This window comes from Allobaculum fili, assembly GCF_020969955.1.
Lineage (GTDB): Bacteria > Bacillota_I > Bacilli_A > Erysipelotrichales > Erysipelotrichaceae > Allobaculum > Allobaculum fili.
In genome coordinates, this window is record NZ_JAHDSX010000002.1 from 1 (window position 1) to 57671 (window position 57671).

At 50.5% G+C, this 57671-nt stretch carries 47 protein-coding genes and 1 other annotated feature (1 of these 48 running past the window's edge); of the genes, 40 read left to right on the plus strand and 7 right to left on the minus strand.

All coding sequences use genetic code 11. The annotated features are described in order from the left end of the window. Nucleotides 1–282 precede the first annotated feature (282 nt). Both Afil_RS00760 and Afil_RS00765 read right to left on the minus strand, forming a co-directional pair. The gene (locus Afil_RS00760; RefSeq protein WP_230266622.1) at nucleotides 283–1905 is read right to left on the minus strand and encodes a hypothetical protein; all 1623 of its coding nucleotides are present in this window, start codon (nucleotides 1903–1905) and stop codon (nucleotides 283–285) included. Continuing rightward, nucleotides 1898–2617, minus strand: a complete 720-nt coding sequence (locus tag Afil_RS00765; protein WP_230266623.1) for an ABC transporter ATP-binding protein — start codon at nucleotides 2615–2617, stop codon at nucleotides 1898–1900. The genes Afil_RS00760 and Afil_RS00765 overlap by 8 nt, the downstream gene beginning before the upstream one ends. Before the next feature lie 400 nt (nucleotides 2618–3017). Here Afil_RS00765 and pyrH point away from each other — a divergent pair, with 400 nt between their 5' ends. The 5 genes from pyrH (at nucleotide 3018) to Afil_RS00790 (ending at nucleotide 7196) form a co-directional block, all read left to right on the plus strand. Beyond that, entirely contained in the window at nucleotides 3018–3722 is a 705-nt protein-coding gene (pyrH, locus tag Afil_RS00770; protein WP_230266624.1) for a UMP kinase, read from the plus strand. Between the two features lie 64 nt (nucleotides 3723–3786). Beyond that, nucleotides 3787–4332 carry a ribosome recycling factor gene (gene frr / locus Afil_RS00775; RefSeq protein ID WP_230266625.1) on the plus strand — a complete coding sequence of 182 codons (546 nt, stop codon included), beginning with the start codon at nucleotides 3787–3789 and terminating at the stop codon, nucleotides 4330–4332. A gap of 78 nt (nucleotides 4333–4410) precedes the next feature. After that, nucleotides 4411–5148, plus strand: a complete 738-nt coding sequence (gene uppS / locus Afil_RS00780; protein WP_255658125.1) for an undecaprenyl pyrophosphate synthase — start codon at nucleotides 4411–4413, stop codon at nucleotides 5146–5148. Continuing rightward, entirely contained in the window at nucleotides 5138–5914 is a 777-nt protein-coding gene (locus Afil_RS00785) for a phosphatidate cytidylyltransferase (protein ID WP_230266627.1), read from the plus strand. The genes uppS and Afil_RS00785 overlap by 11 nt, the downstream gene beginning before the upstream one ends. Before the next feature lie 79 nt (nucleotides 5915–5993). Then, nucleotides 5994–7196 (plus strand): M50 family metallopeptidase, encoded by a 1203-nt coding sequence (locus Afil_RS00790; protein WP_230266628.1) that lies wholly within the window; start codon nucleotides 5994–5996, stop codon nucleotides 7194–7196. Between the two features lie 116 nt (nucleotides 7197–7312). Here the strand turns inward: Afil_RS00790 and Afil_RS00795 are convergent, their stop codons facing one another. Together Afil_RS00795 and trhA are read right to left on the minus strand one after the other, a co-directional pair. Then, the gene (locus tag Afil_RS00795) at nucleotides 7313–8059 is read right to left on the minus strand and encodes an SseB family protein (RefSeq protein WP_230266629.1); all 747 of its coding nucleotides are present in this window, start codon (nucleotides 8057–8059) and stop codon (nucleotides 7313–7315) included. 112 nt (nucleotides 8060–8171) lie between these two features. After that, nucleotides 8172–8900 (minus strand): PAQR family membrane homeostasis protein TrhA, encoded by a 729-nt coding sequence (gene trhA / locus Afil_RS00800; RefSeq protein WP_230266630.1) that lies wholly within the window; start codon nucleotides 8898–8900, stop codon nucleotides 8172–8174. 394 nt (nucleotides 8901–9294) lie between these two features. Between trhA and Afil_RS00805 the strand changes: the two genes are divergently transcribed. The 13 genes from Afil_RS00805 to Afil_RS00865 all read left to right on the plus strand — a co-directional run bounded on the left by Afil_RS00805 (nucleotide 9295) and on the right by Afil_RS00865 (nucleotide 31787). Next, nucleotides 9295–12240 carry an SMC hinge domain-related protein gene (locus Afil_RS00805; protein WP_230266631.1) on the plus strand — a complete coding sequence of 982 codons (2946 nt, stop codon included), beginning with the start codon at nucleotides 9295–9297 and terminating at the stop codon, nucleotides 12238–12240. Nucleotides 12241–12337: 97 nt separating this feature from the next. Further along, nucleotides 12338–13297, plus strand: coding sequence for a signal recognition particle-docking protein FtsY (ftsY, locus tag Afil_RS00810; protein ID WP_230266632.1), 960 nt, complete (start codon nucleotides 12338–12340; stop codon nucleotides 13295–13297). A gap of 6 nt (nucleotides 13298–13303) precedes the next feature. Beyond that, complete coding sequence (gene ylxM, locus Afil_RS00815) at nucleotides 13304–13609, plus strand: YlxM family DNA-binding protein (RefSeq protein ID WP_230266633.1); 306 nt, start codon at nucleotides 13304–13306, stop codon at nucleotides 13607–13609. Nucleotides 13610–13990: 381 nt separating this feature from the next. After that, the gene (locus tag Afil_RS00820) at nucleotides 13991–15184 is read left to right on the plus strand and encodes an acetate/propionate family kinase (protein ID WP_230266634.1); all 1194 of its coding nucleotides are present in this window, start codon (nucleotides 13991–13993) and stop codon (nucleotides 15182–15184) included. Beyond that, complete coding sequence (locus Afil_RS00825) at nucleotides 15171–16100, plus strand: DHH family phosphoesterase (RefSeq protein WP_230266635.1); 930 nt, start codon at nucleotides 15171–15173, stop codon at nucleotides 16098–16100. The genes Afil_RS00820 and Afil_RS00825 overlap by 14 nt, the downstream gene beginning before the upstream one ends. Nucleotides 16101–16350: 250 nt before the next feature. Then, nucleotides 16351–19455, plus strand: coding sequence for a DNA polymerase III subunit alpha (locus tag Afil_RS00830; RefSeq protein WP_230266636.1), 3105 nt, complete (start codon nucleotides 16351–16353; stop codon nucleotides 19453–19455). A 248-nt stretch (nucleotides 19456–19703) separates the two neighbouring features. Continuing rightward, nucleotides 19704–19777, plus strand: a sequence feature (ribosomal protein L21 leader region). 14 nt (nucleotides 19778–19791) lie between these two features. Next, nucleotides 19792–20094: a 50S ribosomal protein L21 gene (gene rplU / locus Afil_RS00835; protein ID WP_230266637.1), complete on the plus strand. Its 303-nt coding sequence runs from the start codon at nucleotides 19792–19794 to the stop codon at nucleotides 20092–20094. Further along, nucleotides 20094–20402 (plus strand): ribosomal-processing cysteine protease Prp, encoded by a 309-nt coding sequence (locus tag Afil_RS00840; protein WP_230266638.1) that lies wholly within the window; start codon nucleotides 20094–20096, stop codon nucleotides 20400–20402. Before rplU ends, Afil_RS00840 begins: the two co-directional genes overlap by 1 nt. A 46-nt stretch (nucleotides 20403–20448) precedes the next feature. Then, nucleotides 20449–20733: a 50S ribosomal protein L27 gene (rpmA, locus tag Afil_RS00845; protein WP_230266639.1), complete on the plus strand. Its 285-nt coding sequence runs from the start codon at nucleotides 20449–20451 to the stop codon at nucleotides 20731–20733. Between the two features lie 77 nt (nucleotides 20734–20810). Beyond that, nucleotides 20811–22094 carry a GTPase ObgE gene (gene obgE, locus Afil_RS00850; protein WP_230266640.1) on the plus strand — a complete coding sequence of 428 codons (1284 nt, stop codon included), beginning with the start codon at nucleotides 20811–20813 and terminating at the stop codon, nucleotides 22092–22094. A 441-nt stretch (nucleotides 22095–22535) separates the two neighbouring features. Then, on the plus strand, nucleotides 22536–29498 hold the full coding sequence (locus Afil_RS00855; protein WP_230266641.1) for an NPCBM/NEW2 domain-containing protein: 6963 nt from the start codon (nucleotides 22536–22538) through the stop codon (nucleotides 29496–29498). A 376-nt stretch (nucleotides 29499–29874) separates the two neighbouring features. Next, nucleotides 29875–30975: a glycosyltransferase family 2 protein gene (locus Afil_RS00860; protein ID WP_230266642.1), complete on the plus strand. Its 1101-nt coding sequence runs from the start codon at nucleotides 29875–29877 to the stop codon at nucleotides 30973–30975. A 53-nt stretch (nucleotides 30976–31028) separates the two neighbouring features. After that, a complete protein-coding gene (locus tag Afil_RS00865; protein WP_230266643.1) occupies nucleotides 31029–31787 on the plus strand; it encodes an exodeoxyribonuclease III in 759 nt (252 codons plus the stop codon). 315 nt (nucleotides 31788–32102) lie between these two features. On the opposite strand, the gene Afil_RS00870 is transcribed toward Afil_RS00865, so the two are convergent. From Afil_RS00870 to serC, 3 genes are read right to left on the minus strand one after another with little or no spacing between them, the layout of a single operon-like run. After that, nucleotides 32103–33344, minus strand: a complete 1242-nt coding sequence (locus Afil_RS00870) for a DUF1015 domain-containing protein (RefSeq protein ID WP_230266644.1) — start codon at nucleotides 33342–33344, stop codon at nucleotides 32103–32105. Then, entirely contained in the window at nucleotides 33344–34516 is a 1173-nt protein-coding gene (locus Afil_RS00875) for a phosphoglycerate dehydrogenase (RefSeq protein ID WP_230266645.1), read from the minus strand. Before Afil_RS00875 ends, Afil_RS00870 begins: the two co-directional genes overlap by 1 nt. Beyond that, nucleotides 34513–35595, minus strand: coding sequence for a 3-phosphoserine/phosphohydroxythreonine transaminase (serC, locus tag Afil_RS00880; RefSeq protein ID WP_230266646.1), 1083 nt, complete (start codon nucleotides 35593–35595; stop codon nucleotides 34513–34515). Before serC ends, Afil_RS00875 begins: the two co-directional genes overlap by 4 nt. 557 nt (nucleotides 35596–36152) lie before the next feature. Here serC and ruvA point away from each other — a divergent pair. From ruvA to Afil_RS00990, 22 genes are all read left to right on the plus strand, one after another. Then, complete coding sequence (gene ruvA / locus Afil_RS00885; RefSeq protein ID WP_230266647.1) at nucleotides 36153–36752, plus strand: Holliday junction branch migration protein RuvA; 600 nt, start codon at nucleotides 36153–36155, stop codon at nucleotides 36750–36752. Between the two features lie 361 nt (nucleotides 36753–37113). After that, nucleotides 37114–38145: a Holliday junction branch migration DNA helicase RuvB gene (gene ruvB, locus Afil_RS00890; RefSeq protein ID WP_230266648.1), complete on the plus strand. Its 1032-nt coding sequence runs from the start codon at nucleotides 37114–37116 to the stop codon at nucleotides 38143–38145. A 183-nt stretch (nucleotides 38146–38328) separates the two neighbouring features. Further along, nucleotides 38329–38832 (plus strand): hypothetical protein, encoded by a 504-nt coding sequence (locus tag Afil_RS00895; RefSeq protein WP_230266649.1) that lies wholly within the window; start codon nucleotides 38329–38331, stop codon nucleotides 38830–38832. 214 nt (nucleotides 38833–39046) lie between these two features. After that, nucleotides 39047–40672 (plus strand): single-stranded-DNA-specific exonuclease RecJ, encoded by a 1626-nt coding sequence (locus Afil_RS00900; RefSeq protein ID WP_230266650.1) that lies wholly within the window; start codon nucleotides 39047–39049, stop codon nucleotides 40670–40672. A 225-nt stretch (nucleotides 40673–40897) separates the two neighbouring features. Continuing rightward, nucleotides 40898–41419: an adenine phosphoribosyltransferase gene (locus tag Afil_RS00905; RefSeq protein ID WP_230266651.1), complete on the plus strand. Its 522-nt coding sequence runs from the start codon at nucleotides 40898–40900 to the stop codon at nucleotides 41417–41419. A gap of 386 nt (nucleotides 41420–41805) precedes the next feature. After that, entirely contained in the window at nucleotides 41806–44019 is a 2214-nt protein-coding gene (locus Afil_RS00910) for a RelA/SpoT family protein (protein WP_230266652.1), read from the plus strand. Between the two features lie 298 nt (nucleotides 44020–44317). Then, nucleotides 44318–44782, plus strand: a complete 465-nt coding sequence (locus Afil_RS00915) for a hypothetical protein (protein ID WP_230266653.1) — start codon at nucleotides 44318–44320, stop codon at nucleotides 44780–44782. 483 nt (nucleotides 44783–45265) lie between these two features. Further along, nucleotides 45266–45745 (plus strand): hypothetical protein, encoded by a 480-nt coding sequence (locus tag Afil_RS00920; RefSeq protein ID WP_230266654.1) that lies wholly within the window; start codon nucleotides 45266–45268, stop codon nucleotides 45743–45745. Nucleotides 45746–46151: 406 nt separating this feature from the next. Continuing rightward, nucleotides 46152–48089, plus strand: a complete 1938-nt coding sequence (locus Afil_RS00925; RefSeq protein ID WP_230266655.1) for an ImmA/IrrE family metallo-endopeptidase — start codon at nucleotides 46152–46154, stop codon at nucleotides 48087–48089. Nucleotides 48090–48439: 350 nt separating this feature from the next. After that, the gene (locus tag Afil_RS00930; protein ID WP_230266656.1) at nucleotides 48440–48904 is read left to right on the plus strand and encodes a sigma-70 RNA polymerase sigma factor region 4 domain-containing protein; all 465 of its coding nucleotides are present in this window, start codon (nucleotides 48440–48442) and stop codon (nucleotides 48902–48904) included. Next, a complete protein-coding gene (locus Afil_RS00935) occupies nucleotides 48901–49266 on the plus strand; it encodes a hypothetical protein (RefSeq protein ID WP_230266657.1) in 366 nt (121 codons plus the stop codon). The genes Afil_RS00930 and Afil_RS00935 overlap by 4 nt, the downstream gene beginning before the upstream one ends. Beyond that, nucleotides 49263–50006, plus strand: a complete 744-nt coding sequence (locus Afil_RS00940; protein ID WP_230266658.1) for a phage antirepressor KilAC domain-containing protein — start codon at nucleotides 49263–49265, stop codon at nucleotides 50004–50006. The genes Afil_RS00935 and Afil_RS00940 overlap by 4 nt, the downstream gene beginning before the upstream one ends. Next, the gene (locus Afil_RS00945) at nucleotides 49999–50355 is read left to right on the plus strand and encodes a hypothetical protein (protein ID WP_230266659.1); all 357 of its coding nucleotides are present in this window, start codon (nucleotides 49999–50001) and stop codon (nucleotides 50353–50355) included. Before Afil_RS00940 ends, Afil_RS00945 begins: the two co-directional genes overlap by 8 nt. A gap of 106 nt (nucleotides 50356–50461) precedes the next feature. Then, nucleotides 50462–52846, plus strand: coding sequence for a phage/plasmid primase, P4 family (locus Afil_RS00950; RefSeq protein WP_230266660.1), 2385 nt, complete (start codon nucleotides 50462–50464; stop codon nucleotides 52844–52846). A 280-nt stretch (nucleotides 52847–53126) separates the two neighbouring features. After that, a complete protein-coding gene (locus Afil_RS00955; RefSeq protein ID WP_230228015.1) occupies nucleotides 53127–53423 on the plus strand; it encodes a VRR-NUC domain-containing protein in 297 nt (98 codons plus the stop codon). Continuing rightward, nucleotides 53404–54738, plus strand: coding sequence for a DEAD/DEAH box helicase (locus tag Afil_RS00960; protein ID WP_230266661.1), 1335 nt, complete (start codon nucleotides 53404–53406; stop codon nucleotides 54736–54738). The genes Afil_RS00955 and Afil_RS00960 overlap by 20 nt, the downstream gene beginning before the upstream one ends. A 15-nt stretch (nucleotides 54739–54753) precedes the next feature. Further along, nucleotides 54754–55227 (plus strand): hypothetical protein, encoded by a 474-nt coding sequence (locus Afil_RS00965; protein ID WP_230266662.1) that lies wholly within the window; start codon nucleotides 54754–54756, stop codon nucleotides 55225–55227. A gap of 124 nt (nucleotides 55228–55351) precedes the next feature. Beyond that, the gene (locus tag Afil_RS00970; protein ID WP_230266663.1) at nucleotides 55352–55567 is read left to right on the plus strand and encodes a DUF3310 domain-containing protein; all 216 of its coding nucleotides are present in this window, start codon (nucleotides 55352–55354) and stop codon (nucleotides 55565–55567) included. 69 nt (nucleotides 55568–55636) lie between these two features. Further along, on the plus strand, nucleotides 55637–55939 hold the full coding sequence (locus tag Afil_RS00975; protein WP_230266664.1) for a hypothetical protein: 303 nt from the start codon (nucleotides 55637–55639) through the stop codon (nucleotides 55937–55939). Continuing rightward, complete coding sequence (locus Afil_RS11630) at nucleotides 55923–56276, plus strand: HNH endonuclease (RefSeq protein WP_230266665.1); 354 nt, start codon at nucleotides 55923–55925, stop codon at nucleotides 56274–56276. Before Afil_RS00975 ends, Afil_RS11630 begins: the two co-directional genes overlap by 17 nt. Before the next feature lie 365 nt (nucleotides 56277–56641). Next, a complete protein-coding gene (locus Afil_RS00985) occupies nucleotides 56642–57172 on the plus strand; it encodes a P27 family phage terminase small subunit (protein WP_230228773.1) in 531 nt (176 codons plus the stop codon). Between the two features lie 11 nt (nucleotides 57173–57183). Further along, nucleotides 57184–57671: the 5' end (the start) of a site-specific DNA-methyltransferase gene (locus Afil_RS00990; protein WP_230266666.1), read on the plus strand. The gene runs 763 nt beyond the window's last position; 488 of the gene's 1251 nt are visible here — the first part of the coding sequence; its start codon is at nucleotides 57184–57186; the stop codon falls past the right edge of the window.

Genomic DNA, 57671 nt, shown 5'->3' on the forward strand with positions numbered 1-57671 from the left:
AACTTTGGAGAAATCGATACCGAGATCGATTGCAGGGATGATTGATTCCATGAAAAAGCCTCCTTGAATAAAGGAATTATCCCAAGGAGGCGGTCGAGAAAATACCCGTCTTTTATTTGACGCTTACAGGGAAAACGAACACAGAATAAGTTCAAATTGGAATGAAAAAAGCGCAGCTCTTCCACGGAAAAAAGGGAAGAACTGCGCTTTTCGTCTGCAGTCTGGTCAAATTGACCAAAGCGGGGGTCCGGAGCTTTTGAACAGCCCGCAAATCGTAGAATTCTAGTATTTCTTCTGAATGATGCGTTTCATCCAGGCTTCATACAGGAAGATCAGCACAATGATGCCAATGACTGTGAGGAGTGTCGGAACCCATAAAAATTCAAAGCAGAGAAGGATGAGTGCGACATAGGCAATGGACAGAATCATGTTCGCCATAATGAGGCCGGCAGCCGACCAGTTGTTTTTGAGCGCTTCGTATTCGGTACTCCAGTTCAGTCTGGGAAAGAGAAGGTCTACAATCGCACCCGACTGGCAGGCAGGAATGGAAACCAGAGCCGAGGTCAGAATGAACAGAATGTCCATCCAGAAGGGGATGCTGATCATGTAGTGAATCAAAACGAGATAAAGGAGCGTTGGAAAGAAGGTAAACAGATAGGCGGTCACCAGTTTGACATGAATCTGGGTCAGGAAGGGTACCGGAATGCTTTTCATCCAGTCCACGCCGCGCTGCCCTTCCCGGGTAATCGCCGTGGCGGCAATCATGTTCATGTCTCCGCTGAAGAGAACAAGAACCGAAGCGGCCAGAATCGGCAGGCCAATCTGCATGGACAGGTCGAGAGAAGCGATATTTACCTGCTTCGCCATATCCATCAGTTCTGCAATCGACGGATTGTTCAGAATCACGATCAGAATAATGATCGGACCAAGGAAGGAAGAAAAGACGCAGTTGATCAGATAGGTCGGCGAGCGCAGAAGATTTTTCAGATCGGTTTTGAGCAGCTGACGAAATGCGGTCTGCTTCTTTCTCGAAAAGACGGCTTTCTTTTTCTGAACGGAAGAGGATGAAGCCTGCGAGCTCATGACGGCGGGCAGATAGAACCGATCAGCGCACCAGGCGAAAGCCAGCGCGCTGATGACGGTGCAAAGAAGCAGCCAGAGCAGCGAGAGGAAGGATCCGTCAAGAATGAAGGAAACCGACCAGTTTGTCTGAAAGATGATGTTGCTTCCCATGGAAAACATTTCCGGATTGTTCGTGAGAATCGCCATAACGTTATCGGTCTGTGCACCGATCTGACCGGCATACATGGAAGACATGCTGATGGCGATCGCAAAGATGATGCTGACTGCACCGAAGATCAGATTGAATACATCCTTATTGTGAAAGAACGGAAGGAACCGCATCACAAGCAGGATAATCAGTCCCATGATAAAGACCATAGAAAGCAGACTCAGAACCATGGACAGGGCCATGGCCAGAATCTGTCCAATCGACAGCGCGTGCAGGAAGGCAGCTGCCCCAATGCTTCCAAGACCGATCACGACGGCGAAAGGAAGGACAGACAGGAAGACAACGATCGTTTTCGCTCCGACAATCTGCCAGGGTTTCAGCGGAAGCGGAAGGAGAAAACGCGCATCCTGCGAAAAGTAGAAGATGGAAGGAAACATGTAGAGCAGCTGGACCATACAGAGGATGGCGGTAAAGAAGAATGTCATCTGAACGGCCATCTTCACAAAACCCATCTGATAGATCACGCCAAACTGCACAGCTATACCAAGTGCAAGCAGCACCATCAGAACAGCTGCGCCAAGCCCGGTCAGAAATTTTTTGCCGAAGAAATTGTTCTTTGTGGAAGAGAAGGTACCTTTGAGCAGATATTTCGTCAGCACCAGCATCTTATGCATCGGCGGTAACCTCCAGGAAGATTTCTTCCAGCGAACGATCCGGATACAGATCGCGGAGCGCCCCGAGCGTTCCGTCATACACGATCTGACCGCTCTTGATCATCAGAATTTTGTCACACAGTTTTTCTGCGACTTCCAGAACGTGGGTAGAGAACAGGACCGTATTTCCGTTTGCGGCATGTTCTTTCATTTTCTTCTTTAACAAAAAGGAAGATGTCGGATCCAGACCGGTCATCGGTTCGTCGAGAATCCAGTTGTCCGGATTGGAGACGAGAGCGCCGATCAGAATGGTTTTCTGACGCATGCCGTGGGAATAGGAGGCAATTTTCTGCGAGAGCGCGTCCGTCATTTCAAATTCGGCGGCGAGCTCTTCGGTTCGCTTTTTCGCTGTTTCCGGATCCACTTCGTAAATGGCGGCCATCATTTCGATATATTCCATACCGCTGAGCCGCAAGAAGAGGTCAGGGGAATCGGGAACGAACGACAGTTTCTTCTTAGCCTCTTCTGGCTCTTTGGAAATGTCGATTCCGTCGATGAGAATGGTACCTTCATCGGAATGGAGAATTCCGGTGATCATGTTGAGGGTGGTTGTTTTGCCCGCGCCGTTTGGACCGATAAAGCCCGTGATCGATCCGGCGGGAATTTCTGCGGTGCAGTGATCCACAGCGGTTTTATTGCCAAAGGTCTTTGTTACATCGCAAAGCTGAATCATAAGGATTTCCTTTCTTTCCCTGAAAAGCAAAGGGAAAATCGGTCCGGAAATTCCGGATACCGGTTTTCGGCTGCTTCTTCTGGATTCTGGCCGCTCTCTGACCAGAACGAGGGCAGACGAAAACTGTTTCCATTATTGAATTGCCCGAAAAGGTAATCAACGGATTTTCAAAAATGTTAGAAAAGGAATCGGGAATTTTTAATCAATCCTGTGTGCAATGAAATTTCCTGATTCAGACAGGATGAGTTTGGAAAGAAACGGTGTCATTTTCCCAGCAGAAAACAGGAAAAATCCTGCGAAGAAAAGGAGAGCCGGGAATGGTCTGCACGCAATGGCCGTTTCTATTTTTTTGACCAAGCCTCATGTATAATGTACGGGAATGAAAAGGACCGATAAACCAATGTATAAACGTGTTTTGCTTAAATTGAGCGGTGAAGCGCTGTCCTCAAAAGACATCAACCTGGACCCGGCGATTCTGAAAACGCTGGCGAAGGAACTCAAGGCTGTTAAAGAAACAGGCGTCGAACTCGCAATTGTCGTGGGAGGCGGAAACTTCATCCGCGGCAAACAGATTCAGGATATGGGAATGAACCGTGCGCAGGCCGATTATATGGGGATGCTGGGAACGGTCATCAACGCGCTGGCTGTCCAGAATGCGCTGGAAAACGAAGGCGTAGATACCCGCGTGCAGACTGCAGTCGAAATGCAGAAAGTGGCTGAGCCATTCATCCTGCGCCGTGCTCTGCGTCATCTCGAAAAAGGCCGTGTCGTTATTTTCGGTGCCGGAACCGGATCGCCGTATTTCTCGACCGATACAACGGCTGCTCTTCGCGCAAGCGAAATTGATGCCGATGTCATTCTGATGGCGAAAAACGGTGTGGACGGTGTTTATGACAGCGACCCGAAAAAGAACCCGGACGCCAAACGCTACGATCATCTGACCTATCTCGATCTGCTCAACAAAGATCTGAAAGTCATGGATTCGACCGCCATTTCCATGTGCATGGATAATGACATTGATCTTGTTGTCTTCAACATGAATGAACCGGGCAACATTGAAAAAGCGGTTCTCGGCGAAGTAGACGGAACAACCATCACCCGCTAGAGACCCATTTGCCCAACGCTCTGGATCAGAAGTTCTGATCCGCCTAAGTAATAAGGAGAAAAATATGGAAAACCAGTATCTTGAAATGGCTGAACTGGAAATGGATGAAGTCATTGAAAACTTTGAAAATAACCTCAAAACCATCCGTACCGGCCGCGCTTCCGCGTCCATGCTCGATCGCGTTCGCGTAGATTATTACGGCGAAATGACACCGATCAACCAGATGGCAAAAATCTCCGTTCTCGAAGGAACGCAGCTCGTGGTTAAGCCATACGACCGTTCCATGGTCAAAGGCATCAACCATGCCATTTCCGCTGCCAACCTTGGCGTTACCCCGCAGGCTGAAGCCGACTGCATCCGCATCAACGTGCCGCCTCTGACAACCGATCGTCGTAAAGAACTCGCGAAAGAAGCGAAGAAATACGCAGACCAGGCCAAAGTCAATCTGCGCAACATCCGCCGCGATGCCAACGACAAGATCAAGAAAGACAAGGAAATTTCCGAAGATATCCAGAAGGAATGGCTCGACGACTGCCAGAAACTCACGGACAAATACGTGAAGAAAGTGGATACGCTCGCAGACGCTAAAGAAAAAGATCTGCTCGGCTAAACATTTAGAAACCCATTCAAAAAGCCCGCTATGGGCTTTTTTAAAAGAAACAGCACAGCCGGAAACTGCCGGCTGTGACTGTTTTTCGATTATGTAAAAGAGGAACGAACTATGGAAAACATTCCAAAGACGGTCGCCATTATCATGGATGGTAATGGGCGATGGGCTAAGTCCCGCGGACTGCCCAGAACCGCCGGTCACAAAAAAGGAGCGGACCGGGTACGCGATATCGCGCTCGAAGCACAGAGACGCGGTGTCGAAAAACTGATTCTGTATGCCTTCTCCACGGAAAACTGGAAAAGACCGGAAGATGAAGTCTCCTATTTATGCAAGCTGCCGGGAATGTTTTTCTCCAGATTCATTCAGGAACTCATGGACAACGACATTCGCGTAACGTTTGCGGGAGAAATTGAACGCTTCCCCCAGAATACCCGGGATGTCATTGAAAAAGCCGTACGGCAGACCAGCCACAACAAGGGTATGGAACTCTGTCTGGCGATTGATTACGGAAGCCGCCGCGAAATGTTACTTGGGATGCAGAAGTATGCCGATGAAGTCGCTGAAGGCGAACGGAAAAACGATCTGAGCGAAGAAGAATTTTCTTCCTATCTTTTCGTTCCAGAAGATATCGATCTTCTGATTCGCACGAGCGGGGAAGTGCGTATCTCGAACTTCCTGCTCTGGCAGATCGCATACGCGGAAATGATTTTTACGCCGATCGCATGGCCGGATTTTGATGAAGCTGCACTCGATGAATGCCTGAAAGAATTCGCGCACCGCAGCCGCCGCTTTGGAGGACTGGTCGATGAAAACTAGAATTCTGACGGCTATTGCGATTATAGCGGTCGTTCTCTATCCCATTCTGGCTGGCGGAACGGCTCTGCAGATTCTTGCCGTCTTCATTGTCGGCGCCGGTGCCTATGAATGGCTCCATTGCCTGAAAAACTATAAAAAATGGGGAATTCCCGTAACCGCAATTTCCATTCTCTGGGTTTTGGGACTACCCTGGGCAATTGGCTATTTTGGCTCTCGCGTTCTGTATACCTACGTCATGCCGATGATTCTGCTGATCTGGGCACTCCCTGTTTTTGTGAAGAGCTTTGATGAAACAAACTGTTTTGCAACCCTCGCGTTTCTCGTCATTTTTGGAATGGCGTATCTCTGCATGCAGTTTTTCATGGATCAGCCGTCCTACTTGTGGACCGTCGTTCTGGCTACGTACGGCAGCGATACCGGTGCCTACTTTGCGGGCCGGTTCTTTGGCAGGCATAAGATGATTGAGCGCGTTTCTCCGAAGAAGACCTGGGAAGGCCTCTTTGGCGGCTGGGTGTTTGGCTTTCTGCTTTCCTTCCTGGTCAGCCTGTTCTATGTGAAGGGCCTTAATTTTGGCCTGAATCTTGCCGTCTGCATTCTCGCTCCGGTTTTCGCCGAACTGGGCGATCTCTGCTTCTCGGTTTTCAAGCGCCACTATCGCATCAAGGATTTTTCCTCCCTGCTTCCAGGACATGGCGGCGTGCTCGACCGGGTCGATTCTCTGCTGATGAATTTCCTGTTATTTGGGATTCTCTACAGCTTTCTTTAAGATTTATTGGATATAATCAACGCGCCTGTACCTTTCGTATCGGCGCGTTTTTCGATTCACGTTTTAGAAAGGAATCCATATGATCAATGTCCTGATCAGCCTGCTGGCATTTATTTTCATGCTCGGGCTAATCGTTATTATTCATGAGCTGGGCCACTTTCTGGCAGCGAGAGCTTTTGGCATTCACTGTCACGAATTTTCCATCGGCATGGGTCCGGCCATTTACCAGAGAAAAGGCAAAAATACGATCTTTTCCATTCGTGCCATTCCGCTGGGCGGCTATGTGAGCATCGCTTCCGATACGGGCGAATACCCGGAGGCGGAAGAAGCCGAAGACGATGCCAGGGAAGTCGTCGATGCAGACTATTCCGAAGCATCCGATGAATTAAAACAGGAAATCCCCGTGCTTTCGGATGATAAGACGAAAGAAAAAGAAGCGGATGAAGAGGAAGACTGGAACGCGAAAGTTCCGCCTGAACAGAAACTCGATCATCGTCCCGCCTGGCAGCAGGTCATCGTCCTTCTTGCCGGTGTGACGATGAACATCGTTCTGGCTCTCTGTCTTATGGCGGTGTTCATCGGCGCGCGCGGTTATGTTCCAATGCCGACTGAGCCAGTCGTTGCGGAAGTCTTTGAAAACTCCCCCGCGCAGGAAGGCGGTCTGCAGCCAGGCGATCGCATCGTCAAAATTACGGCCGAAGACGGCAGCACAGTTGAACCAAAAGAACTCGATGATGTTACGGAGTTTCTCGTCTACAATCACGGCGAATCCGTCTACACCGTATTGCGGGACAATCAGGAAGTGGAACTGAAAATGACACCGCAGTTAAACGAAGAAAGCCGCTCCTATCTTCTTGGCTTTTCCGCGGCAGCTTCGTTCAAAGAAGTCCATGGTCTGGAATGCATCGGCTACGCCTGGGATGAACTCTGGGACAATACCATGCTGATCTTCCGCTCGCTGGGCAATCTCACGCAGGGCAAAGGAACGGAATCTCTCTCCGGTCCGGTCGGCATTTACAAAATGACCGATCAGATTGTCAGCTACGGCTGGATGCCGTATATCGCTCTTTGCGCGCTGATCTCCCTGAACGTCGGCATCTTCAACCTGCTCCCGCTGCCCGCTCTGGATGGAGGACGCATTTTCATCCTCCTGTTTGAAAAGCTCTTCCGGAAAAAGATGCCGCGCAAGGCGTTCGAATGGGCCATTCTGGGAAGCTATGTTCTTCTCTTCGGACTGCTCATCTTCGCCACCTGGAACGATATCGTAAACTTCTTCCTGTAATAGGAAGTGGAAACCAATTCTCAGCCAAATTCAGGCTAGAAAAACTTTCTGAATTATTTGTCCATATCAAAAAGGGCGGCAGCAGATTTTGCGATCTGCTGCCGCCCTTTGAAGGTTTATTTACGAATGTAAACGGGTTTGAATGTTTCCACGACTTTGGAAACGAGTTCGTCATCGGCCAGAAAGGCGCGCATTGGACCGGCTTTCTGAACGCTCAGAAAAGCCGAAGCAACGGGAATCGTCTTGTTAAGGTCGCCGGAATCGATATCCGCGACAACGCCCCAGCCTTCAGGCTGTCCTTCTTCCTGCGTACGTACCAGCCAGAGACGGGCGATATCTGGATCTAAAGCGGCTGTTTTGGCCAGAGAGAGAACGGCTGCCGGTTTTGCTTCATGGACATCTTCAAAGAAGGAAACGGCTACACCGGCTTCGATGGTACCGGCATGGGAGCTGACTCTGGCTTCCTGGAAGGAGCCAAGGAAGCTTTCCTTATCAAAGGTGATCGGCGTGCCTTCCGGATTGAAGAGCAGGAAGCCGATTTCCTTATGCGCACGCAGCAGCTTCAGCAGTCCCTGGAAGCTGATCTGAATCGCGTGACGGGAAAGTTTCTGTTTTCCCAGTTCGTCCTTGTCGGTGAACACCGGCACAATGCTGCCTTTGGAAGATTGAAAGTCGATGAGGTCGAGCGGGGCAGTGTCCAGAAAGTCCGGATTGCTGAGATCGGCAGGCTTCGGGGCCTCGGTCAGAATGATGTAATAGTTTGATTTGGGAAAGCCCTCGTAAAGGAGCTTCGCGTTTTTTTCGCTCTTGTCCTGAACAAAATTCGTAATCAGCTGTCCAAGAGGAAGTGTAGATAAAGCCATAAAATCACCTTTCTTAAGACCGGTTCCCACAAGAACGGTCAGATTTTCTTCATTTTGACATCAAAAACCGGACCTGTCATCTGTTCCATGAACACGAGGAGGAATTTGTCAATTAAAGATAAATCATAATGGCGCAAAGGTGAAGAATTGCTGCCGCAGCAATCATCAGATGCCAGACAAAATGGGCATACGGTTTCTTCCGGGCGTAGAAGAAGGCGCCGATGGTATAGAAAATGCCGCCACCCGCAATCAGAAGCACAAAGACGGGACCGCATTTCATCCAGACCAGTGGCAGAACGAAGATCGCCATCCATCCCATTAACATGTAGAGCGTCATGGAAATCGCCGGATGGGAGTATTTGGAAATGCTTTTGAGAAGAATGCCTGCAATGGCCAGAATCCATTCCAGTGCGAGAATGGCGTAGCCGACTGGACCGCCAAGCAGAACCAGACAGATGGGCGTATACGTCCCCGCGATCGCTAACAAAATCGAGATGTGATCCAGTTTTCGAAAGACCATTTTCCAGGTCGTATCGTAGGGCATGATGTGATAGAGACAGCTTCCGCCAAACATGAAGATCATGCAGATCAGGTAAATGCCGATGCCGACCGTTCCCAGCCAGCCCGCTTTCTGCCAGGCGATGACGGAAAGAACGGGCATCGCAAACAGGAGAAGAAACATCATCACGCCATGGCTGACGGCGTTGCCGACTTCCTCGCCAAAGCTGAGATGAAACGTATCTTTCATCAGGCGGCGGCTCATTTTGGGTTTATGGTTTGGCTCTTCCGGCTGATCGGAAAGATTGGGATTGGGCAGAGAAGAATGAAGAACAGATTCCATACGGAAACTCCTTTCGAAAAATGGAGAAGCGTGCAGGCCGGTGCAGCCGGGTTTGCAGAGGCTCTCTAACTAGTTTTTATTCTACTGTAATCTAGATATTAAAACCAGATGTAAGACCTGTCCTTTGGAAAACGTCAGAAATACAGACTGGAAGGGGTGTCTTTGATCCCTTCTTCTGCCTGAAGCATGTACCTCTTGATTTGCGGCGTCTGGTTGCCCGCTTCCGGTCTTTCGTTCCATATATATGGATCATCATATGTGGATCATCGTTTCTCCAGCGGATGTCTTCACGCTGGATAAGACGACAGGCAGTGCGTTTTTCGCATAGGCAAGGCAGATTTGAAAAGAGGGCCCACTAATGAGAAAATAGGCATTCAGGAAAAGGAGGGCGCCAATGTTCTTAAAACGGATTGAACTAAGCGGATACAAAAGCTTTGCCAATCGAAGCGTTCTGAACTTTGAAGAACCGCTGACCGGCATCGTCGGTCCAAACGGCTGCGGAAAGAGCAACATCACCGATGCCGTTCGCTTTGCGTTAGGCGAGCAGTCTGCTAAATCACTGCGTTCCGGATCCAGCCTGAATGAAATGATTTTCGCGGGAAGCCAGAGCCGCAAGCCGGTCAACATTGCCCGGGTTACGCTCGTTTTCGACAACTCGCAGAAAATCTTTGATTCCCCCTATGAAGAAATTGAGATCACCAGACAGATTCAGCGCGGATCCTCGGAAATTTTCAACTGGATCAACAAAACGCCCTGCCGTCTGAAGGATATTCAGGATCTGGTTATGGATACCGGCCTGGGAAGAGATTCTCTTTCCATTATTTCGCAGGGCAACATTTCTTCTTTTGCGGATGCACGGCCGGAAGAACGCCGTCTGCTTTTTGAAGAAGCGGCCGGTGTAGCCAAATACAAAAAGCGCAAAAAGATTTCGCTGGCCAAGCTCGAAAACGTCAAAGCCAATCTGGAACGTGTACAGGATCAGGTTGATTCTTGCGCGTCTCAGATGAAGACGCTCGAACGTCAGGCTGAGAAAGCGGAACAGTATCTGGCCTGCAAGAAGGAACTTGCGGATATCGAGATTTCGCTTCTGGCGATGCAGATCGAAGAAAACAAGGAAAAGGAACTGGAACAGAAAGCTGCGCTTGAGCGCATGCAGACCCGTCAGAATGAACAGAACCGCATCAGTATGGAAGCGGATCAGCAGATGGAAGCACTGCAGGAGGAAATCCGGCATACCGACGCAAGACTCGTGAATCTGCAGAACGAGCTGGCCCGCGTCATGGAAGAGTCGGTTTCCTTAAACAAGCAGAAAGCCATTCTGGATGAGCGGCGCAAAATTTCGCTCTCTTCTGCGGACAAGCAGGCCAGAGCCCAGTCGCTTCTCGAACTGTTTTCAGAAGCCAAATACGAATACGAAGACCGCCGGCGAAGACTGGCGGCTATGAAACTCGATACGCAGACCCGGGAAAGTCACCAGCAGAAGGCATTAGGCGAAAGCCGTCGTCTGGTCGAAGAAAGCCGCCGCATCGAAAACGAGATTCATTCGCTTCAGAACCAGCTCGCCGGTGTCGAATCCCGTCTGGCTCATCCGCCTTATCGTAACCATGGCGTACAGGCCGTTATGCACAATGCCTCCCGCCTTTCCGGCATTTGCGGTCTCGTGCAGGATCTGCTCGAATGCGACGACGAATACATGAACGCGATTTCTGTCGCGCTCGGTTCCGCAAACGAACAGATTGTTGTGGAAAGCGACAGCGATGCCCGTCGGGCCATCGGCTGGCTGAAACGCTCCGGCGCAGGCCGGGCGACGTTCCTGCCGCTTTCGGTATGCAAGGGAAGGTATCTGCAGGACTGGCAGCGCTCGATCGCCATTAAGCAGCACGGCATTCTTGGCGAAGCCAGCCGCTTCGTTCGATGCAAACCGCGCTATGAAGCGCTGCGCGACCGCCTGCTGGGCAATATTCTGATTGCCTCCAGTCTGGAAGAAGCCAACCAGGCCGCCCGGGCGCTGCGTCAGTCGGTTAAGATCGTTACGCTTGGCGGCGACGTCGTTCACGCGGGCGGTGCCATGACCGGCGGATCGCTTCGTCCAAACGTCAACCCGATTCCGGCTCTGAAAAAGGAAAAGGAACGTCTGCTCGATGAAATCGCAGCGCGCAGGGAAGCGCTTGGCGATTTGCAAAGAGAATTCGATCAGGCGCAGGCGCAGACGTCGCAGATGGGCAGTGAACTGCTTCAGATGAAAATCGAGCAGGAAAAGCTCGCCAGCATCGTGCAGGTCAAAAAGGAAAAATACGAATCGCTCCAGAGACAGATCGCCCAGCTCAATCTCGATCCGGTTCTGGATGAAGAAACCGGCGCGGATGCGGCGACCGAACTTGTTGAACGCATTTCGGCCCTTCACGCGAAGTCCGATGAGCTCAACGCGCAGATTCGCATGGACCAGGAAAAGAAAACCGCTCTGCACGAACAGAGCGCCAGAGCCAGCGAAACGCTGCGAAACGCCAGACGCGAGCTGACGAGTCTGATGGAAAAAACGTCGAAAGTGCAGTCCGAACTCGCCCGTATTCAGACCCGTCTTGAACAGGATCTGCTCCGTCTTGGTTCGGATTATTCGCTGACGTTTGAAGCCGCAAAAGCGAAAATGCAGCCGATCGAAGTCGTGTCGGCCAGAGCGCAGGTCAAGAAACTGCGCTCGCAGATCGTCGCGCTGGGCAGCGTGAACCTCGAAGCGCCCGAACAGCTCAAGGAAGTGCGGGAACGCTATGAGTTCCTTACATCGCAGATGGAAGAGCTCATATCCGCCAGCGAACAGATTCTCGGCGCCGTCGATGAAATGGATCAGACCATGATCACCCAGTTCAAGGACATGTTCGACCGCATCAACGGCTGTCTCGATGAAGTGTTCCAGTCCATGTTTGGCGGCGGCCGCTGCCGGCTCGTTCTCTGCGAACCGGATAACCTGTTAGAAAGCGGCGTCGATGTCGATGTACAGCCCCCTGGAAAATCCGTCAAGAATCTGCAGACGTTCTCCGGCGGGGAAAAGGCGCTGATTGCGATCTCGGTGCTGTTTGCTATATTAAAAGCTAGAACCGTACCTTTATGTATTTTTGACGAAGCGGAAGCGGCCCTTGACCAGGCCAATGTAGAACGCTTCGCTCGCTACCTCAAGCGCTTCAAGGACCAGTCGCAGTTCATTACCGTAACGCACCGTCCGGGAACGATGGAGCAGTGCGACACGCTCTTTGGCATTACCATGCAAAAAGACGGCGTCAGCCAGGTGCTCAAAGTTCAGCTCAAGGACGCAGCTGGAGCAGCAGGCGAACCAGCGCAGGCTTAAGCGCATTGGATATAGCAGCAAAGAACCAGAAATCACCAGAAAAAATCACTGAAAAAAAGTATGAACCGGAACTCTAGCCGGAGAAGGAGGGCTTGGCATGGCCTTTTTTGAAAAACTGAAATCCAAGTTTGTCCGTTCCAAAGACAAGGACAAATACCTCAGCGGGCTTTCCAAAAGCCGGAAAAGCTTCGGCGACCGGATCCGCGCGCTGTCCAACAGCTTTCATGGCATCAACGATGAACTTCTCGAAGAGATCATGATCATCCTGCTCGAAAGCGACATGGGCATTCACACCGCACAGAAAATCGTGGACGAATTTGAAGCCCGTTCCAAGGAAATCAAAAACTACGATTCCATGGAAGACTACCTGATTCAGATTCTTTACGATTTCTACAACCCGGAAAAAGAAGAACCGTGGCACTTCAACGAAAACGGTCCGACCGTCATCCTGATGGTTGGCGTCAACGGATCGGGAAAAACGACCACAACCGCAAAGCTGATCAACTTCTTCCAGGAAACCGGAAAGACGGTGGCTGCAGCAGCCGCCGATACGTTCCGTGCCGGGGCAGTCGAACAGATTGAAATCTGGGCCGAACGGCTGAACGCCCCGTGCATCGCCGGCAAGGAAAAGCAGGATCCGGCCAGTGTTATTGTAGACGGTTGCCGCTACGCAAAAGACAACCAGATCGATGTGCTGATCTGCGATACCGCCGGCCGCCTTCAGAACAAGACGAATCTGATGAAAGAGCTCGAAAAGATGAGCCGTGTTGCCGGACGCGAAATCGAAGGCGCCCCGCACGAAACGTGGCTCGTTCTCGATGCGACAACCGGACAGAACGGCATTTCGCAGGCGAAGGAATTCATGGAGGTCACCCCGGTAACGGGTATTATCCTGACCAAAATGGATGGTACCGCAAAAGGCGGCGTCGTTATGGCGATCCGCGATCAGCTCGGTCTGCCGGTCCGTTTCCTCGGACTGGGTGAAAAACCGGAAGATCTGCGCCCGTTCGATCTGTCTTCCTATCTGATCGGCATCACCAAAGGACTGGAAGACTAGTCGAACATGATTTCGCATCTTGAAGCCAACGATCTGTTTGATCTGTACAGCCTCCTGCTTTCGCCCAGACAGCAGGAAGTGCTTTCGCTTTATTTCCAGGAAGACTTTTCGCTTTCGGAAATCCGGGAAAATCTCGGCATTTCCAAAGCAGCGGTGTATGACGCCCTTCAAAAAGGGGTAAGCGCCATGGAGCAGTACGAAGAAAAGCTCCATCTTCTGGCGTATCGAAAAATTATTAACGACTATATCGCGGACCATCCCGAAGCCAGAGTGCTCGAAGAAAAGCTCGAAGCGATCGGCGCGTCCGATTAAAAAATCCATCTATGCCTGCAGCCGGCTCCCGCCTGCGCGTCCAGACATGGATCCATTCAGAACTACGGCAGAGGAAGAAAAGCCTCTGCCTTTTTTTTCGAAATCCGTTTTGTTTCGGTTTTGAATTGTCTTTGCAAAATTTGCGCTCGACGTACTGGAGGTCCGCGGTGCCGGTCCACCTGCTCGAGTGACCAGAAAAGCCAATCGCTTATACACAAGCGGTTTTTCGATCGTTCGAAACCGCGCAGCAAGTCTCCCTTCGTTTTCCGTAATTGCGGTAAATATTTCAATTTCTAGGACGGAAATCACAGGGATTCATCTGCGGATGAAAAAGGTTGTACACTGAAAGAAGCGAAACCTAGAGAAAAGGAGATTTTTAAAATGGCAATTGTTATGTCAGTCAATGCCGGCAGCTCTTCCCTGAAATTCCAGGTTTATGAAATGCCGGAAGAAAAAGTTCTCGCCAAAGGACTTGTTGAACGTATTGGTTTAAACGATGGAGTGTTCTCCATTACCGTGGACGGTCAGAAATACACCACCACCTGCGATATCCCGGATCACGAAGCTGCAGTACGCATGCTCGTTGACGCTCTGCTCGAGCACCACGTTGTAAATTCCCTCGATGATATCAAAGCCGTTGGCCATCGTATCGTACACGGCGGCGAATTCTACTCGGATTCCGTTGAAGCCAGCGCCGATGCGGTTGAAAAAGTCGAAGAGTGTATCCCCCTTGCACCGCTGCACAACCCGGCAGGTCTTGTAGGATACAAATCCTTCTCCAAACTGCTCCCCGATGCCAGCCAGACTTTTGTTTTTGATACAGCCTTCCATCAGACGATGCCGGCAGAAAACTTCATCTACCCGATTCCTTACGAATACTACGAAGAAGATAAAATCCGCCGCTACGGCTTCCACGGAACAAGCCACAAGTATCTGACGCAGCGCTATGCCGAAATCACTGGCAAGAAGCCGGAAGACGTTCAGATCATCACCTGCCACCTCGGAAACGGCGGTTCCATCACCGCGGTTAAAGACGGCAAATCCTTCAAGACGTCCATGGGTCTGACTCCGCTGGCCGGTATCGAAATGGGTACCCGTTCCGGGGACATCGATCCAGCCATCCCAGGCGTTCTGATGCAGCGTCATAACCTGACTGCACAGGAAGTCGACAATATCCTCAACAAGAAATCCGGTCTGCTTGGCGTATCCGGCGTATCTTCCGACAGCCGCGATATCGAAAACGCAGCCAAGGAAGGCAACGAACGCGCAAAACTCGCCAGCAAGATTTTCGATGACCGCGTTATTGAAACCGTAGGCGGCTACTATGCCCTGATGGGCGGCGCAGATGCCATTCTGTTTGCGGGAGGCATTGGCGAAAACTCCATCACAACCCGTGAAGCCATCATCGACGGTCTCGCTGCTCTGGGTGTAAAACTCGATCACGAAGCCAACAACTGCCGCGGCAAGGAAGTGAAAATTTCTGCAGATGACTCTTCCATGGACGTGTATGTCATTCCGACAGATGAAGAAGTCATGATTGCCCGCGACGCCTACAAAAATCTTGCCGCTGAATAAAGAAGTACAGCCTCTGTTTGACGCATTTGATCAGGCAGAGTCGATCGTCGTATTCCATCATTTTTTTCCGGACCCCGACGCCCTGGGTACGCAGATGGGTATGGCTGAGTTTTTAAAAGCACGCTATCCAGACAAGACGATCCTCATGGCGGGGAGCCAGGAGGGCATGGATTCGATCAGCGATGCACAGATGGAACAGTCTTTAGCGCTTCTGTGCGATACCGCGACCGGCGAGCGTGTGGATGATCTTCGCTTTACCCGGGCAAAAAAGATTGCCCGTATTGACCACCACATTCAGCTCGAAGACTACGGCGATCTTGATTACGTCGATGAAAAATCGGCGGCCGCTGCTCAGACCGCAGTCGATATTCTTAAAAAGCATGGCGAAACGCTGACGCCTAAGGCTGCCCAGCATTTCATGGAAGCTCTGATGTCCGATACCCAGCGCTTTACGTTGCCCAACGTCAGTCCGGCGACGTTTGAAGCCGCAGCGTGGCTGGTCGGCCAGGGCGCAAGCGTGCAGAAAGCGGCGCTGAATCTCTATTCCAAAACCGTTTCGCGCAGCGTCTATGAAGGCAAGGTGCTTTCGAAACTTTGCGTACTCGATCGTCTGGCGATTGCGGTGATGAGCCGGGAAGACTACCTGTCCATCGGACTGCCTTTTGAAGACGCCAAATCGGTGGTCAACATCATGGGCAATCTGGATGGCGTGGAAATCTGGGCGCTCTTTACTGAGGAATCTGACGGCGTGCATTATCGCGGTTCGCTGCGTTCGCGCTCGATCGCGGTCGACGCGCTGGCCAACGAATGGCATGGCGGCGGTCATAAAAACGCCTGCGGCGTTAAGAATCTTACCGCTGCCGACGTGGAAACGATCACGCAGCAGCTGCGCAGACTTTCGCTTTCCAAAGACTAGATGCAATATGGGAATCGAACGATTCCAGAAACGGGATCAGGAGATTTCAAATACAAAATTCAAGCGATAAATTCGGCTGTCCGACCTGGGAAAACTCAGAGCGGACAGCCTTTTTTCACGCCGTTGTGTCGGCTTTCGACAGGCTTTTGCCAAGCACTCTGTCCGGCGTCCGTTCTGGCCAGCATATCCGTTCGGCAGGCGGGAATAGCCGCCTTTTTGTGGAGTTCTTGAGAAATGGTAAACTAGGTCTATGATTCATCTTCATACGCGATCACGCTATTCGCTGCTCGAGGCGGTTCTCGATATTGACGACATCATTCGCCTCGCCAAGGAAAATCATCAGACGGCTGTGGCCCTGACCGATCATCGTTCGATGTTTGCGACGATGTCTTTTGTGCATGCCGCAAAAGAAGCCGGACTCAAGCCGATCATTGGACTGGAAGTCGAGACAAACTGGAAAAATCAGCCGATTTCCTTTTTGCTGCTGGCCAAAAACGGACAGGGTCTGCATTCGCTTTATCTGCTTTCTACCCGACTGATGTCTGACTCGACGCCGCTTGAACTCGACGATATGAAGGCGTATGTCGACGGCTGTATTCTCATGAACGCAGGCGGCGACGACGTGTTCGAAACGCTCGCTCATGAGCCAAATGAAGACCTTCTGGATGAACTGCTCGATACGCTCAAATCCTTTGTCCTGGATCCGGACGATCTCTATATCGCAATGTCGATTCACGATTCACCGTATTTCCGTCAGAAAGATGAACAGCTCAAAAAGCGTGCCCAATTCAAAGAGATCCCGACCGTTGCGCTCAGCCGGATTGAATACGAAAAACCGGAAGATGAGCGCACCCTGCGCCTTCTGCAGGCGATCAATCAGCAGAAAGTGATCGACCATCCCGACATTCGGGTACGAAGCGGCCGCTACTGGCGAACAGAAGACGAAATGGAATCGCTCTACGACGCGGACGATCTCAAAGCCACGGAAACGATTGCCGCCCGAATTGAAGACTACCGTCTGCCCAAAGCAAGTCTGCCGCAGTTTGTCAACAAGGTAAATCTGAGCAGTGAAGACTACTTGCGCGAGCTGTGTCTGGCCGGTCTGAAAAAGCGGCTGCAGGGAAAAACGGTCAACGCGCAAGTGTATCGCGAGCGGCTTGATCATGAGCTGAATGTCATTTTGTCCATGGGGTTTGCGGACTATTTTTTAATCGTATGGGACTTCATTCGCGAAGCGCGTTCCCGCAAAATTCTCGTCGGTCCCGGACGAGGCAGCGCGGCCGGATCGCTCGTTTCGTGGGTGCTGGGCATTTCGCACGTTGACCCGATTCAGTCCGGATTGCTCTTTGAACGTTTTCTCAATCCGGAGCGTATTTCCATGCCGGATATCGATACCGACTTTCCGGATAACCGCCGCGATGAAGTGATCGAATACGTACAGTCCGTCTATGGAAAAGGCCATGTCGCCCATATCGTGACTTTCTCCCGATTAAAAGCGCGTGCCGCTTTGCGCGACTGCGCGAAGGCATTAGGTCTTGGCGTACGGGAAGCGGACAAGCTGACGGCGATTGCGGCGACGATGCCAAACGAAACGCTGCCGTCGGTCTATGCACAAAGCCGCGCGTTTTCTTCGCTGGTAGAGAATTCGCCCTCGCTCAAAAAGCTGTATCACGCCGCCTGCGCCATTGAAGGCTTTCCAAGACATACGTCCATTCATGCCGGCGGTATTGTGCTGGCGCGGGATGTGATTACCGAACAGGCACCGATGATGGACGACGGCAGCAGCGTCCCTGCCGTTCAGTTTTCGATGGAACATCTCGAAGAAATTGGTCTGATCAAATTCGACTTTCTGGCGCTGCGCAACTTAAGCATGATCGAAGAAATCCTGCAGGAAATTCAGCGCCAGAACGGTCCGGTGATCGAACCGCTCCATCTGCCTTTAAACGATCCGCAAGTGTATGCGCTGCTGCGCACCGGCGATACGCTGGGCGTCTTTCAGCTGGAAAGTTCTGGCATTCGTCAGCTCATTTTGCGCTTCAAGCCGGAACGCTTTGAAGATATTGCCGCCATTCTGGCGCTGTATCGACCGGGCCCGATGAAAAGCATCGATACGTATCTGAACGCCCGTTTCAACCCGCGGGCCAGACAGTCGATCCATCCGCTGATCGATCCGATTCTGGCCGAAACCGGCGGCATTTTCCTGTATCAGGAGCAGATTATGGAAGCCGCAAGAATTCTGGGCGGATTTACTCTGGCTCAGGCGGACATTTTGCGAAAGGCGATGTCCAAGAAAAAACGCGAAACGATGGAAGCCTGGAAAAGCCGCTTTGTAGAAGGGGCGCAGAAGCAGGGAATTGAAGCCGAACAGGCTGACAAAATATTTGAAATCATGGAACAGTTTGCGGACTACGGCTTCAACAAGTCGCATTCGTACGCGTACGGTCTGATCGTTTACCAGATGGCGTGGCTGAAAACCCATTACCCGCTGTCGTTTTATCAGGTCCTGCTCGATTACACGGGCAAGTCCGGTGCCAAACTCGCCAGCATTTTGGGCGAAGCCGCCCATCGGCACATTCGCGTTTTGCCAGTATCGCTCAACCGCTCCGGTACCCGTTATCAGATCGAAGGCAACGCGCTTCGGATTCCGCTTACCCAGGTCCGTACGTTTTCGAGACAGCAGGCTGAAAAGATTGAACAGGAGCGCCAGGAACATGGCCCCTTTACGGATCCGGTCATGTCGGTGCTGCGTCTTTCCGCACTGAAAATCAAGGACGAGCAGATCGTCAGCCTCGTTCGGACCGGTGCCTTTGATGAAATGGGCATCAACCGCGAGAGTCTGGAAGCCGCGCTGGAAGAAATTCTTCGTCTGGGCGATCTGGCCATGCTGGATCCCGAAGGCGGCGGGTGGCGTCTGGCCGGCGTTTCCGCGCCGATCGTCGCCAGACTTCCCGTCGATCCAGCCAGACGAATCGTTCACGAAAAGGACGTGCTCGGCTTTCTGAGCGGCCCGCATCCGGCGGAAGGCGTTCGCGCATCGGATCGATCCCTCGTATCGATTGCGGCTGCAGGCCGTCTCAAAGGTGGTACGAGCCTACGCATCTGCGCCATGATTTCCCGCATCCACCTGCATAAGACGAAGAAAGGCGATACAATGGCTTACGTTACGCTCGATGACGATACCGGACAGATGGAAGGCGCTGTCATGCCCACGACGTATGCCAGAGCGCAGGACGATTTGAAAGACGGTGCGTTTGTGGTCGCCCAGGGCAGGATGGATCAGCGAAGGGAAGGGTCCATGGCGATTTTTGAACTCCACTTTCTGCCGCTCAGTTCTGGTCCAGTCCGACGGCGCTGAGCCAATGAGTCGTACCGGTCTGAAACGATTCGAGCCGGTACAAACAGATAACGAAAGGCAGAACTAAGAAGAATCAAGCAGAAAAAAACTCAAAAATCAGGATGCTGAATCCAAAAAAGAAACGAAAACCCTTTCGGCGGCTGGCTTCGCGGCCAATGCCAAAAAAGCAATTCGCCTTTGCCTAAAGGCTCAATTTACCTACTTGACGCGGACATAAGGAATCATTAATATATGTCTGTTGCAGTCTTCACGACTTGCAACCGCACAGAAGAGGCTTTAAAGCGGCGACAAGCCCGCCTTCATGGCGAGTATCAAGAATCGGAAAGGAGACCATCTATGTACGCAATTATCGAAACCGGCGGAAAACAGATCAAGGTTGAAGACGGATCCGTAATCTGGGTAGAAAAACTGAACGCTCAGGAAGGTGAAACCGTAACATTCGACAAAGTTCTGTACGCAGACGGAAAAATCGGCAAACCCTTCGTGGAGGGCGCCGTTGTAACCGGCGTGGTTGAAAAACAGGGCAAAGGCAAGAAAATCACGATCGTGAAATACCGCCCGAAAAAATCTTCCACACGCAGAAAACAGGGTCACAGACAGCCCTATACGCGCGTTAAAATCGAATCCATTCAGGCTTAATGATTCGGATCCGTATTGCTCGGCGCGGCACGGATATTCAGGAAATTAAGATTACCGGACACGCTCTGTCGGCTCCATACGGAGAAGACCTGGTGTGCTGCGGCGTATCAGCCATTTCCATATCCGCATTAAACGCGATCGACGAAATGTTCCCAGAAGCCTGCCGGCTTGTCTGCGAAGACAACCGCATTCTCATCGATGTTCAGACGAGCAGTGAGAAACTGCAGACGGCTCTGGACATGGTTGCGCTTCAGCTTCAGTGCATGGCGCAGACGTATCCAAAGCACATCCAGCTGGGAACGGATTAACGTGCAGCTTTATATTTCAATCATCCGAAGAGAAAGAGGTAAAATCATGCGTTTTAATATGGACCTTCAGTTCTTCGCTTCCAAAAAAGGTGTAGGTTCGACAAAGAACGGCCGTGATTCGCACTCCAAACGCCTTGGTGCGAAACTCGCAGACGGACAGAAATGTCTGGCCGGTGCTGTCATCTACCGTCAGCGCGGAACTAAAATTCATCCCGGAACAAATGTAGGCAGAGGCGGCGACGATACGCTCTTCGCTACAGTTGACGGCGTTGTTAAATACGAAAGACTCGGCAAAACAAGAAAGAAAGTTTCTGTTTACCCAGTTGACTAAGCAAACATTAAATTGAGCCTGTCCAAGGCTCTTTTTTCATGTATGAAATATGATGATCAGGAGAGTGAGGTACCAGCATGTTTGTAGATCAGGTCAAAGTTCACGTCAAAGCCGGTAAGGGCGGCGATGGACTCGTGTCGTTCAAACACGAAAAATATATTGCCAATGGAGGTCCTTTCGGAGGAGACGGAGGAAATGGCGGCAGCGTCATCTTTGAAGCCGATCCCGGTATGGTCACCCTTCTGGATCTGCGTTTCAACCGGATTATCCGTGCCCAGGAAGGGGAGAAGGGAAAGAACAAGCGGATGCACGGCGCCAACGCCTGCGATCGTATTGTTAAAGTGCCGCTCGGCACAATCGTCAAGCGTGCCGATACCGGCCAGATTCTGGCCGATCTGACGGAAGCCCATCAGCAGCAGGTTGTCGCGAAAGGCGGCCAGGGCGGACGCGGAAACTCGCGATTTAAATCGTCCCGCAACGTCGCGCCGCGCTATGCGGAGCCGGGCAAGGAAGGTGAAGAATTCGATGTCATCGTCGAACTGCGCACCCTTGCGGATGTCGGCCTCGTCGGCTATCCGTCGGTCGGCAAATCTACATTCCTGGACGCTGTATCGCGTGCCCGCCCGGAAATCGGCGATTATCCGTTTACGACCATTACGCCAAACGTCGGCGTAGTCCAGACCAAGGACGGCCGCAGCTTTGTCATGGCGGACCTGCCAGGGCTGATTGACGGCGCCAGCGAAGGAAAGGGCCTTGGCCATCAGTTCCTTCGTCATATCGAACGCTGCCGCGTTATCATTCATGTCATCGACATGGGCGGCGAAGAAGGCCGTGATCCGGTACAGGATTACGCCAATATCAACAAGGAACTCGAAAACTACCATCTGCGTCTGCTTGAACGCCCGCAGATTGTGGTCGCCAATAAAATGGACGAAGAACATGCACAGGAAAATCTGCGCCGCTTCAAGGAAGCCTATCCGGATCTCGAAGTCTTTGAGACGATGACCCTCATTCACGAAGGCCTGGATCCGGTACTGCGCAAAGCGGCCGATCTGCTCGAGACGACGCCGGTTTTCCCGGTCCTTGACGAAAACGAGCAGGATCAGGGCGTTACGTATACGTTCGCCGAAAAAGAGAAGCCCTTTACGATCGAGCAGGCGGCTCCTGGACGCTACAAAGTCTATGGACCGCTCATCAAGAAAAACTTCAATCTCGACAAGCTCAATACAGATGAGGACTTCTACAACTTCGCCAATCAGATGCGCTTCCTTGGCATCGATAAGCATTTGCGCGAAGCCGGCGCGGAAGACGGCGACGTGGTGGAACTCGAAGGCTACGAGTTCGAATTCCTGGAAAACTAGTTTTCCCCATACTTTTAAATGTTTAATAACAGGTCGTCTGTCCCAGAACGGAAAAACAGTTTCTGGTAAAAATGGATGATGTCCGTGCAGATTCAAGCCGAAAGGAATATTGTTTTCCTCTCGGCTTTTTTTGCGTTCATCGCCTTTTACCTATTGAAAAGGCGAGCTTTTCTAAAATCTGCAAGGCATTTCACTAAAGGGATCTGTTTTCTGCTATTTTTTAAAGTTAAAATGTAAAGGATATCATTCCACTTTCCCTAAGATGTAAATCAAGAATGAACAAAGTCCAGCGTTTTTGGCAGATATGTCTATTCATATTGAAAAAGTATTCGGGCTGTTTTTTTCTTTTTCAGGCAGTCTCTGTTCGGGCAAAATACAGAGAAAACCGCAAAAGAATATGGATTTGAATGTCGAAAACCGGAGAAAAAAGAAGGAGTAAAAATGAAAAAAGCTGCTAAGCTGACCAGCGCGTTTCTTTCGCTGCTGCTCGGCGCCAGTCCGCTGTTAACGACGACCATCCCGGCCGTAGCCAACGAAGCCAGAGCCGGGCAGGATGACGCACTGACCGGCGAAGTTATTGACGTCACGGAATACGGTGCGGATCCGTCCGGATACAAGGACAGTTCCCCTGCCATCATCGAGGCCATTGCTGCGGCCAAGGAAAAGACGGATGCAGGCGAGTCTGTCACGCTTTCTTTTCCAAAGGGCGAATACAATTTCTACCCGGACAAGGCCACGAAAAAACTGCTCTACCTGTCCAACACAACCGGTGCGAATACCAGCGCATCGCAGCGCACCATCGGAATCTGTATTGAAGACATGCAGAACGTTACCATCGACGGCAACGGTTCCCGTTTTGTTTACCACGGCAAGATGACGCCGTATGCGTCGATTTCTTCGGAAAATGTCGTATTCAAAAACTTCAGTATCGATTACGCGGCACCAACCTGTCTGGAAATGACTGCGGTTGTGGTGGACCAGGCTGCAAAAACGATCACGTACCACATTCCGGAAAGTCTGACCTACACTCTGGATGGAACGAACATCAACTGGAGTTCAGACAAATCGCCCTATACCGGTCAGCCGTACTGGACTCAGGCGAACTCATACAGCTATACCCAGAGCTTTGACGCGGTAAGCGGCGATGCGTGGCGCGGAAGTTCGGATCCTCGTTCCGGTGCTTCAAGCATTGAAGATCTTGGAAACCACATGCTTAAGATCCACTATTCTTCCATGCCGGACATTCCGGCTGGCCGCGTTTATCAAACCCGCAACACGCTGCGCGATCAGACCGCAGGAACGCTGGCGTATTCCAAAAACGTCACCCTGCAGAACATCGAAGAAAACTACGTTCACGGTTTTGGCATCATCGTGCAGATGTGCGAAGACATTACGCTGGACGGCGTTATCTTCGATACGCCGGACAACTCCGGACGCGCAACGTCCTCAAGTGCCGATGACATCAACATTTCCGGTGTCAAAGGAAAAATCACGATCAAGAACTCCCGGTTCCACAATCCGCACGATGACCCGATCAACGTGCATGGAACATTTCTGAAAGTCACAAACGTAGATGGAAACAAAGTCACCGTGGAATACCAGCATAACGAGACATCCGGTTTTCCGAACTACTTTGTCGGCGACAAGATTGAGTTCTCCGAAAAGGGAAGCATGGCGCCAGTAGCCAATTCTACCCGTACAGTTACGGCAGTCAGCTCTCCGGATGGCAAAGGCGGCTGGATCGGAGAAAATACCGGTTCTCTGGGCCGCATCGTCCTGACGCTCGATGAGGCGGTGCCCGCTGGCATTACCGCCAACAACTACCTGACCGAAAACATTTCCTATACGCCGGATGTCGACATTCATGACAACGTCTTTGACGCCTCGCCGACGCGCGGAATTCTCTGTACGACCCGCGGCAATGTCCAGATTCATGACAACATGTTCAACCGCATGAACATGGCGGGCATTTACATTTCCTGTGACGGTCAGTCCTGGTATGAATCTGGCCGTTCGACCAATGTGAACATCTATAACAACACATTTATCAACGGCAACTCACAGGACATTTTCATTGATCCGACTAACCCGAACGTTTCCAAGGACAAGCCGGTTCATCACAACATCAACATTGAAAACAATACGTTCTATACCGAAGGCCATAAAGTACTGGACGCTAAGAGTACCGAAGGCATCACGTTCAAGAACAATACCGTTCTTCGCTCGCAGCCGTTCTCTTCGCTCAGTTTCACAACCACAAGCGATGAGATGACAGTGGGCGATACGATGGTTCCGACAGCCACAATGGAAATGAACAAGTATACTTCCAACCTGTTCTCCTTTAACGGCTGCTCGAATATTAAATTTGAAGGCAACACCTATGATCCGCAGCTGCGCCCGGGCATTGACTTTGGCGGAGGAACAAATGCGGCTGACGTCACATCCACCGACCAGACCAGCGCGTCTCTGAACCAGAACCTGCCGGAAGATGCCAAAGCCTACTATCTTTCCAGCGATCCATCCGTGATTTCCACCGATGCCGCCGGCAACCTGATTGCGGAAGGCCCAGGTGAAGCCACCATTACCGGCTATGTCATCAGCGGAACCCGTAAATTCGAGATGGGAAGCAAAACCATCACCGTTACCGGCGATGCGTCCACATCGGATGCGACGATCGCCGTATCCAGCAATAAAACGGTCCTCAACGGCGGAGACACCGCCAAACTGAGCGCCACAGTAACCGGTGCTGAAGAAGGAACGAAAGTTTCCTGGATCGTTCGCGACGCCTTTACCGGACAGGAAACCGATGGGGCAACCATTACCGAAGACGGCACCCTTACCGCCGGCAATGCAACATTCATCGTCCGCGTAACGGCAAAAGCTGCAGGCACTTCCGCAAGTACCTTGATCCAGATCAATGGTGCGCGTGAATACAAACTGAGCGATGCGCTGAGCGTTCTGCACGCAGCCGAAAGTGATTCGGACCTGTCGCGTGTCGTTTATGGCGACGGCACGATCAAAATGCCTCTGCTTCCTGTTGGTCTGTATCAGCAGCAGGCCGCTGCACATACGCTGGGAACGGCAGTACCAGAAGGTATCGATAAAACAGACTTTACTGTAACAGTAAAAGCCAGCACGCCAGACGGCAACGGAAACTGGGGCTACAGCGGCCTGTATCTCTTTAAGGATCAGGACAATTACGTCTCAGTAGAAAAGAAGAGCCGCGACGGCTCGAGCAATGTCTCCGAGCGCATGGCCATGGTCCGCGAAGTCAGTCAACATGCAGCGGAAACGTGGAATGGCGGCACGGAAGGCGACGGTGAAAACCTGAACACCGCTGCGGATGTATGGTATCGAATCGTTAAGAAAGACACTACGATCGAAGGCTACTACAGCAAGGACGGCGAAACCTTTAACAAGATCGGTCAGGTAGACGGCGCATTCCTTGGAGATGACTTCAAGATTGCACTGGCGGCTGGATCGAACGCTGTCTCGCCTGTACCGTTTGTTACCTATTCCGGACTCACCGTAACGAGCGGCGAGACGGTGAAGAATATTGCGCTTACACAGGAAAATACGCTTCCTGCTCTGACTTCCGCTTCGTGCGCACTGAACGGCAAGACGCTTTCCGTCAGCGCCGAAGGCCAGAGTGCAGGTACCGAACTTGCTGTTCTCTGGGAAAAGGCAGACAGCAAAGACGGTCCATGGACACCGGCCGATTCGCTGACCGGAACTACGCCGGCGGTCGGCAACAGCCTGGCGGGCAAATTTATTCGCGCCAAAGTCTATCAGAAAAAAGGTTCGGCTCTGTCTGCGCCAGTAACAACCGCAGCGGTACAGACAGAAGCGAAACATACCGTAACGATTAATACGCCTGCAGAATCTGTCAAAGCAGGAGAAAACGCGACCTTTACCGCTACGGCTTCGGATGAAAATGCAAGCATCGCCTGGAGTGTCTGTGACGCCTTTACGGGTCAGGCCACAACGGCAGCCACGATCAATGAAAGCACCGGTGTGCTGAGCGGCGTTTCCAGCGGTCTGGTTCTTGTTACTGCGACGACGGGCAGTGCGAGTGCAAGCACGCTGGTAAAAATCGAAAAAGAAGCCTATGGACTGGCCGATGGCGTAACGATCGCACATCGAGCAAGCGCAGACTCCTCCGCTTCGGGTATTGTTCCAGGTGAATCCGGACTGAGCATGGCTCACTGGCACTTTGGTCTGTATCAGCAGCAGACTCCGGGTCATGTAGTAACGTTTGAACTCCCAGATGGCGTTGATGCTGAGCACTTCTCCATTGATGTCAAAGCAAATGCGCCGCAGGGCTCCGGCTACTGGGGTGCGAGCGGTCTCTACCTTTTCAAAGATGCGGACAACTATATTTCCGTGGAACGAAAGAGCCGTTCAAATACAAGTAATGAACGAGAAGTCATGGCGCTTGTACGCGAAGTAAATCAGAGTGCAGCTGAATACTGGGATGACGGCAATGTAGATACCGCTCCAAGCATGGCCCACATAGATAATGTCTGGTATCGCCTCAGTCGAGACGGCAGTACGATCACAGCCGCCTACAGTACGGACGGAACTACCTTCAAGACGATTTCTTCCAATACAGACACAAGTTTCCTCGACGGTGAGAGAACCATCGCTCTGGCCACAGCGACTGGAAACAACGACAGTCATCCGGTAACGACGTTCAGCGATCTTTCCATTACCAGCAATGGCGAGACCAAAGCCTTTGCCCTGACAAGGAAAGTTGAACTTGCCGCACCGACTTCAGTTTCGGTTACGGACGATGAAGAATCGCAGACTCTCCATGCATCGGCAAATACAGACAGTGCCAATGGTTCGATTTCCTACGTATGGCAGAGCGCCGGCAGCTTAGACGGTCCGTGGACGGTTGAGACCGGCCTGCATGGCGACAATGCGCAGTACGATGACAAACTGAATGGAAAGTATCTGCGTGTTCTCGCCTATACCGTTGAAAACGGCATCGTAGGTCCAGCAGCAGAATCGGCTGCGGTACTCATTAAGAACGCTCAGGAAGTGGAAAATCCTGCAGCAACCAAGGAAAGCAGTGAAACACGTCTTGGCAAAGCCCAGGTCAAAGTCGCTGACGCAAAAGACTTCAGCAGTCTCGAGCTTTCCCGTCAGTACTGGTATCTGTTCGCGGATGAAGATCAGGAGACGATCTCCTATGACTTCGCAGCCCTTGCACCGGATGCCAAAGTCACAGTCAGCTTCAACAACAAGCCGGTCGATGCCAAGGCGGATGATGTAAAACTGTACGCCGGCTTCAACCTGTTCGAAATTTTCGTTACCGCTAAAGACGGAACGATTAAGGATTACCGTCTGCAGGTATTCCGCTCCGGCGATGGCGACCAGTCGGTCAAGACCCTTATAGTCAACGGTGCAGAAGTCGCAATTCCAGAAGACGGAAAGGTTCGCGTCGATGTCGATTCCACGGCCACAAGCGCGGCTATCGAAGCCGAAGCGAATTCGAAGCGCAGCACGATCGAATACTTCCTCGATGGCAAGAAGCTCGACAACCCGATGATTGATCTTAAGGACGGCCCGAATAAAGTGATTGTCGTCTGCCACAGCGAGGCACTCCAGATGCCGAACTATGTCGAAGTCAACGTCTACAAAGCGACAAACGCAGACTGCAGCCTGAGCGGCGTGGATTTCGGAGCGAATGCGTCCCTTACCGAAACCTTTGATCAAGCCGTTGACACGTATACGGGTTCGCATTTCGGTCTGCTCATTCCGTTCACTTTCACCGCGACCAACGCCAATGCGAAAGTTGAAGTCTTCAAGGGCGACACGCTGATTAAGAGCGGAACCGGCAGCGTAACCTGGAATACAAACGGCTCGGCTGAAGATCCAACCGAGATCAAAGTCAAAGTCACCAGCCCCGATGCGTCGGCGACCAAGACGTACAGCTTCACCCTCACGCCAGCCGACGGCTATTACGCATCGGAACTGCCCTGGACGAAAGCCGAAACCGGCTGGTCCGGTCACAACCCGCAGCGTGATCTCAGTGTGGAAGGCAATGTGCTGACCCTCTTTGACGGAACGAAAGATGTTACATTCGCCAAAGGGATCGGTACGCATTCTGCCGCGAGCGGAGATGTAGATATCGATATCGATCTGAGCGGCAAGCAGGGACTCGATCACTTCTATTCCAAAGTCGGACTGGACAAGGAAGCCGCTTCGGCCAGCCCGAAAGTCAAGTTTACGGTTCTGGCCGACGGTGTAGAACTTGGCTCGGTCGACAACCAGACGCGTGAAATGAAGTACGGCGAAATCGACGTGGATATTCCAGCCGGAACGAAGACGCTGACGCTGCGCGTTACCAACCGCGCGGACGGAAACTCCAACTCGCATGCCGACTGGGCTGAAGCCAAACTGACGAAGAAAGCGGAAACCCCGCTCCATCTGAGCGCTCAAATTGATCCATCCTGCAGCGGAACCGGAACGGTGACTGCATCGGAAGGCGATCTGGCCGCCGGTCAGTGGGTAACCGTCAAAGCGGAAGCAGCCGAAGGATCCCGTTTCGTTCGCTGGACCAAAGCCGATGGAACGGAACTGAGTACGGATGCGGAATACACGTACCAGATCGCAGCCGACACCGCTTCGATCCTGGCCGTATTCGAAAGCACAGACGGCAAGCTCCCGGCTCCAACAGGACTGACGGCGACGCCGTCCCGTGAAAACGGTGTACTGGGCGCTACCCTCAGCTGGAATGCGGTAGAAAACGCAAATGGCTACACCGTAGGCATCACCATGCCAAACGGCATGCATTTCGAAATGCCGGGAAGCGAAACGTCCATGCCGACCGGTCTGACCCGCAAAGGTACCTGGACCTGGACCGTTACTGCCAACGGCAGCGAAGAATCCGGAACGCTTGACAGTAAACCTGCCGAAAGCAAGATTCAGGTTATCGGTGTAACCTTCGATACGCAGATTGAGGGCGAACAGAGCAGTGAAGCGCTCTACGTTGCCGGATCCCCTGTTGAAAAACCGGCTGATCCAGAACGCGAAGGCTATACGTTCAGCGGCTGGTATACCGATGCGGATTGCCAGAATGCGTTCAGCTTCGAAACCGAGAAGCCGGCAGCCGAAACCACGCTTTACGCGAAGTGGACCAAAGACGAAGAGCCGACACCGGAACTTGACTGGACGCTTCTGAATGCGGCGATTGATAAGGGCAATGCGATCAACGCAAAACTGGCATCCTACTCCGATACCGGCAAGAAAGCCTTCACCGATACGCTGGCCTTGGCAAAACTGCTCAAAACCAGTAAGAACACAACGCAGCAGGAGATTGACGCAATGGCTAAAGATCTGGCTTCCAAAGAGCTGGCTCTGCGCCTGACGCCCGACAAGAGTCTGCTGACGAAGTAATTCATTCGTGCTTACCAGACGTTCTGGAGGATTTAGACTTTTTCCACCACTTTTGACGAACCAGAATGTCTGAAGCAAATTGCGGCGGTTCACGCCTGCAGAGAAAACTGCAGGACGAACCGCCGCTTTTCTGTATCCAAAAAGAGAAAGGAAATTGACGGCGTCTTTCTTACGATTGCCGGGAAATCTGCCTTAGAAAAAGCGGATATTGTAAAATGAGACAGAGAATCGCAAAGCCGGTTCAAAATGCGACAAGACAGAGCCCTCCTGCTGCAGCTGCTTCTTCGGATACCGAAAGAGCATAAGAATATCCGGTATCCGGGGAAGATTTGGGAACGATAGGATCTGTGTTAAAATTTTCAGGTATAGGTGAAATATGTCTAAAATTTCTATTATCGTGCCCTGCTACAATGAGCAGGCCATGATCCCATTGCTGTATGAAACGCTGGTGAAGACGACCGACGCCATTGAAGGTCATACTTTTGAGTTTCTGCTGGTAGATGACGGATCCAAAGACAATACGATGAAGGAAATTCTGGAGATCGCCAAAATCGATCCGCGCGTTCGCTACATTTCCTTTTCCCGCAACTTTGGCAAGGAAAGCGCCATTTACGCCGGTCTGGAAAACTCAGACGGCGATCTGACGGTCATCATGGACGCTGACCTGCAGGATCCGCCCGCACTGCTTCCTGAAATGATTGATGCGATCGAAAAGGAAGGCTATGACTCTGTCGCTACCCGGCGCGTGACCCGAAAAGGCGAGCCGAAAATCGTTTCCTTTTTTGCGCGCCGTTTTTATCAGCTGATGAATCGAATGAGCGATGTGGACATGGTCGACGGCGCCCGGGACTACCGTATGATGAACCGCGAATTTGTGAACGCCATTCTGGAACTTGAAGAATACAACCGCTTTTCCAAAGGCATCTTTGGCTGGGTTGGATTCAAAACCAAATGGCTCGAATACGAAAACATCAAGCGGGCAGCCGGCGAGACCAAGTGGTCGTTCTGGAAGCTGTTTAAATACGCCATTACCGGCATCGTTTCTTTTTCGACCGTTCCGCTTCAGTTTGCGGCAGCTTTAGGCGTACTCTTTTCCTTAGTAGCGTTTGTGATGATCATCGTGATTGTCGTGCGCAAAATCTGCTTTGGCGATCCGGTGCAGGGCTGGGCGTCTACGGTATGCATAATTATGCTGATTGGGGGGATTCAGCTGCTTTCGATCGGGGTGCTCAGTCAGTACATTTCCCGCATGTATCTCGAAATCAAGGATCGTCCGATCTATTTGTGCGCCAGAACGAACCTCGATGACGATGCGCCCGCGTCGGCTTTGCATCATGGCCGCCGCCGTTCTGTCCGCCTGTATGCGGATCGAGAGGATTACGGATCCGCGCCGCAGCGTGCAGATCAAAAAAGGATACAGGCAGGAGAAGCGGATGCAGACGATACGGTTAGACCCGCTGATCCAGCGAACGAATAAGAATCCTGAGCTTTCCCTAATAACGGAAAGCTTATAGAAAGAAGGGTAAAGTGATGGAACTTCTTACCTGGAATGTGAATGGAATCCGGGCTCTGGCTCGAAAGGGCCTGGAGCAGATGCTGGATTATCTGAATGCGGACATTGTCTGCTTTCAGGAAATTAAGGCGACGGAAGATCAGATTGAACTGAATCCTGATCTTTATCCGTATCAGTACGTGAATTCAGCCGTAAAGAAAGGCTATTCCGGAACGATGATTGCCTCCCGCATGGAAGCAAAAAAAGTCGTCCGGGGAATCGGGATCGAAGAATTCGATCAGGAAGGCCGCGTGATTACCGCATATTTTGAACACTTTGCGGTCGTCTGCGTTTACGTGCCCAACTCGCAGGAAAATCTGAAACGAATCGACTACCGTCTTCGCTTTGACAAGGCGTTTACCGACTATCTTCGCTCCATCGATCTTCCTCTGTTGGTGTGCGGGGATTTCAACGTTGCGCGCACTGCGCAGGATATCTGGGATGAGGCCGATGGAGAAGGAAGCGCCGGCTATTCTGAACAGGAAAGAAACAGTTTTGAAACGAACTACCTGTCCGATCTGGCTGACGTGTACCGCGTTCTGAAGCCAGAGGGCCGCGATTATTCCTGGTGGTCCTACCAGAAACGCAGCCGCGATCGCAATGCCGGCTGGCGAATCGATTACTGGCTGGCTTCCAGGGACCTCATGGACAAGGTGGAGGACATCGAAATTCTTGGTGATCTGTACGGCAGCGATCACTGTCCGGTTCTGCTTACGATCGATCTTCCAGAAGAATAAAGGCTTTTTCTCAGCTGAGATTTCTTCTGTTCGCCTGCCGCGAGCGGATTTGCCAAATCAAAAACAGACGGCCCGGTCTGACAGGACAGTCAGCCGGGCCGCTTTTTGATGGCGTTATGAAATACAGGGCGAATGGAAAGCGTCGGAAAAGCCAAAATCATGGCATCCGTTCTGGTGTATTGAAAACTGGTCCAGAATGTCGCTAATCGGAAATGAAAACTGATCCAGAGAGAGAACAAAGGAAAAAGCCTGAGAGGCTGCATGAGCAGTTTCTCAGGCTTGATTTTTAACAGATGAATTTCAGGAGGGACAAATTCAGGAATCGGATTCGTCTTTGAAACGGAGGCGCTTGCCTTCCAGGTAGTAGCGCTTTTCCTGAGCATGACCCATAGAGAACGTCTTACGCGGAAGCGAACCGTCGGCTTCGATGGTTTCAAACAGGGAATCCCGTTCGATTTTTGGAAGGAAGAATCCGATGGATCCATCCTGCGAGGCCAGATCTTCGAGATCTTTTTCGCCATGGATGTAATCGATCGTTCCTTCGTTTTCGGCCAGCCACTCGTCCAGCTGCTTCTGAAGCACAGCCAGAGGAAGCGGGGAAATCGCATCGTCGAGAACGATCGTACCGTTTTCGCCCCCGGCTGCCCATTCGATGGGGTAACCGCCCTGAGCGGGTGCTTTCTCGTTGAAATAAGCGATCAGCCCAGCCGGATCGGTATTTTTGATGATGCGGTGAATCGGTTCGAACTTCTGGGCTTCATCCTGCAGGTTTTCCAGTTCGGCTAAGGCGAAACGGGCCGGATGAACGCGCTTTTCTTCTTCTGTAAGTGTCGGCTTGATTTCTTCCCAGATCGTTTTGGCAGCGGCAAGAGAATGGTTTCCATCGCCGACCGCATAAACGAGCGGATTGGGCAGGGAAGAACGGGTTTCGTATTCGGAAATCCAGGCGCAGACGAGATCTTTTTCTTCGCCCTGAATGATGCGTCCAGTGATGTGGCCGCCGTCTTTCATGAGGTCAAAATCGTAAAGAACCGGCAGAGTTTCCCGAATGGCGTGAAGCTGCTTGAACAGCGCGTCTTCGGCATCGTTCTGAAGCAGAAGAATGTGCGGGAATTCAAGAATGGCATCGCGGCGAATCTGGGCACGCGGCGGAATGCGTTCCAGAATCGTGGCTTCCGTTGCACGGATCGGACGATCCGTCGGGCAATGGTAGTCGTATTCTTCGAGATCAAGCGCGCCGACCAGACCTTTACGGATCGAACCGTCGACGAGCGTACGTTCTACATAAATCAGGCAGTCCCTGAGTTCTTTGAGCACGCCGTCGTTTAAGTAGCTCGACATGTTCTGGGCAATTGTTGCCTGATGGGCTTCGCCCTGTTTCGTTTCCAGCCAGGCTTCCGGGAGGATCAGATTCAGCGTACTTGGGGAATCCTGGATTGATTTCGCCACCGAGTTCCAGTATTCGGGATTGCTGGAATACTGGTCGCAGGCGACAACCGCCCAGTCCCTGAAGTTGCCGTTGGCCGGAATGAGGATATCAGCAGAAGAGAAGATCATTACTTCGCATCCTTTTCAAAGAGGTTTACGCGGATGACTTCATCCAGGCTGCGGATGGCTTCCAGGGATTCTTCGGTCGGTTTTTCTTCGAGATCGAGAATGGTGTAGGAAATGTTGCCGCGGGATTTGTTCAGGAGGTTTTCGATGTTGGATCCGTTTGCGGACAGGATGTCAGTCATTCTGGAGAGCACTTTCGGCTTGTTGGAATGGATGACGCCGACACGGTACGGCATTCTCAGTTCGAGAGATACGTTTGGCAGGTTGACGGAGTTGATGATGCTGCCTTCTTCGAGGTAGGCACGCAGTTCCTTTGCAGCCGCAACGGCGCAGTTTTCTTCGGATTCAGCCGTGCTTGCACCGAGGTGCGGCAGAGCAATGACACCAGGATGTCCGGCGAGCTTGGCGTCTGGGAAGTCAGTTACGTACAGAGCGACTTTTCCGGAATCGAGCGCTTCGAGGATATCGTCATCGTTAACGAGTCCGCCGCGCGCGAAGTTCATGATTTTCACGCCGTCTTTCATCTGGGCGATGGTTTCCTTGTTGATCAGGCCGCGTGTGGAATCGAGCAGCGGCAGATGGAGGGAGACGAAGTCGGCATCCGCAAGCAGATCTTTGAGATCTGTCTTGTGCTCTACCCAGCGGGAGAGTTTCAGAGCGGATTCAACGGAAAGGTAAGGGTCATAGCCCATAACGTTCATATCGAGATGGAGCGCGGTGTTGGCCAGCTTGCTTCCGATGGCGCCAAGACCGATGACACCGAGTTTCTTTCCGGCGATTTCGTTGCCGGCGTATTTCTTTTTCTGCTTTTCTACGTCTTTGGCAAGCGTTTCGCTGCCGGCCTGGGTGTTAACCCATTCCATACCGTGATACAGATCGCGGCTGGCGAGAAGCAGTCCGGCAATTACGAGTTCCTTAACGGCGTTGGCGTTGGCACCCGGCGTATTGAATACGGCGATGCCGCGTTTTGTGCATTCGTCAAGATCGATGTTGTTGACGCCGGCGCCGGCACGGGCGATGGCTTTCAGTGTTTCTGGATAATCCAGGTTATGCAGATCCGCACTGCGGACCATGATGGCGTCCGGGTTGGCGGCGTTGGCTTCATACGTGTAGGTTTCGTCAAATACTGCGGTTCCTTTGTCCGAAATCGCGTTCAGTAAAGAAATGGTTCTCATACGTGTTCCTCTTCAAATGCTTTCATAAAGTCGACAAGGGCTTTTACGCCTTCTACAGGCATGGCGTTGTAAATGGAAGCGCGCATGCCGCCGACGGTACGGTGACCTTTCAGGTTTTCAAAACCGGCTTCTTTGGCTTTGGCGATGAATTCTTTATCGAGTTCCGGATCGCCGGTTACGAACGGGATGTTGACCAGGGAACGGTCTTCTACCGCTACCGGGTTAGAGAACATCTTGGAGTTATCGAGGTAGTCATAGAGAAGGCCGGCTTTTTCCTGATTGATCTTTTCCATGTTTTCCAGACCGCCGATCTGTTCTTCGAGCCATTTGCAGACAAGGCCGACCATGTAAATGCCGTATGTAGGAGGCGTGTTGTACATGGAATCGTGGTCTACGTAAGTCTTGTAGTCGAGCATGGCCGAAGGAATATCGTCGCGCTGCTCATCGAGCAGGTCTTTCTTGATGATGACCAGAGTAACGCCGGCAGGACCGAGATTTTTCTGGGCGCCCGCAAAGATCATGTCATACTGGGTGACATCTAGCGGTTCAGTGAAAATGCAGCTCGAAAGGTCTGCAATCAGACGCTTGCCTTCATGAGGCGGCAGATTTTTGTACTTTGTTCCGTAGATGGTGTTGTTTTCGCAGATGTAGACGTAGTCTGTATCCGGATCCAGATCTTCCTGGGTAATTTTTGGAATATATGTGAACGTTTTGTCGCTGCTGTCTCCGGCAAGATGAACACGGCCAAGTTTTTTCGCTTCTGCGATGGCTTTCTTTGTCCACTGACCGGTGTTGATGATATCAGCTCCGTTTTTGTTGAAGTTCATTGGAACCATGGAGAACTGAAGGTTTCCGCCTCCCTGCAGGAAGAGGATTTCGTAGTCTTCCGGAATGCTGGCCAGACGACGAATGGTATCTTTGGTTTCCTGAAGAATGGATTCGAAGGCCTTGGAACGGTGAGACATTTCCATCACGCTCATTCCAGATCCTCTGGCATCCAGCATTTCATCGGCTGCTGTTTTCAGCACCCATTCAGGCATACAGGCCGGGCCTGCAGAAAAGTTATACACTTTACTCATTTTGATCTCCGTTTCTAAATTTCCAGATTCCTGTATCGATCAGAAATCGTGTACAGCGTTCACGATTCGTGATCTCAAGAGGAATATGTAAGTTATATCACTCGAAGGGAAAGTCAAAAAATCTGGATCGGCTTTTTACTAAAATTCGCCTGAGAGTGTACGCAAATGTGAAAATTTTCATTTTTCCGGACTTGCTTTCTGAAAGAAAAATTGGTTCAGAAAACAGAGATGGCTTTCAAAAGGGCGAATCCAATCCGAATTGGGCGATGCGTGCGGAAAATACGCCGCGTAACCGTCTTTTGCCTCGAATGAACGTCCATTCGCGTACAAAACAGAAAGAAAAACCGTGCTCTGTTCAGCCGGCGCATGCAGAAGCTGACAACCGCTCCATGCGCTCGTGTACGGCAAAAGGCTGCCGGAAAATGGGAAACGGCAGGCGGCAGTGGATTTGGTATAATGGGAAGGCTGGTCCGAGCGCGAAAATGCACAGGGAAATTCGGCGTATTGAGTCGAATGGAAAGCGACGGAAACAGCGAGAAAAACAGGGAGGAAGGCCTATGATTGGATATCTGGAAGGAACCGTTTTAAAAACGCGAAAAGACAGTCTGATTCTTCAGTGCGGACCGATCGGCTTCATCGTCTATGTGCCCGCGGCCAAAAGCTACGCGCCAGGCCAGGCTCTCTCTTTATATTGTTATCAGCAGTTCAAGGAAGACGATCAGTGCCTGTACGGCTTTGAAAGCGAAGCGCTTTACGATCTGTTCGTACTCCTGATTCAGGTCAAGGGCATTGGATGCAAAATGGCGCTCAACATGCTTGCCGCCTCGAATGAATCGTCCATTATCCGGGCGATTGAAAACGGCGATGCCGCAGCACTCAAAAAGCTGCCGGGCATCGGTGCCAAAACCGCTGGCCAGATTCTGCTCGATCTCAAGGGAAAAGTCGTTCTTCCCGAAGACAAGCCCAAATCCAAGGACAGTGCTGCTCCATCCGATCCCGTTGTCGCGGAAGTCAGCGATGCCCTGTTATCGCTGGGCTATCGTCAGCCGGAAATCGACAGTCTGAAGCTGAACGAACAGCTGGCGCAGTATCCGCAGACCGACGCGCTTTTACGCTTTGCGCTGCGTGAACTGGCGCGCAGAAAAAAAGGCGTCTGAGAGGCGCCCGGATCGTCAAGTCCAAACGCGTTTAACCTTACAACAATTTCGTTCTGTCTGAACAAATTTCTACCATATTTATTTATTTATTAGGGATCCGTTTGGGTCTCTCTTCATAGAAGGCCGAAAATGAAATCGGTAACATTTTCTGAATAAAAGAGCAGAGAGAAATCCAGAGGAACCAGATCCGAAACGAATCGGGTCCGAACGGAATCAAACGGTTCTGAAAAAAACGATCCGCAAAAGAATACGTACCCAAAAGAAAAACTGGAACGAATGGATTCCAGTACTCATAAAGTAAAGCCCCCGATCCGGCGCAGTTTCTGGCGTCTCGATCGGAAAGTGAAAGAAAGGAGGACCTATGGAAGAAGAACGTCTTGTAGATGCAGCCGAGCAGACCGAAGACAAAGATCAGGCGCTGCGTCCGGCAACGCTGGCGGAATACATTGGCCAGCAGGAACTGAAACAAAATCTTAACGTCTACATTCAGGCGGCCAGAAGCCGCAGCGAAGTTCTGGACCACGTCCTTTTATACGGACCTCCCGGACTGGGAAAGACGACCCTGGCGATGATCATCGCCCATGAAATGAACGGCAATCTCGTGACCGCTTCCGGTCCGGCGATTCAGAAATCCGGTGATCTGGCGGCGATTTTATCGACGCTGGAAGCCGGCGATGTGCTCTTTATTGATGAAATTCACCGCATTCCGCGCCAGATTGAAGAAATTCTCTATTCGGCGATGGAAGACTTTTATCTCGATATTGTGGTCGGAAAGGAAGGCGCTTCAGCCCATTCGATCCGTCTGGCTCTGCCGCCCTTTACGCTGGTCGGCGCAACAACCCGTGCCGGCGATCTTTCCGCGCCGCTGCGCGACCGCTTTGGCATCGTGCTGCCGCTCGAATATTACGCGCAGGCCGATCTCGAAAAGATCGTCAGCCGTACGTCGGGCATTCTCAACACATCGATTGAAGATGATGCGATTGGCGAAGTGGCCAGACGCTCGCGCGGTACGCCGCGTATCGCCAACCGCCTGCTCCGCCGCATCCGCGACTTTGCCCAGGTGTATAACGGCGGACACATTTCCCTTGATGTGGCCGGTGATGCGCTCGACCGCATGAAAGTCGACGATCTTGGTCTGGATCAGGTGGACCGCAAATATCTCGAAGGCATCATTTTCCGCTTTGGCGGCGGACCCGTCGGTGTAGAAGCCCTCGCCAGTTCCATTGGCGAAGACGCGGCGACACTCGAAGACATGTACGAGCCGTTTCTGCTGCAGACCGGTCTGATTAACCGGACCCCGCGCGGCCGTATTGCTACGCCGAAAGCGTACGCCCATCTGCACATTACCGAGTCGGCTTTGCACGACGAGGCAGAAGACGATTCGCAGGATTAAGGACAAATCCGGCGAATGGACAGACGCGGCAAATCTGTACTGGAAATCCGTACGGTCAATCCGTACGCTACCACCAGAACAGCCCATCTAACAAAGACAGAGTTTAAGAAGATCGCGCGGCTTTCCCTGCGCGTTTTCTTACGCTCTCTCACGAATTTTCCATACTGAAAAGGAGAACGAACTATGCGATCCGTTTCGCGGCTTTCCTCTACGCTTTCTGAAACCGCTCTGGCAGTTCTGCTCGTTTTGGGCGTGCCTTTGCTGAGCGCCTGCGGTTCGTCCAGACGGACCGTCAGCTGTACGCAGACCAACGAGAACGGAAGTCTTTCTCTTCGTATGAGCGCACCTTCCGAACAGAGCCAGGTCGAACTTCTGGAAATTACCATGAAGTATCCGCACGATTTCGATCAGCAGCTGACCGGCTATCGGGTCCCTTTGCAGGAAGGGGACAGCGACGGCTCCAAAACAAAAAGCGCGCTGATTGCGGATGCCCTTGCGCAGACGCTTGGCATTCAGGCCGATCTGGTCAAAGTGAAGCGAGAAGATGATGGCTATATCGCCAGCGCGACAATTCAGAACATCCCCGCTCTGTTTGCCTCCCTTGGTCTGAGCGCAGACGGACTCGATCTCGACGAAATTGAAGCCGCCCTCGAACAGGATGCGCAGTTTGCCTGTCTGCCCGAGTAGGATCGCCAGATCGGCAAAAGAAAAGCGGTGTTTAAACCATCGAAAACAGATGTACAGACCGATTTACGGGAAGGAGCAGCGGCTCTTTCCCGTTTTCCGCTTTACGCCCGACTGGCTTTCCAGAAAAGAATCCTTTCTTTTTCGCACCGAGCGTAGCAGCACGAATCGTCCGTTCGGGGTGGAGAAAAAGGGCGTGGATATAATGGAGATGCCTATGAAAAATGAAAAAACAACCGCGGGAACGGCAGATTTGTCCTCCGCCGCTTCCCATTCAGAACAAAGGACACCCGTTCTTTCGGGTCTGGCGTACAAGATTTTGAATCACGCCCATCTCGATGAAAAAGAGCGGGACGAAATTCTTCATCCCTCCCCGCTTCGTCCCGTCTGCACGGCTAAATGCATGCAGGACTTTGTAAAGCGTATGGAAGAGGCGAGAGAAAAGGGCCAGAAAGTGCTGATCGCGGGCGATTACGACTGCGACGGCATTATGTCGACGATTATTTTGTATCAGGGCCTGAAACGGTATGGCCTGGAAACGATGTACTACATTCCCGACCGCTTAAAAGAAGGATACGGCTTAAGTGAGCAGACCGTTGAAAAGGCAGCAAAAGCCAGCTATGACTTGATCATCACGGTCGATAACGGCGTATCGGCTGGTTCCGCGCTGGAACAAGCCAGAGAACTTGGCGTGGATGTGATCGTTACCGATCATCATCTGTACGAAGATGAACCGGACTGCACGCTGCTCGTTCACCCGATGAAAATGGGCGAAGACTTTGATGTATTGTGCGGTGCTGGCGTCGCCTTTGAATGCGTACGGGCGTTAGGCATAGAGGAAGAAAAATTTCTGATCTATGCGGCGGTCGCTTCGATTGCCGACTGCATGCCTGTCTTTAAGGAAACCCGATCGATTATTCAGGAAGGTCTCAAGGCGCTCAACGCCCATCACGAACCGCATTTTGATCCGTTCATTCGCTCCTATCCAGTGTGTGAAACGGATATTTCCTTTCAGGTTGCTCCTTGCATCAACGCCCTGGGCCGTCTGAGCGACCGGGCCAAAGTGAATACGTTTGTCCGCTACATGGAAAGCACGAATCCGATCGAAATTCAGAAATACGCTGCGCGTGTAATGGAAATCAACGAAGCGCGCAAAGAAATGACGTATCAGGTGCAAAGCCAGGCGCTTGCGGAAATTAATCCGCTTTCCGCCATTCTCTTTGCGATTTCCCCGAATTTCCATGAAGGCATTATCGGTCTGGCGGCCGGCCGGCTGAGCTCCCAGTTCGATAAGCCGGCGATTGTCGGAACCTTAAACGGCGATGTAGCCAAATTCAGCATGCGCGCTCCCGAAGGCTATCACTGCCTGGAATTCCTGCAGAAATACGATGGCTTTCTTGCCCTTGGCGGTCACGCACAGGCAGCGGGATTCGCCCTGCCGGCGGGTAAAGTCGAGGATTTTCGAAGCTTTCTGATCAAAAACGCCTCCAAAATGGTGCGGACCAAAATGCCGGCTGAACCGATGGAAATCGAAGTGTCGGACATCACCGTTGAAAACATGGATTCTCTGCAGGCGATTCGTCCGTTTGGAACCGGCTTTAAAATGCCCGCATTTGAAATCGATCAGCCGCTGATTCTTAAAAGCTTCGACTTTTCGCAAGGCCGTCATCGCCGCTTTTATCTCGATGGCGGCATCAACGCGATTCATTTCAACCAGACCTCTACGGATAAGCTGGCCAAACAGGAAGGCATTGAAAAGCTGATCGGCTCGATTTCCATCTCGACCTGGAACGGTACGCGAAAAGCCGAGTTCATGATCGACGAAATCGTCTACGAAATCTGATCGGAAAAAAGTCGTTTTCTGCAGGAAAGCGTGTCGGTTTAAAGCGGCATATGTGCAAATTTGTGCAGAGATCTCGCAGCTGCAGAGCGCACTCGAAAAAAATACCGGTACAATCAGACTGTACAGAAGCTCAGAAATTCGGTACGCTTGATGTTCTGTTCCTCTTGGATGGAACAGTGTGAAAAAAGAAGAAGTGCTGCAAAGCAGCCAGGAGAAAATACAACTATGGATTTAAAAACCAGAATCGCTTCGATTCCCGGATTTCCAAAAGAAGGCATCATTTTCCGGGATATCACGCCGATCCTTGCCGATCCGGAAGCGCTCGCGCAGACTGCGACTGAAATCGGAAATTTTGCCAAAGAAGTAAACGCGGATGTCATCGTGGCTCCGGAAGCCCGCGGCTTCATGTTCGGCATTCCAGCCGCCATGGACGCGAAAATTCCGTTCATTCCCGTACGCAAACCGGGCAAACTCCCGCGTCGTACCATTACGGAAACATACACGCTCGAATACGGCGAAGATTCCCTGCAGATGCATGCGGAAGATCTCAAACCGGGAAGCCGCGTTCTGATCGTGGATGACCTGCTCGCAACGGGCGGAACGTGCGAAGCGATCGCCAGCATGGTTCGCAAGGAAGGCTCCGAAGTAGTCGGCTTCGCGTTCGTTGTCGAACTCGATGACCTCAAGGCCCGCGCGAAATTCGGCGATACGCCGGTTCTTTCCCTCGTTCACTACGAAGGCGAATAGACGGCCGTAAAAGGACACGCCGATTTTTTAAAGCACAGGAAATCCGATTCTGAATTTGTTTTGAAAAGGGAAGAGGCTGGCCATATGTTGAAAATGTATAGGACAGGCATTTCCGATTGAAAAAACAAGTAAATCGAGTAAGCTTTTCCAAAAACGATTTAAAAAAACCAAGATTTCACATAATATGAAGAATAATCAGCAGCCGGGAAATAAATTCCGGCTGCTCGTTCATATATCCGTTTTAAAACGTGACAGAATGTTCTCATTCCAAAAACGGAAACGATTGACCATCGCTTTGGCTTACGGCGCTCCCAACGCTAGAGCAGCAAAGAGCGCATCTGTCATAAGGAAACCCGTACGAATCAGAAGATAAAAAGGAGGCACCTATGGCGACTAAACACAGCGTCACGATTGAAGAATGTATGGAACATATTCAGACCTACATTCATCGCAAAGAAAATCTTGAGCTGATCGAAAAAGCCTGGAAATTCGCAGATCATGCCCACGAGGGACAGAAGCGAAGATCGGGCGAACCGTATACGGTTCACGTCATTCAGGTCGCCGACATTCTGGCTGGACTGCACTGTTCGCCCAAAACCATTGCCGCCGGTCTGCTCCATGACACGCTTGAAGACTGCGATGATGTTACGTACGAAATTCTGGAACAGGAATTTTCTACGGAAATCGCCGATCTGGTCGAAGCCGTCACCAAAATTGGAAAGATCAAAAAGGAATTCAAGGACGAAAAGGAATACCAGGCCAGCAATCACCGCAAAATCTTTATCGCGATGGCCAAGGACGTCCGCGTCATTCTGATCAAACTGGCTGACCGTCTTCATAACATGCGCACACTGGAATACCAGTCCGAATCCGCGCAGAAGCGCATCGCCCGCGAAACGCTCCAGGTGTACGCGCCGATCGCCCATCGTCTTGGTATTTCGCAGGTAAAAAACGAACTCGAAGATCTGAGCTTCAAGTATCTCGATCCAAGAGAATACCAGAACATCAAGCAGCTCGTCGCCAACCGCGAAAGCGAACGTAACGAGCAGGTTACCGAGATGATCAACGACATCAAGACCATTCTCGACAATTACCATATTCCATACCGTATTTTCGGCCGCTCCAAGCACTTCTACTCCATCCATAAAAAGATGGTCACCAAGCACAAACGCTTCGAAGAAATTCTCGACTTGCAGGCGATTCGAATCATTACCGATTCCATCGCGCACTGCTACGAAATTCTCGGCTACATTCACGCCACCTATACGCCAATCCCTGGCCGCTTCAAGGACTACATCGCGATGCCAAAAAGCAACCTGTATCAGTCCCTGCACACAACGGTCATCTCCTCGGCATCCGGCAGCACGTTTGAAATCCAGATCCGTACCGAAGAGATGGATTCCGTTGCCGAAAAAGGTGTCGCCGCCCACTGGCTGTACAAGGAAAACAAGTCTGGCATGGACGAGGGGATGCAGACGAGGGAAATGGAAGACAAGCTTTCCTGGTTCCGCGATTTCTCCATCATCACCGACGAAGACAGTGAAGATCCGCTCGAATACATGAACACGGTGCAGAAGGACATTTTCGAAGCCAACGTCTACTGCTTCACCCCGCGCGGCAAAGTCATCTCGCTGCCCAGCGGGGCGACGCCCATTGACTTTGCCTATCGCATTCATACCGAAGTCGGCAACCATACTGTCGGCGCACAGGTCAACGGCGGCATCGTTCCGCTCAATACTCCCCTCAAAACCGGCGATGTGGTTTCGATCATGACCAACAAAGCGTCGGCCGGCCCTTCGCCCGACTGGATCAAGATCGTCAAGAGCGCCCACGCCCGAAACAAGATCCGTGCTTTTTTCCAGAAACAGGCGCAGAAAGACAAGCGCGAAGATGTTCGCAAAGGACAGGAAATGTTAATGGACGACATGAAAAAGGCCGGACTCGATCCGTCCATCGTCCGTACATCCAAGAAAATCGACTCGATTTTGCAGAGCCTTTCCTTTAAAACGAGCGACGACCTGTACGCGGGCATTGCCGCCAAACGCATTCCGACTGCGGTCGTCATTGAACGTCTGAACACGACTAAGGCGGCCGTCGATGACAACGAAGAAATCATCAAGCTGTTCTCGAAAAACGAGAAAAAGGAAAAAGTGTCCGACTGCGGCATCGTCGTACCGGGCATCGACACGATCAAAGTGTCCCTTTCGCCCTGCTGCTCGCCGATCCCCGGCGATGAAGTCGTCGGCTACATCACCAAGGGTCATGGCGTCAAAGTTCACTGCAGGGACTGCCCGAACATTGCCAAGGAGTCAAAGCGTCTGATTCCTGTCGCCTGGGGCGATAATCTCGAAGACAAAACGTATCCGGTTCACCTGCAGATCGAATCCAATGATCGCAATTATCTGCTTTCGGATCTCGTTACGGTTTTCCAGCAAAACGGCATTTCCATACGGGCCATCAATTCAACCGTCAATAGCGATTCGCTGACCGCGACGACCAAAATTGAAATCATGGTGCGGAATTCCGAATCTCTTGAACGTCTGATCGCCAATCTGCGCAAGGTTCGCTCCGTCCTTTCGGTCACCCGTGTCATCCTGTAAGCCGCTGCCCGCCCTGCACAAGAAAAGGCCATTGACCGCAAGATCGGACAGTTTGTACAAAACAGTTGAGCAATACTAGAAATTGATATCGACGGAAAGGTTTGTTTCGAAAATCGATCGTCATTCGATACAATACCCATATTGAGGCGGCGCTTTCAGAGAGTTTTCAAATCGGGCAGATCTTTCTGTTTCCGTGGGGCACTGGAAATTCGCAGTTCTGAAGGTGTGCGTCCCTTTGCGGCTTCTGGCTGCTTGACCGGAAAGCTCAAAAGGAAAAGAGAGACAGAAGGAGAATCGTATGTTTAAAAAACGTTTTGCTGCGGGTCTTCTTGCAGCAGGTATGCTGCTGGCAGGATGCAGCGGTTCCGGCGGTTCCGACGGCGCAAAAGCGGTTATGACCACGTGCACCGCAGAACAGGAAGGTCAGACCATTCAGGTTGTTCTGAACGCGCCCTCCGAAAACGCACAGATCAGCAGCATGGACATCGCCATTACTATGGACCTCTCGTCTGCGGGGGTTGACGGTGAACAGCTGATAGACCTGTATGGCAGTATGATTAAAAGCCAGGTAGCCCAAGAGCTGGGAATCGACGAAGAGGATCTGAACGTTACCGCGGACGGATCAAAGCTCAGTGTCACAGTATCGCTTAAGGATCCTAAGAAATTCTTCAGCAGTGTTCTTGGAGAAGAGGAAGTCAAAGACAGCGATCTCGTTTTTTCCACAGCCAAAGCACAGCTCGAAGCACAGTTCACCTGTGAATAGTTCAAAGCTTCCCGCTGTATGCAAAACCGTTTCTTCCTGTTGGGGAAGAAACGGTTTTTTGTGGACGCCCGCCCCTCTCACACAAAGCCGAACCCTCAGCAGAGCAGAAGAACAAAGGGGGAAAGTTTCTGGTGCGCTTAATATTGTGCGAAAGAACGAGCTCCATTTCGAAGACATCTTTTCCGCCCGGATTTTGCGCGCTCAAGATGAGGAAAGCTGAATAAAGCTGTACGAAACGGATGAACTTTAAGGGGAAAGAAGAATACTTTCAAAAAAAGCAAAATCATATTTCGATCCTTTTTGAAAATCGAGCCAGATACAGGTGTTCCATAAGGATTGAGTGCTTCCCCCCCCTGAAAATGTCAAAACGTGCCATAGGGTATACTGGATTCAACCTGGATAATTTACCCTTCAGGAAAGAAAATGCCTGCTGGATCGCATGCGATCCGACAGGATAAGAAAACGCGAAGAGAGGTATTTTAAATGAGAAAGAGAAAGAATGGCCGCGCTGTCGCATCCGCTTTACTCATAGCGGGCACACTGCTGGCAGGATGCAGCAGTTCGAAGCCAGCAGGAAGTGAGGTCAAAGCGGAGGTGCTGACCTGCACCGTTTCACAGGAAAACCCGATCGTGAAGGTTATTATAAAAGCTCCTTTCAAAGATGAAATGGTGAACTCGATGGAATACGTTGTGATCTATGATCTTGGATCCGCCGGTGTGGAAGGACAGGATCTGCTGGATCAGTATGGCGAGTCCATGAAGTCGGATATGGCTCAGGCATATGGAATACCAGAAGACAAAATCGATTTGAAGACGGAAGGGAATCTCCTCCAGGCCAGCATCGTCTTTGATGATCCCAAAGAACGTTTAACCGACATTCTTGGAAAAGAGAAAGTCAGCGACGAGGATCTGGTTTTCTCCCGTTTCAAATCGCAGATCGCCAATAAGCTGATGTGCGAGTAATTCCATTGATCTCTGGGAAAAGAACCGTTTCCAAAAAATGATAAGCTCCCCGGCGAGCAGACACGTGAAATAAACAAACGTGTTCTTCTTGAAAGGGAGCTTTTCTGACCTCCACAGATGGTATCTCTCGGGGTTTCTACCTTATCTCAAGCCCCTTCAATTCAGCGATAGGTAAAGCACTTTTGGTTATCCTCCAACATTTAAGAACTTTCTAAAAGCCTCTCTCCTGATACGGTGGGGTTTTGTGGAAAAAATACAGTATTTCTGTTATTTTGACCCTAAACCGTATATAATTTTCGAACAGGGATAAAAGCTCCAGAACAACCGAATTACGTATAATTTGCAGATAGGGTCCTATCTGCATTTTGTTTCTCGTTCAAGAATTAAAGAGAAAGAGGGTGTTAATGTGAAAACCATGGATGACTTCAAAGCTTATCTGTTGAAAGTATATAAAGGAAAAATCGAGGAGCGGATTTCTGAAGATTTGACAGATTTGTTTAATCAGATTTGTGAGTTCAAGAATAATTGGTGCAAACAACCAGTCATTAAGTCTGATTTCACTCTGCTTGAATGCGAGCTAGAATTTTCTTCAATGTCGAAAATTATCGCACATCTCCTGGTCGATGTTCATTTCGCTTGTTATGAAGTGACAATGGATAATGATGGAAATGCCGACTGGGATGTCTACGCTGCTGACCAACACACTGGAGCCTATCTTAAGCTCGAGGCGGATATCAAAGACGATCTCACCTGGTTTCAAATCTGCGATTCTTCACTGATCATTTCTGAAGATCCTTTTGAATACTTCAAAGCAAGACTTCCGGAAAATGGCCTGTTCTACTCAGACAAACTTCTCCCCCAAATTACATCTCACGACCTTAACGCTGTCGCATGTAGATTCCTGGAGGACTGCTATTATTCCAACCCTGAATGTGAACGTGGCAAAGAAATCGACCTCATGAAGTTGGCGGAAAATATGAGGCTGACCGTTAAACTGATCAGTACCCTGTGCCGTCATGAAATTGACGGACAAATCTTCTTCAGTGATGGAACATACACCGATTACAATATGTGGACCGATACTTGCTCACAGGAAAACGCTACTCCTGGAACTGTGGTGGTTTATACGGGCCACTCTAGCAATCGGCACAACAACACATTAGTTCATGAGTGCTTGCACTGGTATTTGCATCGAGCATCATTCTATTTGCAGAGACTATTAGGACATGAGCTGCCGAGCATAACTTGTCGAAAAAGCACAATGCAAGGCTATGAACACGGTGATTACTGTCAAATTCGCGAGTGGCAATCCAATAAGATTTCCCCACTCGTGCTGGTTCCATCCAGTGATAACTTACTGGAGTTAGCCCATGCTGAATTTGAAAAGGTGATTCAATCAGATCCCGGGTGTTTTCAACTAGATGCGGCAGACTCTGTAATCCGATCATTGGCAAAAAAATATAACGTATCTCCTCAGCTTTTTGCGATCCGCCTCAAAGAAGAAGGGGCAAAAAACTTAGACGGCTTTTATCGGTGTCCAAACAAAAAGTCTGTTGGCTTATCTTCCTATTGCGATCCATACCTTCTTCGTGATTGGGAACTGCGATTTGGTCAAACCTATGACATTTCTTTAGAAGAGTTTGAACAGTGGCTAGAAGAGAATCCTACAATGAAAGAAGCCCACGATCTCAACATCATTAAGCATATTGACGGTCACGTGTGCCTAGTGAAACCAAATTTATGTTCGCCGGTCAGTCCATCAAATTTATCTGAGTATGCCCGAATGCATATGGATGAATTCTGCCTTGTTTTTAACGAAAACAAATCTCGAAATTCTTATGGAGACAATTCATCCATCCAAAACCCGAATCGTGCTGTTCCTGTTGATACTTTTAAAAAGGTGAAACAGATCATTCTGACAAACCCAACCAACCAGGAAGCAATGCAGTGGATCAAGAAACAAAGTGACGATATTCGCAATACACTGCGGACACTTGTTCAAGAGTTGAGCGCCGATACCAAAACTCTAAAAAAGTGGTCTGGATATACTACTGAAGCCATAGCCTATCAGGGTCATATAAGCGAAAGTGCGTTCAAAAATATCCTTTCTAGCAAAACCGAGGAGCCAAAACTCGAGACGCTCATCTGCCTTTGTTTTGGTATGAAATTGCCATACAAGCTTTCACTTGCTCTTTTGGAAGCCGGTGGAAAACACCTCAATAATTCTGAAACGCAATCTTGCTACGATGAGATATTGCAGAACTATACATATGATTCACTCGAAGTCGCCAACGCATATCTAGCCTGGTGCGATATAAAACCTCTAGGAAATCCGTTGGATTAGGTATTTCAAGTAACCAAATCAACCCCTGTAAAAACCTCCAGAACGCGGAAACCAACCATTGTTCGGAGGCTTTTTTTGTGCTCGTACTTTATTTAAAGCATTAGTTGTACGTTGCTTCACCACAATCATTGGGCACTTGAAGTGCCTTTCACCATTTCCGTCACCCACGTATTCTGACTATGCGAGGCAGCCAATGCCTCTAGAAAGTCAAAATCCTACACGGTGGCCACCGGACTGGATTCATTAAACCGAATGCCGAGTCCGTCATCTTTACTACGTCTTTTTCTGTATGCCTGCGGACTCAGTCTGCAGGTTTTTTGTTTTCCGGTCGGTGGGACCGAGTCGGAAAAGTGCTCATCAGATATGAAGACAACTACATCGAAATCCCAGTAAACCCAGAAGAATGCCCCTATGACCAGGAGTGGTTCGAAGAAAACATCAACAAGCCGGAATACAACATCTGGCACCGTGAAACCCGCCATCTTGATGGCCGTTATAACGGAACCGACGAAGCAACACTTTATCTGTGGGACCAGGTAGCCGCCAATGCTCCATCGCTCGAAGAGACGGTCTCCAACAAGATCCTCGAAGAAGACATCCACGCCTGGATTGACCAGGTCTTGGACGAATACGAGAAAGACCTGTTCCTCTCCGTCGCCTACGATCGTGTCTGCACCACTCAAGAGTATGCCGCGATGCACGATCTCAAAGCTACAACAGTCAGAAAAAGACTGGAGCGTGTTCGAACAAAAATGAAAAAAGCTGTCACGCAGTCCCCATTCTCGTGGCTAACCAGTGAGGAGGTATCCAAATGAAAAACTTGGAAGCAATCAGCCAGGAAATGCTGAAAGCCAGCATCGACCTTTTCTTAAAAGCCGAAGACGAAGAAGCAATCTTCTCTCTGCTCCATCGTATCACTGAGAATCCCGCACCAGTCGGAATTATCCAGATCGCCAAAGACTACGATCAATCACCGTTTGTGATGGAAGAAATGCTCGATGCCATGGATTGGACTTATCACGGGTTCGTCAATCCAACACACCTTGCACAGGGTCTGTGCGTCGTTGACCGAAAAGGTCAGCTGAGAATCACACCAGCAGGTCGAATCAAACTTCTGCTGGACTTCATGAAGGATGGGTTTCTTCCCGTCGTCAAAGAAAACAAGGAGGCAGCATGAACGAATTGATCCGCTACAACACCGAAAACGAACCCTACATCGAGGGTCGCGCGCTCCATCAGGCACTGGGCGTTAAGTCGAAATATGCCGACTGGTTCTCCAGAGCGTGTGAATACGGCTTCGAAGACGGAAAGGACTTTTTCTCAAAAATGAGAAAAAGTTCCGGTGGCCGTCCCACAGTCGATCATGACCTGACCATCGACATGGCTAAAGAACTCTGCATGCTCCAGCGTACCGAAGGCGGACGGGTCATCCGTAAATATCTGATCGAAGTCGAAAAAGCCTGGAACGATCCGGAAACCGTGATGGCCAGAGCCCTTGCTTTCTCCAAGCAGACCGTTGCCAAGCTGGAGCAGAAATGCTCTGCGCTGTTGCTCGACTGCTCCATCAAAGACCAGGTGATCTCCGAGCTGCAGCCCAAAGCGACCTATCACGATCTGGTGCTCCGCTCGAAAGATCCGCTGCCCATCTCGAAGATTGCTAAGGACTACGGTTTCTCCGGCCAACATCTCAATGGTCTTCTGCACGAACTCGGAGTCCAGTTCAAACAGTCCGGAACATGGCTGCTCTACCAGCAGTACGCGGACAAAGGATATACAAAAAGTCACACCTGGGAGAATGGCGGACACACCGGCATTCACACCTACTGGACTCAGAAAGGGCGCTTATTCATCTACGAGCTGCTCAAAAGTAAGCTCGGAATCCTGCCAAAAGTCGAGCGGGACCAAGACGATGAATGATCACGATTATAAAGAGCCAGGATTTTTCCTGGTGCTTTTCCCGGATCACGCTCTCAACCATATAAGAGCCGTCCTTCCAGATGGGCAAAGCTTCGAGCAGCTGAAATTGTCAGACCACGGCAGATCTACTTCTGAAATCGCAGAAGTCTATGGCTTTACCGGCACATTGCTTAATCAGTTTCTGGAAGCTCACCTAATTCAGCAATGGATCTGTACGTCCTGGCAGTCTAGTGGCGGCTATCAGCTTTTTGCCAACGGACATCACTATCAAGACGTTGTCTGGAATATTGCTGGTCAGCTTTTGATCCACGGAATGCTTCAGGACATTGGTCTTATCCCACTGAACTAATACAAAAAACCGGAAAGGTCCGTTTGGGCCTTTCCATATATTTATAGGTCTGGCGGATGGGTCGATTTTATACGGATTTATCCGTCATGTCTTGTCGCCTAGACAGATGAAAGGAGTAAGCAAATTGGAAGATTTGAAAAAGCAAAATATCTGGATTTGTTGGACCCTCAAGAACGGCAAGAAAACTCCAATTGGCGCTTATGGCGAGGCTACCAGCGCTGATCCAGATAAACATGGCTCGACTTATGTGACCTATGAAGAAGCCATGAAAGCTAAAGAGAAACGAAACTATGCAGGCGTTGCCTTCGTTTTGCCTGCTGGATATTTCTTCCTGGACATCGACAATCGCTCTCTTGACGATTCCCTGACAAAAAGGCTCATGACTCGCTTCAAAAGCTATGCAGAAAAGTCCCAGAGCGGAAACGGCTATCACATCTATGGCAAATGCGATCCCTCGCAGATTCCATCAGAAAACGGAAAGCTGTCCTCTCGCTTTTACGTCAAGCATCCCGACAAGAAGCTGGAGCTGTATGTTGGCGGACTCACCAAGCGATTCTGTTGCTTTACAGGAGATGCCATCAACGAATACCCGCTGCGCGAATCGACACAAGCTGTGTTGGTAACGTATCGGCATGAAATGCTGCGCAAGAAGCTGCAGCGAAAAATGGTCCCGGAAATTGATGGAGATGATGAGGAGTTATTCGACATCATCTGTGATTGCCGAAGATTCAAAAATAGTGACAAGTTTGCAAAACTGTACGACCAGGGAGATATCAGCGACTACGGAAGCCATTCTGAGGCTGATTTAGCTCTATGCAGCATGCTTGCATTTCGGATTGGCAACTGCCCCAGTCTGATTGATACCGCATTTCGCAACTCTGCCCTGTACAGGCAAAAGTGGGAGCGGGACGACTATCGAATCAGCACCATCACAGGTGCTGTAGAAGGTCAGAACGGCAATTTCTATGATCCCCATAAGGGAATGCCGGACTTTATCGTCCTGGACGACAAGAAGCGTCCGAAGGTCTCTCCCGTCAAGCTGGTAGAGTGCCTCAAGGAGCGTTATCACTTCATCCAGGTTAAGAACTCCGGAAAAGAAACCGCCCAAAAGTACGTATACGAAAAAGGTCGCTACTTTTGCTATTCCGACGATATGTTCCGCTCTTTGCTTAAAGGGCTGATCGAAGAATATGACCCGATGTTCGTCAACAGCCACGTCATCAACGAGGCTTTGCGCTTGATCATGATGCAAAAGGATTATGTAACCCACGAACAGCTGGACGGAAACGAGGATTACATCAACTTTGAGAATGGCTTGTTGTATCTGCCGACATTGGAGCTTTTCGAACACAGTCCGGACGTCTACTCCACCATTCAAATTCCATGCCGGTGGACTGGAGAACCAGAAGATACTCCGGTGTTTGACAAGTACATGGATGACCTGTTTCCAGGCGATTCTCAAAGCCAGAAACTCGTTATGCAGTTCATGGGTGTTGCAATCTCCAACATACACGGTTACCGGATGAAAAAGGCGCTATTCATGATTGGTCCTGGTGATACTGGAAAATCCCAGATTCGCAAATTCGTCGAGATGACCATTGGTTCGTACTATTGCACCTCCATGGAGTTGGACGATCTTGAGAAGCGGTTCGGTACTTCCCAGATGTATGGAAAGCGGATCTGTGGGTCTGCCGATATGCGGTTTAGCAGAGTTCCAGAGCTCAACATCTTCAAGAAAGCTACGGGTGGAGATTCGCTGCCAGCAGAGTTCAAGGGAGAAGCCGCATTTGAGTTTGTCTACAAAGGTGTGCTCTGGTATTGCGGAAACAGGCTCCCTCGATTTGGTGGTGATGATGGCTCGTGGGTATATGACCGGATTTTGCCTCTGGAATGTAACAACGTTATTCCTAAAGAGAAGCAGGATGTTGAGCTCATCGACAAGATGCTAGCGGAACGACAAGGGGTCATTTTTAAAGCGGTGCTGGCAGCTAAAGAAGTGGTTGAAAATGAGTATCGCTACACCGAGCCGTCCACCAGCATCGGGCTGCGTCAGGAGTTTAGGCAGGACAACAACAGTATTCTTGCCTTCATGGCGGAGTGTTTGGAGATCACAGATGATACCAGCTGCATGGAACCTTGGTGTACATCGGGTAAGGTCTATGACATCTACGCTCGTTGGTGCCAGGACAATGGACGAAGAGCCAAGTCTTCTTCCGAGTTTCGAAAGCAGCTCTCTTCTGAGCTCAACAAACCTTATCCGGCTTTAGTCCAACGCAAAAACACCGGACGATTTTTCAACTGTATCCGGCTCACGGATGAAGCGATCCACGAATATCGATCACGTGTTACCGGATCAGATGATACGAATTCTGAGTTTTCGCCTGAAAGCTCTGAAGAGTCTCCTGCAAACAATACGGCAGAATCCACCAACACATGTTCGTCTCAAGAAGAGGATTTTTCCTTCCTAGACGATCCTGATTTGCCTTTCTAGTGACAGCATAAACACAATTATGTCGGCTTCATGTACGGCAAAGCTTTTCTCCGACATGCTTATTTCTCCTTTACCTATCCCTCTTTCTTATTATTAGTGACACTAGTGACACCTTTTTTAAAGAAAAGAGAAAAGAGAAATAAAAAAATAAATATAGGTATAGGGTATATAGAAAAAAGAAAAAATATAAATAGAGGAGTATGAAAAAAGCCGACATACGACATGCGTCATGCTCAAGAAAGGCAGCCCCATGTGTTTGTGATGAACGAAAGGAGCCGCTATGCGTGAAAAAGAAATCGAGGCCAAACTGACCAAAGCCGCAGCTGATTGTGGTGGCTGGGCTTTGAAGCTAGCCTCTCCAACCGTTTCTGGGCTTCCCGACAGACTGGTTCTGTTGCCTTGTGGAGTCGCTTTGTTTGTTGAAGTCAAAGCTCCAGGCCAAAAGCCCAGACCGCTGCAAAAGGTCATCCATCAAAAACTCCGAAAGCTGGGGTTTTCTGTGTATGTGTTGGACGACCCAAAGCAGATTCCATACATCCTTGAGGAGGTGAAGCATCATGCAGTTCATCCCTCATGAGTACCAAAACTACGCTGTCGATTTTGTTGAGAATCATCCCGTGTGTGCGTTGATCATTTCCATGGGACTTGGTAAAACAGTCATCACACTGACCGCCTTACTGGATCTGCTCTTCGATAGCTTTCTGGTCCACAAGATCCTGATTATCGCTCCACTTCGAGTAGCCAGAAACACCTGGCCAGAGGAGCTGGATAAGTGGGACCACTTGAAGTCCCTGGAATACTCTCTGATTTCAGGCACTCCCCAGGAAAGACTTCAGGCGCTGGCCAAACCAGCAGACATCTACATCATCAACCGGGAGAACGTTCCCTGGCTGTGTTCGCTTCCTGGCTGGGATTTCGACACGGTCGTAATTGATGAACTCTCCAGCTTCAAAAACCACAAAGCCAAGCGCTATCAAGCCCTGATGGCCAAAAGACCCATGGTCAAACGGATCATTGGGCTAACAGGAACGCCTTCTCCCAACGGTTTAGAGGATCTGTGGGCTGAGTTCAAGCTGCTGGATATGGGTAAACGGCTGGGCAGGTTCATCGGCCAGTTTCGAAACCAATACATGATGCCTGGTCGTCGAAACGGATACATCGTCTACAACTACCTGCCGCTTCCAGGAGCAGCCGAGCAAGTGTATGAAAAGATCTCGGATATTGCCATCTCCATGAACTCTGTGGATCATTTGAAAATGCCCGATCTTGTCATGATCGAACAAAGAGTTCTGCTCTCTACTCCGGAGCAGGATCTGTACCAGCAGATGAAACGGGATCTGGTTTTGCCCTTCATGGACCAGGAAATTACCGCTGCCAATGCTGCGGTTCTTACCGGAAAGCTTTCTCAGATGGCATCCGGAGCAATCTACTCCGAATCAGGCGAAAGCATCCACATTCACTCGCGGAAGCTGGATGCGTTGGAGGATCTGATTGAAGCCGCTGCTGGAAAGCCGGTTCTCATTGCCTACTGGTTCAAACACGATCTGGAAAGAATCCAGTCGAGATTTCCGGTTCGAGTGCTGAACACCGACAAGGATATTCAGGACTGGAATGCCGGAAAGATAGTGATTGCCGCCATCCATCCTGCTGCTGCAGGGCATGGACTGAACTTGCAAAGTGGAGGAAGCACGATGATTTGGTTCTCCTTGACCTGGTCTCTGGAGTTGTACCAGCAGACCAACGCAAGACTGTATCGGCAAGGACAGAAAGAGACGGTCCGGATCTATCACCTCATCACAGCTGGAACAATCGACGAAGAGATCATGAAAGCATTGAAATACAAAGACGTCAGCCAGGCGAGGCTGATTGAAGCCGTGAAGGCACAATTCTAGAAAAGGAGTCGCTGAATGGATAACAAGACATACCTTGACCAGCTGGATCGGATCAAGAAATCCATCTGGCTGCTCGATTTGAAAATTGAACGCAAGGAGCAAGCCCTGCACAGCATTTCTTCTCCAGGTTTTGAACCGCACTATTCGAACGGTGGTCCATCCGGTGATGCTGCTCATGCCAAGAGAATCATTGAGCTGGAAACCTTAAGAGCCAACCGGAAGACCATCATGGAAATCTACCAGCACTTTGAGCAAGAATTGGAAACCATTCTGGACCAACAGAACTCAGAATGCTCGGAGATTTTGGCCGATCGCTACCTCAAAAACATGACTTTGAGAGAAATCGGCTACCACTTCGGCTACGGGAAAACGACCATCAGCCGAAAGATGATGCAAGGAATCGACAGCTTAGTCCTCCCAAAACAGCCCTTTATCGCTGAAAATGCCTTCAAAGCAAAGGGCCTTCAGGAGTTTTTGGTCGCTGCTTGAAAAAAGGAACAAGTGGGACAAAAGGGACAAGCGGGACGAGCGTCTTTGTGATATGGTAGACTCACAAGAAAAGTAAAGAGAGGTCACAGCGAATAGGTTGTGGCCTTTTTTCATGGGGGCTTGTATGAATGGACAGGAACATTACAACGGCTGGGATTGCTTCGATAAGATGGTCGAGCTCTATGGAATTGATGAAGTACGAATCTTCTGCAAACTGAATGCCTTTAAGTATCTGTATCGCTGCAAACACAAAGCCGGTGATGATGACCTGTCCAAAGCTCTCATGTATCTTCAGAAATACTTTGAACTGAAATCCCTGCGCGATGTGCAGTCTACATAAAACTTTCGCCCATTTTTGAGCGAAAGTCCCTCCCGTCTTGTGGCGGGTTTTCTTTTGGAGGTGAAGTCTATGCCTGGCTACAGAGTAAGAAAACGTGATGACAAGTACGAGGTTCTCTATCCCAGCGGGAAGGTTCGCTGCCGTGTGGATGATGGCGAGCTTGCCTATGAGATCGCTAATGATCTCATGAGAGAGCGATCTCAGGAGCCCACACCCGTGAGGTGCGTGGAGTCCGGAGAGATCTTCAAAGACCACTACGAAGCGGCCAGAGAGTATGGCGGTAATCCTAACGGGATCAAGCGTTGCTGCCTTGGAATCATCTCCCGTTCGTGTGGTCTTCATTGGGAGTTTGCCGATGCCCTTGAAGCCTAAACACCCATGCGGCTGGCCAGGCTGTCCCAACCTCACCGACAAAGCCTATTGCCCTGAACACACCAAAGCAGCCAACAGACGCTACGAAAAGTACAGACGTGATCCCGGAACAAGATCCCGTTATGGAAAAGCCTGGCAGGTTGCTCGTAAGAAATACAAAGCGAAGCATCCGCTCTGTGAGATGTGTCTGGCTGATGGCAAAGCCGTGCCCATGGAGCAGGTTCATCACATTGTTCCGCTCTCACAGGGTGGAACCCATGACGAAAGTAACCTTATGAGCTTATGCAAAAGCTGCCACTCCAGGATTCATGCAAAAGAAAAAGGACATTGGAGGTAAAAAATGTATGATTTTCACCATTTTTTGCCCAGGGGCGGTCTAAATCTCAAGCCTGCTGCTTGACAAATAACGAGGGCGGCCTTTAACGCACGAAAATTCGATTTCAAACGGGTAAATAGGCCGAAGCAAAAAATCGAAAGAAAAAAATTTTTTAATCCAAAAGGAGGGTGAGAAATGAAGCAATACAAATTTGAAATCATGAGGTCAGGCAATCTTGTCTCATCACTTACTGAAATGGAGAGTTTTGTTAACAAATATGCAAAAAAGGGATGGGATTTGAAGTCTATTCAGCATTTCCCAGATATGTCGACGTACCTCTTCATATTCACCAAAACAGTTTAAGGAGCTTTGAAAGGAGGTCCGAAATGGCAAAAGACGGTACTAGACGAGGCGGAGCAAGACCTGGAGCAGGTCGAAAAAAGAAGTCCGCAATTGAAAAAATGGATGCTGGAGAGGCCATTTCTTTGATCTTACCAGAACCGGTAGACCTGATTGGGACGGATTGTCCTCCGGTCAAGGAATACCTGAAAGCCAATCAGAAATGCGGCATTGACCTGTCCGCAGCCGATGTGTTTGAGGATACATGGAAGTGGCTGGCTGCCAGAGGGTGCGAAAAGCTGGTCTCTCAAAATCTGATCGAGCAGTACGCAATGTCCGTTGCTCGATATATTCAGTGCGAGACCGCTATTTCTGACTACGGATTTCTGGCTAAACACCCTACAAGTGGAAATCCAATGCAGTCTCCCTATGTGGCGATGAGCCAGAACTACATGAAGCAGGCCAACCAGATCTGGTATCAGATCTTCCAGGTGGTAAAGGAAAACTGCACCGAGTCCTGGAGCGGAAACACACCGCAGGATAACGTGATGGAGCTGTTGCTCCGGAAAAAAGGATAGGAGGTCCTCTCTTGATTATCGAAACGAAAAAACTGCAGGAGCTTATCCCTGCTGACTATAACCCGCGAAAAGATCTGCAGCCTGGTGATCCAGAATATGAAAAACTCAAACGCTCCATCGATGAGTTTGGTTATGTCGATCCCATCATCTGGAACAAAAGAACCGGTAGAATCTGTGGAGGACATCAGAGATTTAAAATTTTGAAGGCCCAGGGTGTAGAAGAAGCCGAAGTAGTGATCGTCGACTTCGACGAGGAGAAGGAGAAAGCCTTCAATATTGCTCTCAACAAGGTAAATGGTGATTGGGACAAGGACAAGCTGGCCCTGCTGATCACCGATCTGCAGGCCTCGGACTTTGATGTATCTCTGACCGGCTTTGACCCTGCGGAGCTGGATGATCTGATGGGCAGCGACAGTGATGCAAAAGACGATAACTTTGATGTGCAGGCTGAATTGGAGAAGCCTGCTTTTTCTTTGCCCGGAGATATCTGGACCATCGG

What these genes read in the sequence shown, in the direction of transcription:
- Afil_RS00875 (WP_230266645.1), bottom strand. Translation starts at nt 34,516, where the DNA reads ATGAGAACCATTTCTTTACTGAACGCGATTTCGGACAAAGGAACCGCA.
- Afil_RS00805 (WP_230266631.1), top strand. Translation starts at nt 9,295, where the DNA reads ATGTTCTTAAAACGGATTGAACTAAGCGGATACAAAAGCTTTGCCAAT.
- Afil_RS00950 (WP_230266660.1), top strand. Translation starts at nt 50,462, where the DNA reads ATGAAAGGAGTAAGCAAATTGGAAGATTTGAAAAAGCAAAATATCTGG.
- Afil_RS00900 (WP_230266650.1), top strand. Translation starts at nt 39,047, where the DNA reads ATGAAAAATGAAAAAACAACCGCGGGAACGGCAGATTTGTCCTCCGCC.
- Afil_RS00910 (WP_230266652.1), top strand. Translation starts at nt 41,806, where the DNA reads ATGGCGACTAAACACAGCGTCACGATTGAAGAATGTATGGAACATATT.
- Afil_RS00965 (WP_230266662.1), top strand. Translation starts at nt 54,754, where the DNA reads ATGGATAACAAGACATACCTTGACCAGCTGGATCGGATCAAGAAATCC.
- Afil_RS11630 (WP_230266665.1), top strand. Translation starts at nt 55,923, where the DNA reads ATGCCCTTGAAGCCTAAACACCCATGCGGCTGGCCAGGCTGTCCCAAC.
- Afil_RS00955 (WP_230228015.1), top strand. Translation starts at nt 53,127, where the DNA reads ATGCGTGAAAAAGAAATCGAGGCCAAACTGACCAAAGCCGCAGCTGAT.
- Afil_RS00790 (WP_230266628.1), top strand. Translation starts at nt 5,994, where the DNA reads ATGATCAATGTCCTGATCAGCCTGCTGGCATTTATTTTCATGCTCGGG.
- Afil_RS00935 (WP_230266657.1), top strand. Translation starts at nt 48,901, where the DNA reads ATGAAAAACTTGGAAGCAATCAGCCAGGAAATGCTGAAAGCCAGCATC.
- rplU (WP_230266637.1), top strand. Translation starts at nt 19,792, where the DNA reads ATGTACGCAATTATCGAAACCGGCGGAAAACAGATCAAGGTTGAAGAC.
- trhA (WP_230266630.1), bottom strand. Translation starts at nt 8,900, where the DNA reads ATGGAATCTGTTCTTCATTCTTCTCTGCCCAATCCCAATCTTTCCGAT.
- ylxM (WP_230266633.1), top strand. Translation starts at nt 13,304, where the DNA reads ATGATTTCGCATCTTGAAGCCAACGATCTGTTTGATCTGTACAGCCTC.
- Afil_RS00960 (WP_230266661.1), top strand. Translation starts at nt 53,404, where the DNA reads ATGCAGTTCATCCCTCATGAGTACCAAAACTACGCTGTCGATTTTGTT.
- Afil_RS00945 (WP_230266659.1), top strand. Translation starts at nt 49,999, where the DNA reads ATGAATGATCACGATTATAAAGAGCCAGGATTTTTCCTGGTGCTTTTC.
- Afil_RS00765 (WP_230266623.1), bottom strand. Translation starts at nt 2,617, where the DNA reads ATGATTCAGCTTTGCGATGTAACAAAGACCTTTGGCAATAAAACCGCT.
- serC (WP_230266646.1), bottom strand. Translation starts at nt 35,595, where the DNA reads ATGAGTAAAGTGTATAACTTTTCTGCAGGCCCGGCCTGTATGCCTGAA.
- Afil_RS00915 (WP_230266653.1), top strand. Translation starts at nt 44,318, where the DNA reads ATGTTTAAAAAACGTTTTGCTGCGGGTCTTCTTGCAGCAGGTATGCTG.
- Afil_RS00785 (WP_230266627.1), top strand. Translation starts at nt 5,138, where the DNA reads ATGAAAACTAGAATTCTGACGGCTATTGCGATTATAGCGGTCGTTCTC.
- Afil_RS00865 (WP_230266643.1), top strand. Translation starts at nt 31,029, where the DNA reads ATGGAACTTCTTACCTGGAATGTGAATGGAATCCGGGCTCTGGCTCGA.
- Afil_RS00860 (WP_230266642.1), top strand. Translation starts at nt 29,875, where the DNA reads ATGTCTAAAATTTCTATTATCGTGCCCTGCTACAATGAGCAGGCCATG.
- Afil_RS00895 (WP_230266649.1), top strand. Translation starts at nt 38,329, where the DNA reads ATGCGATCCGTTTCGCGGCTTTCCTCTACGCTTTCTGAAACCGCTCTG.
- Afil_RS00985 (WP_230228773.1), top strand. Translation starts at nt 56,642, where the DNA reads ATGGCAAAAGACGGTACTAGACGAGGCGGAGCAAGACCTGGAGCAGGT.
- Afil_RS00840 (WP_230266638.1), top strand. Translation starts at nt 20,094, where the DNA reads ATGATTCGGATCCGTATTGCTCGGCGCGGCACGGATATTCAGGAAATT.
- Afil_RS00970 (WP_230266663.1), top strand. Translation starts at nt 55,352, where the DNA reads ATGAATGGACAGGAACATTACAACGGCTGGGATTGCTTCGATAAGATG.
- Afil_RS00830 (WP_230266636.1), top strand. Translation starts at nt 16,351, where the DNA reads ATGATTCATCTTCATACGCGATCACGCTATTCGCTGCTCGAGGCGGTT.
- pyrH (WP_230266624.1), top strand. Translation starts at nt 3,018, where the DNA reads ATGTATAAACGTGTTTTGCTTAAATTGAGCGGTGAAGCGCTGTCCTCA.
- Afil_RS00760 (WP_230266622.1), bottom strand. Translation starts at nt 1,905, where the DNA reads ATGCATAAGATGCTGGTGCTGACGAAATATCTGCTCAAAGGTACCTTC.
- rpmA (WP_230266639.1), top strand. Translation starts at nt 20,449, where the DNA reads ATGCGTTTTAATATGGACCTTCAGTTCTTCGCTTCCAAAAAAGGTGTA.
- Afil_RS00855 (WP_230266641.1), top strand. Translation starts at nt 22,536, where the DNA reads ATGAAAAAAGCTGCTAAGCTGACCAGCGCGTTTCTTTCGCTGCTGCTC.
- Afil_RS00795 (WP_230266629.1), bottom strand. Translation starts at nt 8,059, where the DNA reads ATGGCTTTATCTACACTTCCTCTTGGACAGCTGATTACGAATTTTGTT.
- ruvB (WP_230266648.1), top strand. Translation starts at nt 37,114, where the DNA reads ATGGAAGAAGAACGTCTTGTAGATGCAGCCGAGCAGACCGAAGACAAA.
- Afil_RS00820 (WP_230266634.1), top strand. Translation starts at nt 13,991, where the DNA reads ATGGCAATTGTTATGTCAGTCAATGCCGGCAGCTCTTCCCTGAAATTC.
- obgE (WP_230266640.1), top strand. Translation starts at nt 20,811, where the DNA reads ATGTTTGTAGATCAGGTCAAAGTTCACGTCAAAGCCGGTAAGGGCGGC.
- Afil_RS00975 (WP_230266664.1), top strand. Translation starts at nt 55,637, where the DNA reads ATGCCTGGCTACAGAGTAAGAAAACGTGATGACAAGTACGAGGTTCTC.
- ruvA (WP_230266647.1), top strand. Translation starts at nt 36,153, where the DNA reads ATGATTGGATATCTGGAAGGAACCGTTTTAAAAACGCGAAAAGACAGT.
- ftsY (WP_230266632.1), top strand. Translation starts at nt 12,338, where the DNA reads ATGGCCTTTTTTGAAAAACTGAAATCCAAGTTTGTCCGTTCCAAAGAC.
- frr (WP_230266625.1), top strand. Translation starts at nt 3,787, where the DNA reads ATGGAAAACCAGTATCTTGAAATGGCTGAACTGGAAATGGATGAAGTC.
- Afil_RS00940 (WP_230266658.1), top strand. Translation starts at nt 49,263, where the DNA reads ATGAACGAATTGATCCGCTACAACACCGAAAACGAACCCTACATCGAG.
- Afil_RS00920 (WP_230266654.1), top strand. Translation starts at nt 45,266, where the DNA reads ATGAGAAAGAGAAAGAATGGCCGCGCTGTCGCATCCGCTTTACTCATA.
- Afil_RS00905 (WP_230266651.1), top strand. Translation starts at nt 40,898, where the DNA reads ATGGATTTAAAAACCAGAATCGCTTCGATTCCCGGATTTCCAAAAGAA.
- Afil_RS00870 (WP_230266644.1), bottom strand. Translation starts at nt 33,344, where the DNA reads ATGATCTTCTCTTCTGCTGATATCCTCATTCCGGCCAACGGCAACTTC.